The organism is Methylovulum sp. (genome assembly GCF_028687615.1).
Lineage (GTDB): Bacteria > Pseudomonadota > Gammaproteobacteria > Methylococcales > Methylomonadaceae > Methylovulum.
Genome location: NZ_JAQTZU010000018.1, coordinates 1 through 56,768 on the forward strand (window position 1 = coordinate 1; position 56,768 = coordinate 56,768).

Consider the following 56,768-nt stretch of genomic DNA (forward strand, 5'->3'; position numbering starts at 1 on the left):
ATGACGACATTCTTGATGTCTGCTGTCAGGCTTGGAATAAATTTGCTTTGCAACCGGACGCCATTCGATCCCTTTGCTCTCGGAGCTGGGCGGTGTTGTCATAGAAACTTATTGGGATTGGTATTATTCCCACACATTGGCGTTAAACCCATCACCGACATTAAACCGCCTGAGCTATTGGCGGTATTACGGAAGATTGAAGCCAGAAACGCCATTGACACGGCACATAAAGCCTTTAGTGTAGCCAGATATTCCGTTATGCCGTGGTTACAGGCCGCACCGAGCGGGATATAACCCCCGATTTGCGAGGTTCATTGATGCAAATCAAAGGCGGGCATTTTTCAGCCGTCACAGAACCCAAACAAGCCGCCGAATTGCTACGCGCCATTGATGGATATAGCGGTTCGTTTATCGTTAAATCCGCGTTACAGCTTGCGCCCTTGGTATTCGTCAGACCGGGCGAACTCAGACAAGCCGAATGGGAACACATCGACCTTGAGGCCAAAGAGTGGCGGTATCTGGTCACTAAAACCCAAACCCCGCATATTGTGCCGTTATCAGCCCAAGCCATTACCATCTTGCAAGAACTCAAGCCCCTGACTGGAAACGGGCGTTATATCTTCCCAAGCGCCAGAACGCCCAATGGATCGCGCCCAATGTCTGATATGGCCTTATTGGCGGCTCTAAGGCGTATGGGTATCAGTAAAGAAGAAATGACCATACACAGTTTTAGGGCGTTAGCCAGAACCGTATTAGATGAGGTGCTAGGCTTTCGCCCTGACTTTATCGAGCATCAGTTAGCCCACGCCGTAAGAGACCCCAACGGGCGGGCATATAACCGCACGGCGCACCTGCCCGAACGCCATAAGATGATGCAAGCATGGGCGGACTATCTGGACGGACTTAAAAACGGGGCGCAAGTGATACCGTTCAAAAAAGCCGTGTGATACTGGATTGCTTTTGTGGCTTGAATTGTCCAGAGACGTATAATAAAGGCCAATAACCTACTAAATAGGCGGTGAGATCATGAACCAACCCCAATTTATAACCAACGCTAACGGCGACAAGACCGCCGTTATTTTGTCAATGGCTGATTATCAAGAACTGATGGAAGACCTAGAAGACTTGGCGGCAATTGCAGAAATTAGCGAAGAGGAAAGCACCCCGTGGGAACAAGTAAAATTGGAATTGTCCGAACATGGCTTGTTTATAAGGTCGAGTTAAAAAAATCCGCCCAAAAAGCCTTGCTAGGCTTACCCAAGCCGATTATTCAAAGCCTTACGCCGTTGATTGATTCATTAAGCGGCAACCCTTATCCATCAGGCTGTAAAAAGCTATCAGGCTTAGACCACACCTACAGAATAACCGTTCGCTGATGATCGTCACCGCCGAAGATTTGCCGCGTGGGCAATCGCTGTTAGGCCGCTTGCTGATTCTGGAGCTTAGCCGTTCTGATGTCGATAACGCGGTGCTGACACGCCTACAGCAAGCCGCCGACGCGGGATGGTTTACGGGTTTGATGTCGGCTTACCTGCAATGGTTAGCCCCGCGCTTGGATGACTTAAAAAAGACCTTCCCCAAAACCGTTGAAGCGTTCCGCAATGCAGCTATCCGTGATGGCATTGCCACCAGCCACCCCCTCGCCCCTGAGATTTACGCCAATATGGTGGCGGGTGCTGAGCAGTTCTTGGCGTTCTTGGAGGCGGTGGGCTTGGTGACGGATGACAAGGGCAATGGCTTGCTGTTAGATGTCGAGAGCTATCTACAGCAAGCGTTCAGCGAGCAAGGCGCGTACCAAGCCGAACAGGACGAAATCGAGCGGTTCTTGCAACTGTTACGCGCCGCCATCAGTTCCGGCAATGCCCATGTGGCTTGCCGCCTCAAGCAACGTGAACCGACATTGAGGCCACATGCGTGGGGGTGGCGGGTGGATGGTGAAAGCCCAATGGGTGATAAAAGCTATACGCCGATGGGTGATCATATCGGCTGGTATTGTGACCCGATGGACAACGCCCACGCCGAAATCTGGTTACAGCAGGACACCGCCTTCAAGGTGGTGCAACAGTTCGCCAGAAGCCAAGGCGATGCGTTCCTGATGAGCCCCGCCAGCTTATGGCGGCGGATGCACGAGAAGGGCTTGATACTGAAAACTGAACCGAACGCCAGCCGCAACCAACCCCGCTTGGCTGTCAAGCGCGTAGTGGGTGGGCGCAATGTCCGCGTGATGGTCTTGTCTGCTGAGTTGGTCGAGTCAGGCGAATAAAAAAAAAGTTAATGGGGTATAGTAATATTTTGTTGGGAATGTGGGGAGATAGGCTTCTAGCCCTTATATATCAAGCCTTCCAGCTTCCCACAGGGATTTTTTTTGTGGGGAGATTCCCCACAAATGTGGGGAGCAAGAAAAACCACGCCAGCATCAAAAATGCCGCCTGATGACCACAAAAACAGCCTAAAAAAGCCCAACTCCCCACAAAACAGCCAAATTGTGTGGGGAGATTCCCCACATTTTGAGGCCATGTGGGGAGCTGGAAGCCGCACCACACAAGGGCTAGGCGCCTATTTCCCCACATTCCCCACATCCTACACATAAGAGGGGTATAGAATTATTTTTTATGCCCCCGTGGGGGCGGTCAAATCTCTAGGGTTTTCACCCTGCCTTTGCGTCGCCACAGCTATTTTTTTAACAGTTTAATTTTTGAAATACAAAAAGCCCACCGGAAGCCATTCAATCGGGTATACAGGCCAGAAAAAAAGGTACTCCTAAAACATTTTTATAGCCAAGCGAGTCGAAGCGGAGCGGCCTTGTTCTATTTCTGTTCTCTATGGTCTCGACTATAAGCCAGTAATTCATTGATAATATTAGTTTATTAAACATTGGCTTGCAGGTTTTGCAGGTGATGGCCATACCAAGCCCTACCTTTTGGCGTATCTGATGGGGGCGGGGGGAGAGTAAGTATCTTCGCGCCTGCCTCACATTTGAGGTGGGCCATTGCAGGTAAAACAAGCTTTCTGATGAATACCGGACAAACCCGAAAACCTTTAAATTCGCCTATAGGAGAAACTAAGGGAACAGATCGACAAGGCGGAACTGATGGAATGATGGTGGCCTGATGTCAAAAACTAGCCAAAAAGGGGGGCAGCATTACTCACTTGGCGGTATTTTTGGCGGTATATTTAAAAATAAAAAACACAAAACCCATTATTTAATGGGCTTTGTAGAACATTGTTAGATGCCCTGCCTAACCCTGTTTGGGCAACAGTTTGGTTGATGGGATTATTGTCTAACGGACTGGATTCTAGGGTAACTTGCACCCAAAAACGAGGTAATATTTCATATTTTTGGGTTTTTTATGAAGTTTTTACCGACTCTAGCAAGGCTTTTATCCACATAGCGATGATTAACTTAATGCTAAACCGGTTGGTTCAGGCTTAAACTGATAGCTTTTGAGACAAGCATTAAGACGAAACATGCGGGGTGTAGTGAATATGTTTTCGATAAAAAGATAAGGTATTGGGGGGATACAGCCAATAATTGGAAATTACAAGAGGTTGGGTAACGGATAATATGAGGTAAGAGATTTGTTGCCAATGACCGTACGAAAATTATCCCAATATCAGATGGCTTAGTTGGGAGGATAGACTTATTAAAAGTTATCCTGATTAGCAAGATGATTCAGCCAACTCCAAAATCGTTATTCCGGCAGGGATTGCCGGAGCCGTTAGACCGCGAAGCGAATCCAGAAGCCAGGGATGGCAATTCGAAGTCACATCCCTTGAACTGGATATCGGCAATCCCTGCCGATATGACGGCTTAGCTGAATCATCTTGCTAATCAGGAAAGTTATTGACCCATCAACAAATACAGGCCTAGCCCCACCATGACCAGGCCGCTGAGCAGTTTCAGCCAGCGTCCTTCCTTTTCTTGCAACCTGCGCTGGCTGAGCGTGATGACGCCGATACTGAGCACTATGATGTCGTCCAACATATAAGCAACATTGTACAGCAGCAGATAAGCGTAATAGCCCATGCCCGTGGTTTGCCGCATCGTCAGGATACGGGTGAAAAGCGCCGGAAAACCCGATGTGCATAGAAACTCGACGATTTGCACGAGAATTGCCAGGATGACCGCGCCCAGCATCGCAGCGGGGAGGTTTTCGGCTTGGAGGATGCCCCGGATTCTGGCGTAGACGCCGGGTTTTGCCGATTTTGGGATGGATAAAGAAACGCCCCAGCCAAAAGCCCAAAAATCTTTGAGATTGATCGCCCCTGCCAGTATCGCAATGCCTGCAATGATGATTTCCGATGCGCGTGACAAGCCAATCAGCAGGAACAAATTGAGCCATGCCGCCATGAACACAAAATAGGCGATGCCTTCAACGGCGATAAAAGCACCGGCAACCGCCAACATCCGTGTCCTGTCCTGCATGGGGGCCAGCAGCGAAATCATCAAGACTAGCACCCACATCGAACAGGGGTTGAAGCCGTCCAATAAGCCCATTGCGACAGTGAACAGCGGTAGGCCGACTTGTTCCAAGGAAATGCGTTGGCCTAACAAAGTCACGTCAAAATCAGTTGTTTTAGCTTGTGCCACCGCGTTTTCCGCTGTACAGGACAGCGATTCAGCCGCTTCGCAACTGCCTGATGTATCGGTTGATTGCTTTGTTGCACTGGGTTGTTGCGCCAATTCCGCCCGTAGCAGCTTCCCCGTTGTGGCTTCGTCGGAATAACCGATGACCAGATGTTTGTTGAGATAAAAAGCAGGAACCTTGGCGGTGCCTACGTTTTGCGTACTGGCTATTGCTTTTAACCGTTCTAGTGCGCTTGGATCTTTTTGAATATCGCGGATGCTTATTTGCAGCTTCGGTTGTTCGCGTTGTAACAATTGCAGGAACTCTTCCGCCTTCGCGCAATGCAGGCAACCATCACGGACAAACACTTCAATAGCGACGGTTTGCTGGATATTCTGGGAGGACTTAAGGTCATCGGCGGTCACCGCTCCTGGAAAATTTAGCAGTAATGCCAGCAACAACCAAAATGACAGCGTAAATAGGCTTTGCCGGATACCGGTTTCCACTCGGTATCGGATCAAGGGCGGGATTTGAAGGTTTTTCGTTGATGCCAACATAGTGAAATCCTCAGAACAATAAGCGGAACTTATTAAGTTTGGCCTTTGCTGGCAAAGGCGCTCAATAGCCGCTAAGAATATATTTCAAAATATTAATTGTTTCATAAGCGTTTGCATTGGACATAGAATTTCCTGCCCAAACTTTCAGCTAACCGCGTCCGATATACTTAAAAAACAGCTAAGGATTTGGCTAAAAATAACTTCCCTGAACCATTCTTGAAAACCTGACAGGTCTTGATCCGCGAATTTATTCCATGCACAATCCTATTATTCATAACCCTGTGGATTGTTGCTTTGCCAATTCCAAGTATCGGCGACCATATCATCAAGATTTTTTTCCGCTTTCCAGCCCAATTCCTTAAAAGCCAGGTCGGGGTTTGCGAAACATTCCGCCAAATCCCCGGCCCTGCGTCCGACGATTTGGTAATTGACGGTGCGTCCGGTGACACGTTCAAAGGCTTGGATCATTTCCAAGACGCTATAACCCCGGCCTGTACCCAGGTTATAGGGTTTGCAAGCACCCGCCGCAAAGGCGTCGCTATCCAAAATCTCGATGGCTTTGATATGGCCTTTCACCAAATCGACGACATGGATGTAGTCACGGATGCCAGTACCGTCCGGGGTAGGGTAGTCATTGCCGAACACCGAGACTTGTTTCAGTTTGCCAACGGCAACTTGCGCGATATAAGGCATCAGGTTATTGGGGATGCCGTTAGGATCTTCGCCTATCAAGCCGCTGGCGTGTGCGCCTATCGGGTTGAAATAGCGCAATAAGGCGATTTTCCACGGTGTTTGGACTTGATTGATGGCATCGGCGCGGGATAAGTCACGCAAAATGTCCTCAATCATGGTTTTTGAGCGGCCATAAGGGTTGATCGGGCCAAGTGGGAAATCTTCGCTATATTGCGGGCAGGTGGATTCACCATAGACCGTCGCGGAAGAACTGAACACCAATTGCTTGACACCGGCGGCCGCCATGACTTCGGTCAACACCAAGGTGCCGTAGACGTTGTTGTGGTAATACAATTGCGGCTTAGCACAGGATTCGCCGACCGCTTTCAGGCCGGCAAAATGAATGACGGTGTCAATGGCTTCTTTCACAAAGATGTCGGTTAATGCGGCTTTATCACGAATATCCGCTTGATAAAACGTTACCGGTTTGCCGGTTATTTGTTCCACCCGCACCAAGGATTGGGTTTTGCTGTTCGATAAATTATCGACCACCACCATCTCATAGCCTGCTTGGGTCAGCTCGACACAGGCATGGCTGCCGATATAGCCCGCACCGCCAGTCACCAGAATTTTTTTCTTAGCCATTATTTTAGCCATTATTAAGGTTTCCGGATTTTCAGTTTAATAAGATGGACGCGGCGGTTATCGGCCCGGATGACTTCAAAACGCAGATTATCGACGACCAGACTTTCGCCTTTTTTCGGCATGTGTTCAAGCTGGCTGACAATAAAGCCGCCGACGGTGTCGTATTCATCAGTGGCTAGATGGGTGCCGAAATGCTCGTCAAATTCTTCTATCGGCGTCAATGCCTTGATCAGGTATTCATGCTCATTGCGTTTAAAGATGTAACCCTGGTCTTCATGGTCGTCGTGTTCATCTTCAATGTCGCCGACGATTTGTTCCAGGATGTCTTCAATGGTCACTAAACCGGCGGCCTGGCCGTATTCATCAACGACTATCGCCATGTGGTTGCCGTTAGTGCGTAATTCTTTGAGCAATACATTCAGGCGTTTGCTTTCTGGTATCACACAGGCAGGGCGCATAATTTGCTGTACGGTCATGGACTTGTCTTGCAAGACATGGGTGAGCAAGTCTTTTGCCAGCAACACGCCGACGACTTTGCTGCGGTCATCTTCAATCACGGGGTAACGCGAGTGGCAGAATTCGATGACCAAGGGAAAAATGTCTTCCAGTTCGGCTTCTTGGGGGACGGCCACCATTTGTATGCGCGGGATCATGATGTCGCGGACGCGCATTTGCGAGACTTGCAACACCCCCTCGATCATCGCCAAGGCATCGGTGTCCAATAGTTCATTTTCGCGGGCTTCTCTTAATATTTCCTTGAGATCTTCCAGATCTTGTGGCTCTCCGGTCAGTAAGTGGCTGATTTTTTCAACCCAGCTTTTCTGCGGAGAGTGTCTACTAGGAGGGTGGTCATCGCTCATGGTCTGTTACCTGTGTATAAGGATTAGGAATGTTCAATTGTTGCAAAATGCTTATTTCTTTGCTTTCCATTGCTTGGGCATCGGCATCGTCGATATGGTCATAACCCAATAAATGCAAGACGCCGTGGATGACGATATGCGCCCAATGGTCTGACAGGGGCTTGTGTTGTTCTTGGGCTTCAGTTGCCAGCACGGGGGCGCAAATGACCAAATCACCGAGCAAATCGCATTCAAAACCGTCAATATCGGGTGCTTCAAAAGGGAAGCTGAGGATATTGGTGGGGCCAGATTTATGGCGGTAATTTTCATTCAGTCCGGCACTTTCCGCTACGTCAACAATACGGATCACCACTTCGGTGTCTTCTTCAGAGTTGGCAAGCGTAGTATCTACCCAAAGTTGCAGGCTGTTTTCGTCAGGTTGCCCGTCTGATTCAAACACACGCTGTATGTCGAGCTGATTCATTCGGCTTTGGTTTTTTTATCGTAGGCTTCGTAAGCGGTGACGATGCGTTGCACCAGAGGATGGCGGATGACATCGCGGTTGTTAAAAAATGTAAAACTGATGCCTTCGACATCTATCAGCACTTCCAGTACATGCCGCAAACCGGACATTTTTTCGGAAGGCAAATCGACTTGGGTGATGTCGCCCGTGACTACGGCGGTTGAACCAAAGCCGATACGGGTCAGGAACATTTTGATTTGTTCGACGGTGGTGTTTTGTGCTTCGTCGAGAATAATGAACGCGTCGTTCAAGGTCCGCCCGCGCATGAAGGCCAGCGGCGCGACTTCAATTATGCCCCGGTCTATCATTTTTTCGACCCGCTCATTGCCGAGCATATCGTATAAGGCATCGTACAGAGGCCGTAAATAAGGGTCGATTTTTTGCGCCATATCGCCGGGCAAGAAACCCAGTTTTTCGCCCGCTTCAACCGCCGGGCGCACCAGGATGATTTTTCTTACTTTTTCAGTTTGCAAGGCTTCAATCGCACAGGCCACCGCCAAAAAAGTCTTGCCCGTACCCGCCGGGCCGATGCCAAAATTGATGTCATGGCTGGCGATTTTACGCAGATATTCCTGTTGGTTTGCACCGCGCCCCTTGATCAAGCCACATTTAGTTTTGATGCAAACATGGGTTGGCGGCTGTTCCGCTTGGGCTTCGTTGAGGATTTCGTCTATCGACGCATCCTGCATGGCGAGATGGATGGTTTCAGCAGTCAACAATTCTTTTTCGGTGCTGTCAAAGAGCTTTTGCATAATGGCGCAGGCGGCTTTGACGGACGCGTCCACGCCGGTGATTTTAAATTGGTTGCCACGGTTGGCGATTTCCACCTGCAAGCGGGCTTCAATTTGGCGCAAATGCGCGTCGAGCTGGCCGCAAAAATTGGATAATCTGCCGTTATCGTCAGGAAGTAAGGCTATTTCTTGTGAAATCATGGACATGGTTAAGCGGCAATGATTTTATCGACGGATGATTCCACCAGTCGCCCGCGTAAGGAATTGGGCAGGGCTTCGGCGATCAGGACATCGACAAATTGTCCGGCTAGGCGCGGATGGCCGATGAAATTGACCACGCGGTTATTTTCCGTGCGGCCTTGCATTTGTAGCGGATTTTTTTTGGATTGGCCTTCCACCAAAACGGTTTGCACGGTGTTTATCATGCGGTTGGCTATCGCCGTCGCCATTGCGTTGATGCGGTTTTGGAATTGTTCCAGACGCAGTTTTTTGATGGACATGGGCACATCATCCGGCAAATCGGCGGCAGGTGTGCCAGGCCGTGCGCTGTAAATAAAACTGAACGACAAATCGAAACCGATTTCTTCGATAAACGCCATCGTCTCGGCGAACTCTTCGTCAGTTTCGCCAGGGAAACCAATGATAAAATCGGATGACAGGCAAATATCAGGACGCACGGCGCGTAGCTTACGGATGGTTTCGAGGTAATCGGCGCGGGTATGTCCGCGTTTCATTTTCTTTAAAATCGAATCACTGCCGCTTTGTACCGGCAAATGTAAATGGTTGACCAGTTGCGGGATTTCGGCAAAAGCTTCGATTAAATTGTCGGTGAATTCAACCGGATGGGAGGTGGTGAAGCGGATGCGGGCTATGCCGTCTATCGCCGCGACATAATGCAGCAGCAGGGCAAAATCGGCGATGTCGCCATCGTCCATGATGCCGCGATAGGCATTGACATTTTGCCCTAACAGATTGACTTCGCGCACACCTTGTTTGGCTAGGGACGTGATTTCAGCAATCACATCATCGAGCGGACGGCTGATTTCTTCGCCGCGCGTGTAAGGCACGACACAAAACGAGCAGTATTTGCTGCAACCTTCCATCACCGATACGAAGGCTTTGACGCCCTCAGCGCGGGGTTCGGGCAGGGAATCAAATTTTTCAATTTCAGGGAAGGAAATATCGACGACCGGTTGGCGCTTGTTGCGGACTTGATCCAGTAATTGTGGCAAGCGGTGCAAAGTCTGCGGGCCGAACACCATATCGACAAACGGCGCACGTTTTTGGAGGTCCGCGCCTTCCTGGCTGGCGACACAACCACCGACACCAATAATGACATCAGGACGTTTTTCTTTAATTATCCGCCATTTACCTAGTGCGGAAAAAACTTTTTCCTGGGCTTTTTCGCGGATGGAACAGGTATTAAGCAATAGCACATCGGCTAGCTTAGGGTCATCAGTCAATTCAAAACCGTGTGAAGCATGGAGCACATCCCGCATTTTGTCGGAATCGTACTCGTTCATTTGGCAACCGTTGGTTTGGATATACAGTTTTTGGGTCATATTGTGGGAATTAAACATCCTTAATCAATGGGGTGGACATACCAGGATTTATCGATGTGTCCGTACCCCGGGGCTTTACAAGCGATATATCTAATGATGAATCTATGGGATTCTTTTGGTAAGCATTATAACCTGAACAGTGCTTGAACAAGCAAGCAGTGTCCAGGGTGGTTTATTTGGATCGGTTGGGCGGTTATTAAAAAGCAATGGGTGAAGTTTTGCAAAAAATAAAGCTATTCCCTGTATTGGCGTCTGTGCCAAGCTTGTGTTTAATAAAACGATAAAACAATCAGTTAAGTGTTTGGTAATTCTTCCTTGAGAAAACTGTGGATTGGTAGACAATATTGGTGATTTTTAAAACAAAGTCACGCTTATAAATCATAACATTGTTCTTGAACCGATAAATTACAGGGAAAAAGCGTTCAAGTACCCCCCACTATCCGGCACTTAGCACGAGGAGAGACTAGATGACAAATACGTCCACCAACAAATTCGGGAAAAAACTGCGCGGCGTAAACCTGGGCGGTTGGTTAGTCATAGAAAAATGGATGGTCCCCAGCTTGTTCGATGGTTTGGAAGCCACCGATGAAACATCGTATTGCGTAGAGCTGGGCGAACGGGCGGAACAAACCTTAAAGCCGCATTGGGACACCTTCATCACCCGCGATGATTTTGCCTGGATAGCCGACAGAGGGCTAAATGCCGTGCGTATCCCGCTAGGACATTGGATTTTTGGCCCCGATTATCCGTATCACCGTGCTTACGGGGAAATCCAGTATCCGTTTGTGCAAGGCGGCATAGACGTGCTTGACCGGGCTTTTGATTGGGCCGAAGAATTTGGGCTGCATATCGTTTTGGATTTGCATGCCGCACCCGGTTGCCAAAATGGTTTCGACAATGGCGGCATCAAAGACGTGTGTGAATGGCATACCGAACCAGCTTATATTGAACATGCCTTGAACGTTTTGGAACGGCTGGCGGAACGTTACCACACCCGTCCGGCCTTACACGCCATCGAAACCCTTAACGAGCCGCGTTGGGACATCCCCACCGATTTGTTAAAAAAATACCAGACCGATGCTTACCACCGCATCCGCAAATATTGCCCGGCCGAAGCCGTTGCCGTGGTTTTTCATGACGGTTTCCGTTCTTATACCGAATACAGCGGTTTTATGACCGGGCCGGAATTTCGCAATGTGATTTTTGACATCCACCGTTACCAATGTTTCGTGCGTGAAGACATAGACCTGGATGTGCAAGGCCATATCGAAAAATCCGTCGTTGAATGGAAAAACGAAGCCGATGCGATCAATAATGACCGTGGTGTCTGGACGGTGGTCGGCGAATGGAGTTTGGGCATAGATTTACGGGTCGTGTCACTGTGGGCCAATGGCCCGTTCAACCATGCCCTGGAAGGGCTTGACGATTTTCAAACCGATGTCGCCTACCGCGCCCATGCGGGGGCGCAACTGATCACGTTTGAAAAATATCTGGGCTGGTTTTTCTGGAGTTACAAAACCGAAACCACACCCGCCTGGTGTTTCCGTGAAGGCGTGGAAAGAGGCTGGTTGCCAAACCGGTTTTCCTGGTAGCAAACAGCTTGTTGGGTAGGCTTGCCGAATGCGGATCTGGAGTGAAAGGCTTATTCACTCCAGTTTTTGGATAGCTAAGTTTTTTTGGATAGCTAAGTTGTCTGGCCTGTCTTACCCGACAACCAATTTGCGTTGCCGGTTCGTCCGCCGTTTTTGCAGCCAGCGGACGACGCCAACAATTCTGTTAATTTTAGAATATAGAATTACGGAACAGCGTAAATTGAATATTAACTTCATGTTTTATTTAAAATTTTATAAAATGGCTATTATTTGTCCTAGGAATATTTAATGAACGTAAACCAAGCACTAAACCAAGCACTAAACCACCCACTGGTTGAACCCAGTCTTACCTTAGCCGGAAATTGTGGTTACGAGATCCAAAACGACCAAGTCATCATAACCATTGCAGAAATTGCCAATAACCGTGATGCCGACAATATTAGCGGAACGCTCGCGATTGAATTGTGGGCGGTGGCCCAGCCTTATAGGGGCGGCGATTTTAACGGTCTCGCCTTGGCTGGCAATAGCATTGGCGAACTTTACGGGCAACATTTTCTGGCGGATTGCCGGTATGAAATGGCTTTTCAAGAACCAGGCGACGGCACTTGGTATTTGGCCCTGATGTTGCGCGAATGGACTGAAGTCGGTTATATCACCCGTGATTACATTAATTTTGACCTGCCTTATATCGTCGGCACCAAGCCCACCATAGTGCGTAGCGATGAAAGCAATATCATCAATGTCAGTTTTGCCGATAATAACAAACCCTCGGTGAAGAAAGTGTCTAAAAATGCCAAAGCCGCCAAAAAACCAACCAGTGTGTCGCTGAATCAAGCCAGCCTGGAAGAGATTGAAGCACTGAAAGGCGTTTCCAAGAAACTTGCGGAAAATATCGTCTCCGAACGTCCGTTTGAATCATTGGACGAAGTTTTGAAAGTGAAGGGGATAGGGTCAAGGTTATTGGACAAAATACGCCAATTTATCACGCTGTAAATCGGCGGATGAATAGGTGGGCGGGTAGGCTGGGATGGAGCGCAAGCGTAATCCCAGCAACAGAAGCCGCAATAAGTTGTGATTGTGTACCACACCCTGTTTATAGGCTGGTTTTGATGGTTTAGCCACGCTCAGTTTTTCATATTTTTGTAGCTTTCTTCGCTTTCGCGCATGATTTTGCTGCCTTCCTCAATCAAGCGGTTGCCTTCTTCAACCTTCGTTTGGCCTTCGCGCACCAGATTGTTACCGCGTTCAGTCAACTCTTTGCCGCTTTTCCAACGGTTGCCTAAATGCGCCATGCCTTGGCTGTCGCGGAGCATTTGCTCATCTGAAATAATTCTCGCGGGCGTTTGCGGTGCGGGAGGCGGTGTAGAAGCACAAGCACTAGCCAATAAGCTCAGCAAGATAATGGTTAGCGGTTTTCTGTAAATGGAAAGGTATTGCATGGAAGCTCCAAAAGATTGTTAAAGTTAAGACTTGAAAGTTAAGACTTGCTTAATTTTATACATTCTACTGGGTTCGGCAACTTCGTTTTGATTTACCCGTTGTGGGGGGATGGATGGTCAAGTTTTTTGCACGCCATTTCAATGTTGGTATTTGCTGGCGGTTGGGGTTCGTACCCATACGCATCAAACTAAGGAGTTTTTTCCACGAAAGCCAACAGTAGGCATCACGGCGACACGAAAGACACGAAAATTTATCTAGTTTTTTTCGTGTTTTTTCGTGTCTTTCGTGGACAGGTTTTTTGGTAAATTCATTGCAGGAAATCACCTAATTCCTTTCCCTACCAAAATGCTACAATAGCCACTTTTTTAAATCCCCCTCTCCATTCCCGTGCAAGCCAAACCGGACTCCCCCGTTTACAGTTGGAACCACATCAAAAAAATCGCGCTTGAACATAAAAAAGCCCTGGTTTATTCCCATTTGATTGCCATTTTGGCGACGGTCGCCAGTGTCCCTGTGCCTTTGTTGATGCCCTTGTTGGTCGATGAAGTGTTGCTGCATCAACCTGGCATGGTGATCGGGTTCATCAACCGATTTTCGCCAGTGGAATGGCAACAGCCCATCCTTTATATTGGTGTGGTGCTGTTCGCCAGCGTGTTGTTGCGCTTGTTGGCGATTATTTTCAATATTATCCAGTTGCGGCAGTTTTCGGTGATTGCCAAGGACATTGTGTTCCGCATCCGCAAAGATTTGATCGGGCGTTTGCGGACGATTTCGATGGCGGAATATGAAAGCTTAGGCACGGGCACGGTGGTGACGCATTTAGTCACGGATTTGGACACGCTGGACAGTTTTATCGGCAACACCATCAGCAAGTTGTTGATTGCGGTGCTGACGACCATCGGCACGGCGGTGATTTTGCTGTGGATGCACTGGCAACTGGGTTTGTTTATTTTGCTGCTGAACCCGGTCGTGATTTATTTCACCCGTGTCGTCGGGGCGAATGTCAAGCATTTGAAAGCCAAGGAAAATTCGGCGTATGAAGTGTTCCAACAAGCCTTGACAGAAACCCTGGAAGCCATCCACCAAATCCGCGCCAGCAACCGCGAGGAACATTATTGCCAGCAACTCATTAACGCGGCGCTGTCGGTGAAAGACACCACCATTGCCTACTCGTGGAAAAGCGATGCAGCCAACCGTTTCAGCTTCTTTGTCTTCCTGTTCGGTTTTGACGTGTTCCGCGCCGGGGCGATGTTGATGGTGTTCTATTCCAATTTGACGATGGGGCAAATGTTCGCGGTGTTTGGCTACCTGTGGTTCATGATGGCGCCGGTGCAGGAAATTTTGAACATCCAATACAGTTTTTTTGCCGCCAAAGCAGCGTTGACGCGCATCAACCGGCTCAATGCCTTGAAACAGGAGCCGCAGTTCCCGCATCTGGAAAATCCGTTCAAAGGCCATAAAAGCGTATCGGTGCGGGTCGATAATCTGCATTTTAGTTACGGTGAAGAGTCCGTCCTCAATGGCATCAATCTGCATATCAAAGCAGGTGAAAAAGTGGCCTTGGTCGGGGCGAGCGGCGGCGGCAAATCGACGTTGATCCAAATCTTGATCGGCCTGTATCCGTGTGCAGCACAGCGGATTTATTTTGATGAGGTGCCGATAGAACACATTGGCCTGGATGTCGTCAGGGAAAATGTCGTCACGGTCTTGCAGCATCCGGTGCTGTTCAACGACACCATCCGCGCCAATCTGACGCTAGGAAAGCCAGTCCCTGACCAAGCCCTGTGGAATGCCTTGGCAATTGCCCAACTGGGCGATGTCATCAAAGACTTGCAACATGGCTTGGATACGGTGGTAGGCAGGCACGGGATGCGCCTGTCCGGCGGGCAACGCCAGCGTATGGCGATTGCACGCATGGTGGTCGCCAACCCCAAAGTGGTGATTTTAGATGAAGCAACTTCTGCGCTCGACAGCGAAACGGAATATAATTTACATCAAGCACTTGCGGAATTTTTAACTGGCCGCACCACGCTCATCATCGCCCACCGCCTGAGTGCCGTCAAACAAGCCGACCATGTCTATGTGTTCGAAGACGGCGTGATTTGCGAACAAGGGCGGCACGAAACCTTAATCCAGCAAAATGGCCTTTATGCCAAACTTTATGGCGAGTACCAATAACCATGCCTGAACCCTCTTCACCTGATCCCGGTAAGCCTGAAATTTACGACCTGCACTGCCATTCCACCGCTTCAGATGGATCGTTATCCCCCACAGCCGTAGTGCAACGCGCGTTTGAACGTGGTGTGACCGCCTTGGCCTTGACCGACCACGACACCACCGCCGGACTCGCGGAAGCACGGCTTTGCGCCACGGCGGCGGGCATTAAATTGATCCCCGGCATTGAATTGTCAGCCCAGTGGCAAAAGCAATGCTTCCACATCGTCGGTTTGGGAATTGATCCCGACTACGCTCCGCTAGCGGAAGCCACCCATCTTTTGCAAGGCACACGGATGTGCCGGGCCGAAAAGATTGCCGAAAAACTCGCGCAAAAGCACATTCCAGGCGCATTGGAAGCGGTTATGAAAGCGGCGGGTGACGGCATGGTCACGCGTAGCCATTTTGCCGATTTTCTCGTCGCCGGGCATCATGTCGATAGCCAGCAAGACGCGTTCGACCGCTATCTCGCCAAAGGCAAACCCGCCTATGTGGCAACACCTTGGGCGGAATTGGCACAAGCCGTGGCGTGGATCATCGAATCCGGCGGCGTGGCGGTGTTGGCACATCCCTTACGTTACAATCTCACCGCCAATAAAATGAAAAAGCTGTTGGCTGTGTTTAAAGAGGCTGGCGGACAAGGTATGGAAATTGTCACCGGACGGATTAGTCCCGATGAAATCAGACGCGCCGCCCACTTTGCCAAAAGTTTTGGACTTTCCGGTTCTATGGGTTCGGATTTTCACAGCCCCGACCAATGGGTGGAATTAGGGCGTTTGGCTGCGTTACCGACCGGCATCCAACCCGTTTGGGAATTGCTGGATTGATTGTCCACTGAGCCAAATCGCTGAAATCGCCATTGTCCACGAAAAGCACGACTCATTGAGCACGAAGTGAGATACACGAAAATGGCGGATATGCTCAGCCTGTAGAATAGACCTTGTACGTTAAAAAGAAAGGATAATAGCAGTTTTTCAGAGCCGGGATGGCTCGAAAAAAAAGAGCAAAGCAGACCGTCAAGACCTCGATTCAAGATTTAAAATCGGCTGAAAGCTAAGGTCGCTTTCAGGTTTTCAAAATCTGAAAGGTCTAAAAAATATGTCCTGCTTACAGCCCGTATCTTATTTTCGTGTCTTTCGTGGACAAATCTCCCCATCCGTCGCGGAGAACCCGACAAACAAAGTTTCATGGCATAGTATCGCCAACCCTATTGCGTTAAAATAACCCAAATTCAACCTACTAAAGAAGTCAAGATTATGCAAATCGTACTCGCAAACCCCCGTGGATTCTGTGCTGGCGTAGACCGCGCCATTGAAATCGTCGACCAAGCCATCGAAGCGTTCGGCGCACCGATTTATGTCCGCCATGAGGTTGTGCATAACCGCACTGTCGTTGATGGCCTAAAAGAAAAAGGCGCGATTTTTATTGAAGACCTGACCGATGTGCCAGTCGGTTCGTATTTGATATTCAGTGCCCACGGTGTTTCCAAACAAGTGCAGCAAGAAGCCAAAGAACGCAATCTGACCATTTTTGACGCCACCTGCCCGCTGGTCACCAAAGTGCACTTGCAGGTCGCCAAACATGCCAAATCTGACCGCGAAGTGATTCTGATCGGTCACGCCGGACATCCCGAAGTGGAAGGCACGATGGGCCAATACGAAAAATGCACCGAAAATGGCGGCATTTATTTAGTCGAAACGCCGGAAGATGTCGTGAACCTGCACGTCAACAATCCCGACAATCTGGCTTATGTCACCCAAACCACCTTGTCGATGACTGATACGCAAATTATGGTCGATGCCTTACGCACCCGTTTTTCGTCCATCCAGGACCAGAAAAAAGACGATATTTGCTACGCCACGCAAAACCGCCAGGATGCCGTGCATGAATTGGCAAAATCTGCCGATACGATTTTAGTCGTCGGTTCGCCCAACAGTTCCAACTCCAACCGTTTGCGCGAAATCGCCGAACAATTGGGCAAACCCGCCTATTTGATCGACACAGCCAAAGACATGCAGCAAGATTGGTTTGAGGGAATAAATGTCGTCGGCGTCACCGCTGGCGCATCCGCGCCCGAAGTATTGGTGCAAGAAGTGATCAATCAATTGAAACAATGGGGCGGGCAATCGACGATTGAAATCCAAGGCATTGAAGAAAAAGTTGTTTTCTCCTTACCCAAAGGCCTGAAAAAAGCCAGTGAACAAGCCAACGCCTGAATTGGATGCTGTCCGGCTAGATAAATGGCTGTGGGCGGCGCGGTTTTTCAAGACCCGCTCGCTCGCCGCCGAAGCTATCAGCGGCGGCAAAGTCCACGTCAACAAACAACGCGTCAAATCCGGTAAAGAAATCAAGGTCGGGGCGCAATTGTCCATCAGCAAAGACCAACTGCGCTGGGAAATCACTGTCATTGCCCTGACCACGCAACGCCGCGCCGCCAAAGACGCGGCGCTGCTCTACGAAGAATCCCCCGAAAGCCACGCGGCGCGGCAGTTGCAAATCATCCAACAACGCGAACAGCGGGAATTTATGGCGCACAATGGCATAGACCATAAGCCGAATAAAAAGGAACGGCGGTTGATCCATCGGTTTAAGGAAGGTTAGGCCAGCGATTTTTAAGATGATGACATGAATCCACAATAGGCCAATACCGCCCCTTGAGCGGGTCGGGATTCCTACGCTACCGTTTTCAGGTTTCCCTTCTGCCACAGCAACATCGAAAAACGCAGGGAAAAAGTGACGGCGTAACATCAGGTTTCAACACATTTGGCCTTGACTCTACGCCGGCCCATTTTCCCCATCGGTCAAAACCTTATCGTAAACTTCGCGCAAACTAAGCACACAATCTATGCTTTCCAGCGATAAATCCGCATCCAGTCCCAACGCTTCGGATAAAACCCAAGCCCCACCTTGGCGCACATAGCGTTCAATAGCTGGCTGATCCTGCATCACCAAGAGATACTCACGCAAGCTGGGGATTTTACGGTAATGGGCAAATTTGCCGCCCCTGTCATAAGCCTCCGTGGAAGGCGACAAGACCTCAACCAACAGCGTAGGGTTGAGCAAAGTGTCCACATGGGCATCTTCAAATTCCGGCTTCCCGCACACAACCGCAATGTCAGGATAATGGTAACTGCGGGCTTCTGCCGCCTTGACCCGCATATCGTTGACGTAAGCTTCGCAGGGGCGTTTTTTGAGTTGTTGGCTTAGTTCCCGGTAAATATTTCCTAAAACCAGATTATGCTCCCGGCTCGCGCCAGTCATGGCATAAATCTGACCGTCATGGAATTCGCTTTTAGACGAGGTGCCACGTTCCATTTTTAAATAGTCTTTGGCGGTAATGAGGGGTTGTTTGAGTATGGCAGACATTAGACGCCTCGATAAAGCGTAATTTGTTAAAAGCCAAGCATATCATAGCGTTTAGCCACATCAATCCCAACTTTTAATAGGGTTTAAATAATAAGCCAAGCGGGCATTCTCGAAATGTCGCCAAATCCGCTTTATCACTTCCAGGTTTTAAAAACTGACGGCGAGCCTAAGACCTAATATGTGTGTTGGGTTGCCAAACCGCAGGCAGGCAAGCCAACCTACCGAGCGGGACGGGGTTTTGCAACCCCGTCCTTGATTTTTTGAAGTGCCTTCAATCAATTGAAACGTTATGGAACAGGTCGCCTAATGCGTCTACTGTTGGAACAAACCCGTTCCATCCGCAGTGCTAGGGCCTCTACTTGTATTATCGGTTTGCTACAAACAAGTCGGTGGCTTAGCTAAGCCCGCCAATTTGCAGGTATATTTCAGAGGCCCGTCAGGAAACAGCTTCAACAAATAGCGGCTATTGCCCTTGTCTTCCCCTAGCGTTTTGGCTATGGCTTTGGCAAACACCCGCGCGTTTGGCAGATGTTTATATTGCTGGTAATAATGGCGCATAAATCCAATTAGTTCCCAATGGGCATCGGTCAGTTGGATATGCTCCACCTCGGCTAGGGCAAGCGCGACCTGTTCATTCCAATCGGCCAGATTGACCAAGAAACCTTGTTCGGTGGTTGCCAAGGCCATGCCATCAACCATCAAGACCATGATTGGATTGCCGTGTTTTTGACCGTCAAGGCGACTAGCCCCGCATAGTCCAGCACCGTCAAACCCGCCGCCAATCTCTCTTCGGCGATGCCACGCACTTTCAACTCATCGACCAGAGCAAACAATTGGCAGGATTGTGCCAATAATTCCAGATGTTCCGCCCAGCGGCTGTTTTTTAACAAGCCCAGCACGGCACTATCGAGGAATACCACGTCATCACCAGCGGTAACGCGCTCCAGCACCGCACACTCCAAGGGCGATTGGAAAATCAGGTGCAACATTAGGCGGTGTCCGTCAATTTCAAACCGATAATACCGGCGATGACCAATACAATGGACAATATCCGCAGCCAATCCGCCGATTCTTTAAACACCAAAATCCCTACAATCGCCACACCGACCGCGCCTATCCCTGTCCATACCGCGTAGGCCGTGCCTATCGGTAAGGTTTTGATCGCGACCGTCAGTAAATAAAAACTGACCGCACCAGAGCCGGCAGTCAATAGACTAGGCCAAAGCTTAGTAAAACCTTCGTTATATTTAAGGCTGATCGCAAACACAATCTCCACCCATCCAGCCAAAAGCAGCAACAACCACGCCACAGCAACATCCCTTATCAAAAAAATTAGTGGTTATTTTACCTCAGTAGCATAGCCTTTGGACGATGGCTTTGTCGTTTCAGGCGGCTTTTCGCGGTTATAACCATTTTCCGCACAATGCCTATCCATTCAAAAACGTAGCGGTGTAACTTGGCCCGTCGTCAGATAATATTGATAATCCGCCAACACCAGGGCATGGTCGAACGCCAATTCGCTGGTCAAATTATCAAAAGTAAAAATAGCGCAATTTTTGGCATCATCCGCCGCTTTTGGCATTCCTTTGGCTTCTGCGATATAAACGGCGGTCACGGTATGATTGCGGGCATCGCGTTTAGGATCAGAATATAAGCCCAGTAAAACCTTGAGTGTGACATCCAGGCAAACTTCTTCCTGCGCTTCACGAATCGCAGTCTGTTCAATGGTTTCGCCAACATCGGCAAAACCGCCCGGCAATGCCCAGCCATACGGCGGATTTGCCCGTTCTATCAACACAAAAGGGCGGTTTGGCAGGTCAACCAGCTCAATGATAATATCGGCGGCCAATAGTGGTGTGACAGGATTGTGCATAGGGTTCCTAGGAAAGTAGCGGTTAAACGGGCGATTGTAACCTTTACCAAGCACAAAGGTAAAACAACTGCCTGCACACTTAAAAGGACATGTTGGCGTCATTTTGTGCCACCAGTGCCACTAAAATAGGGGCGGTTGAATTTCGACAGTTTTTCAATAGGGTACGGCTTTATAACTTTATAAACTGGAACGGCTCCTGCAATCCCTGCAGGGATGGCAAGAACCACTGCCCCAAAAAGCCCTGTCAGGCTTTAATTCCGTCGTATGATCCTAGCGGGAAGCTTACACCACTTGATCCTTTTTCATCATCATGCGGATGCCGCGTATCGCCTGGCGGGTGCGGTGTTCGTTTTCTATCAGGCCGAAACGGACATGGTCATCGCCGTACTGGCCAAAACCTATGCCCGGCGCGACGGCGACTTTGGCTTCCAGCAATAGTTTCTTGGAAAATTCCAACGAACCCATCGCTTGGTAGGCTTCAGGGATTTTCGCCCAGACAAACATCGTCGCCTTGGGTTTTTCCACGGGCCAGCCCGCCGCCGTCAGGCCATCACACAAGACATCGCGGCGTTTGCGGTACATTTCGGAAATTTCCGCGACACAGTCTTGCGGGCCTTCCAGTGCGGCAATCGCGGCGATTTGGATCGGCGTGAACGTGCCGTAATCCAGATACGATTTGATCCGCGCCAAGGCCGACACCAATTCCTTATTGCCGCACATGAAGCCGACGCGCCAGCCCGGCATATTGTAGCTTTTGGACATGGAGAAAAATTCCACGGCAATGTCCTTCGCGCCGTCGATTTGCAGGATGGATGGCGGCTTATAACCGTCAAAAGCAATATCGACATAGGCAATGTCATGCACGACCCAGATACTGTGTTCTTTCGCCAGGGCGATGATTTTCTCAAAAAAGTCCAGCTCCACGCATTGTGCGGTAGGATTGCCTGGGAAATTGATGATCAGCATTTTCGGCTTGGGCCAGCTATCAATAATGGCCTTGTGCAACTCGTCAAAAAAATCCACGCCAGGGATCAGCGGCACATGGCGCAAGTCGGCTCCGGCAATCACCACGCCATAAGGATGTATCGGATACGCGGGATTAGGGACCAGCACGACATCGCCAGGGCCTAGCGTCGCCAAGGCCAAATGCGCCAAGCCTTCTTTTGAGCCTATCGTGACAATGGCTTCGGTTTCTGGGTCTAAATCAACATCGAAGCGGGTTTTATACCAGTTACAAATCGCTTTGCGTAGGCGAGGGATGCCTTTGGACATCGAATAACGGTGCGTGTCTTCGCGTTGTGCCGCTTCTATCATCTTATCGACGATGTGCTTAGGTGTCGGTTGGTCGGGGTTCCCCATACCAAAATCAATAATATCCTCGCCCGCCGCCCGCGCCTTGGCTTTCAGTTCGTTGACAATGTTAAAAACGTAGGGGGGTAAGCGGCTTATTCTTTGAAATTGTTCCATGTACAGCTCTTGGGCGACCAGATGGCGGGTGAAGTTAAAAACTATCTAAAGTACTGTTATGGCATATATTTGTCAAATAATAGACACTTTAAGTTACGAGCCTCAAAATTTGGACACGGGCATTCAAAGACATTGTAGGCATACATCAAGCGCAATGCCATTTATATTATCCAACAACACAAGTTAATGAAAAGATTAGCAAACTGCGCTCATCGCCATTACCGGTATTGGTGATGGTAATGTCGATTTTGGGGGCGATGCCTGTGGATTTAAGGATGCACTGCCATTAAGTTAAGAAAAACGGTAGTCCTGCAATCGGAATGATTTGTAAAAAGTCAAGCCTACCGATTTATTGGGTCGAATGCCCGTACTTCAAGGCGTACAGTCATCGCAATATTTTATTGACAAATCTATTATCATTCCGATTGCAGGACTACCCATCTTTTGAAGGGATGTTATCGATTTTATGCCATCACCAAACAATCGAAATTTAAACATCTATCAGTCCGCAGTGATTTTGGAGTAGGTTGGTGGCGGGCTTGCGAACTCCAACATTTGTATTCGATGCGTTGGGGCGCGCAAACCCAGCACCAACCTAGCGCATTACACAAGGCCTTGCACATTCACGCTTTCGCCCCATAGCCTTGAAACAAGGGCATGGGCCTTATCAACCGCTCCGGTTGTATAAAAATGCTCTTGTGGCATACCAGCGGATGCGACATTTATGCAACCCATCAGTCGGCGTTCCAGTTGACGCGCCACTGCCGTTGATGGTTCGACTATGGTGATTTGATCGCCAACGAGTCTTCTAATTTGCGGCTCTAAAAACGGGTAATGGGTACAGCCTAGCACCAGGGTGTCAGCACCTTCGGCTAACAAGGGGGCAATATAGCGCCCAAGAAGTTGACGCGTGAATTCTGTATCGGCTTCACCACGCTCGACTTGCTCCACCAATCCTGGACAAGGTTGCAGAATAATACGGGTGTTTTCGCCATATAAGCGGCAAAGGTCAGCAACCGCCGGACTTTCTAGAGTTCTGCGTGTAGCAAGCACTCCGATAATTTGCGATTTTGTGAGCCTGACAGCAGGCTTGATAGCGGGTTCCATCGCTATGATGGGAAGCCGATAAGTGGATCGAAGTTTCTCTATGGCAACCACGGTTGCCGTGTTACACGCGACAACAATAGCTTTGGCGTTAGACTCGACCAAAAACTGGGCTATCGCCAACGCCCTCCCTTCGATAAAACCGACATGGCGGTCTCCATAAGGGGCGTTGGCGGAATCGGCGACATAAAGCAAATGCTCTTGCGGCATCACTTTCCTAACCGCTTTGAGGACGGACAACCCACCCACACCTGAATCGAAAACGCCTATGGGGGCTATTGATGACGGTTGCTTGGACATTGATGGCTACAGACTTGACGTGTTTTTTTGTATAGCTTAACAGTACACATAGCCTGTATGCGATAGCGGAATATAGGATTAAAGAATTACACTGATTCGATATACAGTAGACATTATCGAAATTAGCATCCGTCCTGAGTATATTCCAGTTGGGCAGGAAAATACTGTAAACCACAGGCGGTTTGTATAAACTTCAAACGGTCACGTTTTCGGTTTTTAGTGAGAAGGGCGAGGTCAAGATGACCTCGCTCCAAAAACCGAAAACTTGGTCGTTCAGAGTATAATCAGATAAGTAACTTCTCATTACCCACAGGCAACACGATAAAAATCAGGTTAAAATAGCCACATGGATTCAGTCAAACCGCAATTGCCCCCTATCAACAACGAAAACCGCACACCCCGCTAGCCGATGTGTTGCTAGCCGATGTGTTGTTGGAATTGCTTGCGTGGCAGCAAAAACAGATAGATCAGTTGGGGCAGGAAATACTCAAACTGAAAGGTGAAACGACCAAACCCGACCGAGTAAGATTGACAAGGATACGGCTGAGAGCGGAACTGGAGATGGCTGCGGTGCTTCAAAAAAAGGTAGTCCTGCAATCGGAATGATAATAGATTTGTCAATAAAATATTGCGATGACTGTACGCCTTGAAGTACGGGCATTCGACCCAATAAATCGGTAGGCTTGACTTTTTACAAATCATTCCGATTGCAGGACTACCAGATTTCGATTGTTTGGTGATGGCATAAAATCGATAACATCCCTTCAAAAGATGTTATCTGCGATTAACTTTGGGATTATTTATGCCAACTCCTGAATAAAAGCCAATGCCATCAGATCACCGCTGATTGTCTGATCATCCTTTTTAATTTACGCATGAAACCCTCGATGGGTTTTCTTTTGTAATGGTTCATAATGCCATCAACTTTATTATTGACTTGATCGTGCATGTGGATTTTACGTTGCATAGCGATTTTCCTCGTTTTAAATGACAGGGTTAATGTGAACGGTAACTGCGCATTTGTCCTATCAGTACGCCCTGTATTTCAACTTGTTCAGGACGGTAAGATAGGGCGGTCATGGTGGCATTGGCGGGGAGCAGCAATACTTGCCCGGCGGTTTGCTCGATATATTTCAGGGTGGCTTCGGTGTTTTCGATCAGGGCGACGACGATTTCACCGTTACGTGCGTAGGGGCGTTGTTCGATAACGACCCAGTCGCCATCAAAAATCCCCGCTTCAATCATGGAATCGCCTTTCACCTGCAACACATAGCAAGGTTTGTCGCTTTTCAGGGCATCGGGTACGCTCATGTAACTGAGGGTTTCCAGGGCTTCAATCGGCTTGCCTGCGGCGATGGAACCGACGAAGGGCAGGTCTTGCCCTGCCGCCACATCCTCTAGCCGTGCTTGTGCGGTCAGGCGTATCCCCGTTTGTTTATTGCCATTGAAAGGCTCCACCAGACCTGCGTTGATCAAAGCCATGATGTGCTTGTGCAAGGAGCCGCGCGAAGCCATGTCCAAAGCCGCACAGAGTTCATCCAGGCTGGGCGGGTAAGTAAAATTTTCTTGATTGTCACGGAGAAAATTGAAGATTTCCCGTTGGCGGCGGGTTAATACATCCATGATGCTTGGGTTCTCAGTTGGTTTGGATTTTGGCTTAGCTTAACAATATTTCAGTGGAAAGCAACAAAAAAGAGAACAAAAAGAGAACAAAAAAATAAGCAAGATGGTGTTTTACAACTTATCTATTTGATGTTATACGCTTTTCGTCTCTTTTGTGAACGACCCGTAATTTCGTTTCTGTGTATCCGTAGGAAATTTTGATGCGGCATAGATTTAACTGGCTTGACGCGCTAAGAGCCAAGTTTCCACGTCATTGAGCACTTGGGCGCGTTCAGGTTCATTGAACACTTCGTGGTACAGCCCCATATAAATTTTAAGGGCTTTGTCTTTGGAACCGGCTTGTTCATAGAATGTCCGCGCTCCGTCAGGATCGACAATTTTATCTTCGCTACCTTGCAGGATGATCAAGGGCAGGGTGATTTTGCCAAATTCTGCGCTGACGTATTGCATGGCTTTCAATAATTCCGCCGCCAGGCGTGCGGGGGTTTTGCCGTGGAATACTAAAGGATCTCTGGCACAGGCCGACACCACTTCCGGGTCACGCGAAAGGGTGCTGGTATCCAATGCCATCAGTCCCAGCCTGGGGGACAATACGGACAGGATTTTACCGATGAGAATGATGCGGCGTGGAATGTTGTCGCTGACTTTGATACAAGGAGATGAAATGACCGCGCCATTGAAGTGGTCTTGGTGGGCTAGCAGGTAATGGCCGGCAATCAAACCGCCCATGCTGTGGCCTATCAGGAAGAAAGGTTTGTCCGGTTGCCAGTCCCTGACCAGATGGTGGTAAATCGAGAGCGTGTCGGTGTAATCTTCAAAACGATCCACCACTTCGCGTTGGCCTTCTGACTTGCCATGACCGATATGGTCAAATCCATACACGGCATAACCTAGCGGGACGAAGTGTTGGACTACATTCAAATATCGCCCGCAATGTTCCCCCAACCCGTGGACGATAATCAGCACGGCTGTTATGCCGCCTTCGGGAAGCCAAGCCTGGTAATAGATGCTGGCGTCCCGTATGCCAGTAAAATAGCCTTCGATATGCTTCATAAATCCTCTTTATTCTGGTCAATGGTACGGAGCCGGCACGGTTGACTGTCAGACCTTTGCAAACAGGGCTGAAAACCTGCGCGACATTTCTTCATTAAGTGTTGGAAAAAACCGATTTTCACCCAATTCTAAATAGATTATGGCTCTATATGGGTTTCAGGGTCTTTTTACTAAAGGCGTAAGCTAAACTGTCAATAAGCATGGCAACCTCCAAAAATGGACAAAAGACCCTGAAACCCATATAGAGCCTAGATTATTTTGTCCAGGGTGGCGAAAATTCTTAAATTGACACGCTAATACTTCAATACAACTCAAAATTGGGTTAAGCTGGTAAGCCTTTCCAATTTTTTTCCATACTAGCTAAATTACCCAATGTCCGAATCACAACCCGATATTTTATTGGCTTATTTGACTGAAGTCCGCGGTGATGGCATGGATGCCAGGGTCACCGAGGAATATACCAACGAAATACCTTTAATTACAATTGATAATGAAGCCATGCTCGCAGGGAACGTCGGTGCTTATGTGCTGATCCGCCAGGCCAATATTGCGTTGATGGCCCTGGTTTTTAAGAGTTGGGAACAAGATCGTTTTAACAAACAAGATGAACGCCTCACTGACCGCTATATTTCGTTGATTCCAGTCGGGGAAATCAAAGATGACGGGACCTTTCTCCGAGGCATACGCCATTATCCGACCCCTGGCGCAAAAGTGTATGCGGTGGGCATTAAGGAAATCAATGCGATTTTTGCAAAATTCAGGGAATACGAGTTTTTTATCGGGCAATTGGCTTCGCATAAAGATTATCAAGTCAGCCTCGACCCTAAAGCTTTTTTTAGCCGCCATTTTGCCATCATCGGCCAATCCGGTTCCGGTAAATCCTGGACGGTTGCCAGTTTGATCCAAAGTACGATCAACGCCATGCCCAATTGCCACATGATCATGCTGGACTTGCATGGTGAATATTGCTGGAAAACCCCTAATGGTACGATCAAATCGGCATTTCCCAGCCACCAGGTCAATTATGTCGAGGCCACGGAAATGGAAATGCCGTATTGGATGATGAGCTATGCCGAGCTGGTGGATTTGTTTATCGACAGGGAAGACAAGAGTGCGACCATGCAGATGTCGTATATGCGCGAGTTGATCCAGCAACTGAAACGCAAAGAGGCGCAAAGAATCGGCATGCCGACGGTGTCGGTCGATACGCCGATTTATTTTTCGCTGGCGGAATTGTATATGCACTTTAAATCGGCCAACGAAGAACGGCGTGAGTTCGGTAAAGTGCAGGGTGCGTTATTCGGGCAATTTGATGAATTTTTGATCAGGATGCAAAGCCGTTTTAATGATGTCCGTTATGATTTTTTACTCAAGCCGAAAATCCGCAACACGTCCGAGAGCATGGCGCCTTTGTTGCGTCAGTTTGTAGGCTTGGGTGAATTTAAGGCGAATATTACGATTGTGGATTTAAGCTCGGTACCGACGGATATCAGGCCGGCCATTTCTGCCCAAGTCGGGCGTTTGGCTTATGAATTCAACTATTGGAATCCGCATCGGCGCGAATTTCCAATCACCTTGATTTGTGAAGAAGCCCACGCTTATATTCCCAGGGAAAAAGGCGGTCAGTTTGACGGCACCAAAAAAGTGATGGAACGGATTGCCAAAGAAGGCCGTAAATACGGGGTGTCCATCGGGGTGGTCAGCCAACGTCCGACGGAATTGTCAGAAACCATGCTCGCGCAATGCAGTTCGTTTATTTGCCTGCGCACGTCCAACCCGGACGACCAGGCTTATATCAAGGGCCTGATGCCGGAAGCGGAAGGGGATTTGGCGGACATGTTAAGTTCTCTGGGACGGGGGGAAGCCTTGGTGTTGGGCGAAGCGGCCCCGTTACCGACACGGGTGCAGATTTACCGGCCCAATCCTGAGCCGAAAAGTAATGACGTCGATTATTACAGCAATTGGCGCGATGGTGCGCATGATCTGGATGTCGAAGAAATTGTGCAGTTGTGGCGGACTCAGGATCGTAAATAGCAGGTTTTCAAAATTGTCCACGAAAGCCAAACAGTAGGCGGCACAAAAAAACACGAAAGCGAGAGTGGTGCGGGTTTTTAGTTTGTGATGACAAGGTGCGCACAGCTTACGGGAATGGCAAACACCGGACGAGCTTCCAGAGTATAGGTTTCAGTCCTTTCGCTTTTTTTCGTGCTGTTTGTGGCTTTCGTGGACAAAACTCCCGTTATTGAATCGCTGGCAACGATGGCAAGCCTTGTTGCAAAATGCCGTAGGCTATCCATAAACCGATGGCGGTGTAAACCAGTCTGGGCAGCCATTCCGCGAATGCCTCGTCTTGCAAGGCCAGGGTTTGTGCGTCAATCTGGGTGAAATGCAGCAACGTGTCCGCCAGTTGCCCGCTGTGTTCACCTGTGTTGATGATCTGTAGGGTGGACGCTGTGATGCTACCCACCGTAGCTAAAGATTCGCCCACGCTTGCACCCGATTTCATCAATGCCAGGGCAGGGTCGAACTGTTTTCTTAAGCCGGTGTTTTTGATGCTGGCAACGGCTTGCGGCAAAGCTGCCGAATAAGCCAAGCCCGCATCCAGCATCATCGCCAGCATAAAATAGAAACTGTTCAACTGGCGTTCCACCACCCAGTTGGCGACTGGTGGAAATGCCAGTTGCCAGCGGTGCAACAATGCCGCTTGGCTGCTGGTAAGAAAACTCGGAAACTTTACAAGTAAGGCTATCCCTGTCGCCATAAGCAACAATTGTCCCGCGCTGTCGAATAAATACCTGCCCAACGTGATTTGGGCGGTGACCAGGGCGGGCAGTGGTTGCACAAAAAAAGCAAGGATCAGCACGAAAGCCGGTAAATACAGGCGCGAGCGCATTTTTTTCCGCCGCCGAGCATCGTTGCCATAAAAATCCGCCAATTTTGTGTAAACAGCCGCCAGCTTGCCGCTGTTTTCGCCCGCCGTAACCAATATGCGTTGGTTATCGTCAAAAAGCCCCGTTTTGTAGCCCGCTTCGGCAATTTTTTGGCCTTTTCTTAAACGCGATGGCATGGTTTTAAGTGGCTTGCGCAAGAGCGGGTCATTTTTGGCGATCATGGCAAACGCTTCTGCCGCCGGCAGTCCGGCTTTTTCTAAGTGAGTCAATTGCAAGAACAAGCGGGCTAGCTTGTCGGAAGTCAGTAATGGCGGTTTTATGGTAGTTGGCATCGCAGATCAAGGTTTAATGAAAATAAAATAGCGGTGTAAGTTAAACGTAGCTTACCAAAAATGGCATTATTACAATCCCATCAGTTTTTGCACAGCGTCCTAATCATACTAAAGCAAGAACTGATGGGATTGTAATATCCATTCAATAAGAAACCCGTCCAGGGCCTCGCTCAGATAAAATACAGAATTTCAAACCAAAGAATTATTAACCAAAGAATTATTAACCAAAGAATTATTAACCAATTAGTCATGACAAAATGAGTAAACAAGAAAAAACCCTGACCATGACGGTGCTGATGACGCCGGACATGGCGAATTTTTCCGGCAATGTCCACGGCGGTTCCTTATTGAAGCTGCTGGATCAAGTCGCCTATGCCTGTGCCGCGAAATATTGCAAACAATATGTCGTCACGGCGGCTTTAGACCAGGTGTTCTTCAAACAACATGTCAATGTCGGTGAATTGGTGACTTTTTACGCACGGGTCAACCATGTCGGGCGGTCGTCTATGGAAGTGGGTGTAAAAGTCATTGCCGAGCATTTACGCACGTATGAAAAACGATATACCACCTCTTGTTATTTCACGATGGTCGCCATTGATGAAAACGGTAAATCGGTGGAAGTCCCACGCTTGGAACTGGAGACCGACGAAGAAAAACGGCTTTATGCGGCGGCCGAGATGCGCAAAAAATTGCGTCAGGAAAGCCTGGAAAGAAGCCGGGCCTTAGAAATGGATAACGGGGATGATTGTTAAGTGGCTTTACAAGAGAATTTTGAACAACTGCCGTTAAAGGATTTTGCCGAGAAGGCGTATTTGGATTATTCCATGTACGTCATTTTGGATCGCGCCCTGCCAAGTTTGGCGGATGGCCTGAAGCCCGTGCAGCGGCGTATTGTTTACGCCATGTCCGAACTGGGGTTGAACGCCGCCGCCAAGTACAAAAAGTCCGCGCGTACCGTCGGGGATGTGTTGGGTAAATACCATCCGCACGGCGATTCGGCGTGTTACGAAGCGATGGTGTTGATGGCGCAGAATTTTTCCTATCGCTATCCGCTGATCGACGGGCAGGGCAACTGGGGATCGCCCGATGATCCGAAATCCTTTGCCGCGATGCGTTACACCGAATCGCGCCTGACCGCCTACGCCAACACCTTGTTGAGTGAGCTAGAACAAGGCACGGTGGCATGGACGGATAATTTTGACGGCACGATGAAAGAACCCGCGCTGCTGCCCGCCCGCTTGCCGAATATCCTGCTCAACGGCACGATGGGCATTGCCGTGGGCATGGCGACGGACATCCCGCCGCATAATCTGCGCGAAGTGGCAAACGCTTGCATCGCCTTGCTGGATGATCCCGATAGCCCGCCGGAGAGGGTGTTCCAGCACATCAAAGGCCCGGATTATCCGACTGCCGCCGAAATCATCACCTCGGCGGAAGACATCCAAAAAATCTACAACACGGGCGGCGGTTCGGTGAAGATGCGGGCCAAATACGAGCTGGAAGATGGCGTGATCGTCATCACCGCCTTGCCGCACCAAGTCTCCGGCAACAAATTGATGGAGCAAATCGCCGCGCAAATGCTGGCGAAAAAATTGCCGATGATTGAGGACTTGCGTGACGAGTCCGACCATGAAAACCCCACGCGCTTGTTGATTATCCCCAAAACCAAACGCGGGCTGGATGTGGACGCGGTCATGTCGCATTTGTTCGCCACCACTGATTTGGAAAAAAGTTACCGTATCAACCTGAACATGATCGGTTTGGATGGCAGGCCGCAAGTTAAAAACCTGCATGGGATTTTGGTCGAATGGCTGGCGTTCCGTACCGAAACCGTGCGCCGCCGCTTGCAATTCCGCTTGGATAAGGTGCTGGCGCGTCTGCATATTCTCGATGGGTTGCTGGTTGCTTACCTGAACATCGACGAAGTGATCGCCATTATCCGCAACGAAGACAAGCCCAAGCCGGTGTTGATGGCGCGTTTTGGCCTCAGCGATGTGCAAGCCGAAGCCATCTTGGAATTGAAATTGCGGCATTTGGCGAAATTGGAAGAAATGAAAATTCGCGGCGAACAAGATGAATTGGCGAAAGAGCGCGACAGCCTGGAAAAAACCTTAGGCTCCGAGCGTTTGCTGAACCGCCTCATCAAAAAAGAGCTGCAAAGCGATGCCGACAAATACGGCGATGACCGCCGCTCACCGATAATTGAACGCGAAGCGTCGCAAGCTATGGAAGCCGTCGCGCTGATCAGCAACGAGCCATTGACGGCGATTTTGTCGGAAAAAGGCTGGATACGCGCCGCCAAAGGCCATGATATTGATGTCGCGAGCTTGAATTACCGCTCTGGCGACAGTTTTCTCGATGCCGTCAAATGCCGTTCCACCCAGCCGGTTTATATTTTTGATTCCACAGGTAAAGTCTATACGACTTCCACCCACGATTTACCTTCCGCCCGTACCCAGGGCGAACCGTTGACCGCGCGGCTCAATCCGCCCGCTGGCGCGTTGTTCACACATTTGCTGGCGGGTAATCCTGATGACTGGATAGTCTTGGCAAGCCATTTAGGTTTGGGGTTTAAAGTGCAATTGCAAGAATTAATGACCAAGAATAAAGCGGGTAAGGCCGTGATAACCTTGTCAGACAACGCAAAGTTGTTGAAGCCCGCTTTGGTCAATAATAATGCCGATTTATTAGCCGTGGCGACCCAGCAAGGGCGGTTGCTGATTTTCCCGGTCGTGGATTTGCCTGTTTTGGTACGCGGTAAGGGTAATAAATTGATCCAACTGACTGCTGCCGATTTGCAAACAGCTAAGGACTGTGTGGTTGCGGCGGTTGTCTTGCCAATTGACTCACCGTTAAAAGTGCTGTCTGGTAAACAATTTTTGACCTTGAAAGCCACTGATATAACGCAATATTCCGGCAAACGCGCCAACCGGGGCTTGCCGTTGCCGCGTGGTTTCCAGCGCGTGGACGGCTTGGTGGTGGAATAATTGCGGCGAGTTTGTGTCGTTAATTTGATGTTTTTCAGTGGTTTTTTGTGGAGGTTAAATAGTATGACCGACGAGGAATTGAGACAATTGGTCGCCAGCTTGGCGATAGACCAGAAGGCGTTGGCGGCCCAGGTCAAAGCCACATCCGAACAACTCAAAGAAACGGACTTGCAGGTAAAAGCCACATCTGCGCAAATGAGGGAAACCGATGTGCAAATGAAAAAAACCGACCACCAAATCAAGGAACTCGGCAAGCAAATCGGTGGTTTGGGCGAGAAGTTCGGCAGTTTCACCGAAGGCATGGCCTTCCCTTCGATGCAAAAAGTGCTGGCTGAGCGTTTTGGTATGGAAGCCGTCACCACCCGCTATAAAATCCGTAAAGGCGGTAAAACCTTGGAGCTGGATGTGTTCGCCTATTGCAACGCCCAGCAAAACAAGGCGGTGATCGTCGAAGTCAAAAGCCATTTGCGGGATGAGCATATCGAACAATTGCTCAAACAATTGACGGAAGCGAAAACTTTTTTGCCTGAACATGCCGACAAACAGTTTTACGGTATTTTGGCAGTGGTGGACAGCCCCGAAGATTTAAAACAACGGGTGTTTGACAATGGCTTGTATTACGCGGAAATCCATGACAATTTGTTTGAGTTGAAAACCCCCGCCACGTTTGCGGCAAAGGCATTTTAAACGGCGCGAAACGGATTCGCGCCGTTTAACAAAATGTCTAGCCTTTCGCCAAGCTCGCCAAATCAATCACAAAGCGGTATTTCACATCGCTTTTCAATACCCGCTCATAAGCTTCGTTGATTTGCTGGATAGGGATGATTTCAATGTCTGACGTGATATTGTGTTCGGCGCAAAAGTCGAGCATTTCTTGGGTTTCTTTGATGCCACCGATTAATGAGCCTGCAATATGGCGGCGTTTGAAAATCAAGTTGCCAACTGATGGGGAAGGGTGGGGTTGATCGGGTACGCCGACTAGGCATAACGTGCCATCGCGTTTGAGCAGTGCCGTGTAGGCATCGAGGTTATGCGGTGCGGCGACGGTGTTGAGGATAAAATCAAAGCTCAGCAGATGACTAGCCATTTCTTCAGGATTTTTTGAGATCACCACGCTGTCCGCGCCTAGGCGTTTGGCATCGGCGACTTTGTCCGGCGAGGTCGTGAACAGCACCACTTCTGCACCCATCGCGTGGGCGAATTTGACTGCCATGTGGCCCAAGCCACCCAAACCCACCACGCCGACTTTATCACCCGCACCGACTTGCCAGTGGCGTAGCGGCGAGTAAGTGGTGATGCCGGCGCATAACAACGGTGCGGCGGCGGCTAGATCCAGGTTGTCGGCAATTTTTAACACGAAATGTTCATCGACGACGATGTTGTCGGAATAGCCGCCGTAAGTGTTGCCGGGCATGTTCGGGTCCGGGCTGTTGTAAGTGAACACCGGATGGTTGCAGTATTGCTCCAGATCATCCTGGCATTCCGGGCAAGTACGGCAGGAATCGACCAGACAGCCGACACCGACGGAATCGCCGATTTTAAAATGGGTCACTGCGCTGCCGATGTTGATGACTTTACCGACAATTTCATGGCCCGGCACCATCGGGAACGAGGCATTGCCCCATTCGTTACGGGCCTGGTGGATGTCCGAATGGCAAACGCCACAAAAGAGGATGTTGATATGCACGTCGCTAGGTTGCAGTTCGCGGCGGTTGAACTGGAACGGCACTAGCGGCGACGTGTGGGTGTGGGCGGCATAGCCACGGCTGGCATACATAATTAACTCCTATCTAATCTATTATGGTGGGATGGGGCATTGCACGGAAAGTTTACCGCTTTTTTAGGGATTGTTGGCAATTACAATCGCCCGTTTCGGAGCGGGTAAACCTTCAACGGTCAATTGCAGGTTGTTTGGATCGAGAAAATCTGGCAAGGAATGAAAGCGCATCCATGCGGTGCCGCGTTGTTCCTCGACACTTGTAACGGTGACATCGACTACGCGGACATTGACAAAACCACAACGTTGCAGCCAGCTTACCAAGGTTGGGCAACTAGGTAGGAACCAGACATTACGCATCCGTGCATAACGGTCTTTCGGTATTAGGGTGTCGCCTAAATCGCCGTCAATCACCAGGGTTTCCAAAACCAATTCACCGCCCGTTTGCAAACAGCCTTTCAATTCCAATAAATGGTCAATGGGTGAGCGGCGGTGGTACAACACGCCCATCGAAAAAACTGTGTCAAACAATTGTAAATCACGCGGCAAATCTTCTATGCCCAACGGCAGGACATAAATCGGCGCGGTGCCGTGCAGTTTTTTGATGAGCTGGAATTGCATGACATTGAGCAGCATGGGATCTATGCCAATCACCATTTTTGCACCGGCTCCGAGCATGCGCCAGCAATGGTAGCCGTTGCCGCAGCCGACATCGAGCACGCGGCGGTAGCTGAGCGGCGCGATATGGTCTTGCAGCCGTTGCCATTTCCAATCGGAACGCCATTCGGTGTCGATAGGGATGCCAAACAGTTGGTACGGGCCTTTGCGCCAAGGATGCAGTGTTTGGAGTTGTTGTTCCAATGATTGCCGTTGCTGTTGGGGCAAATCCTCGGTGCGGCCAATTTCGATGGCATCGGCATCAAGGCGTTTGTGGTTGGCTTGGAAATCAGGGATTGCGTCGATCACGGCTTGCCATTTTGCCAAATCGCCGTGTTTGCTGGTATCGAAAGCGTCAGCCAATTGCCGGGTCAGCGTGGCACCCCAGACATCAGCTTTGGCTTCCAGCAGATCATGGAACAACGCTTGGTAATCGGACATGACCGGAAAAGAGGGTGGAATTGTTTAGCCCTTCAGGGTGACTACCCTGAAAGGTTTTGATAGTGCGGATCAGGAATTTTTTTCTGGTTTGGCGGCCAATGCTTCGACATTGCGTTTGGCCAGGCTGTCGATGACGGCATTCAACGAGCCTTTGGTTTGCATTTCGTTGTTGAAGGTAGTACGGTAATTGGTGACCAAGCTGACGCCTTCAATCATGATGTCGTAGGCTTTCCATTGGCCTTCATGTAAAGCCATGCGGTAGTCTATCGCGATAGGTTGGATGCCGGGTTGCAATACTTCGGTCTTGACTACGACTTTAGTGGCGCCGGGTTCCATATCCAGCGGCAAAAAGCGCACGGACCACTCTTTAAATTCGACAAAGGCGCGGGAATAAGTCCGTACCAACAAGGTTTGGAATTCGTGTTTGAAGCGGTTGCGTTCGTCGATTGTTGCGGTTTTCCATAGTTTTCCTAACACTAACGCGGCAATGCGGTCAAAATCGACCCGTGGATTGATGACTTCGTTAACAAATTGGTTGATTTTGGCAAAATCCTTGGTGAAGTTTTTTTCCTGCAATCTTGACTGTAATTGTGCGGAAGCCGTTTCTATCGCTTGTTGCGGAGCTTGCAAGCCGGCTGCCATGAGCTTGAATGGGGCAACCGTCAAAAATAATGCCAAGAATGCAAATAATAGTGTGTGTCTAGCCTTCATAAAATCCTCTAAAATGCAGCGTGAAAACCTAAGTCAATTTAAAATGAATTTAGTTTCTTGAAAATATAATTAACCCGAAAAACAACGGATCAGATGAACTATCATAACATTACAATTTCCACGCGCATGAGAAGAATGCGTTACAAGGATTTTTCCAGACGCTTGATGCGCGAACACCGTTTAAGCGTAGATGACCTGATTTATCCGGTGTTTGTGACCGAAGGCAATGGCCTGCGCGTAGGCGTTGCATCCATGCCGGGAGTCGAGCGTTTGTCGCTGGATGTGTTGTTGCAGGAAGCGCGGGAAATACACGCGTTGGGCATCCCTGCCATCGCCTTGTTTCCGGTGGTTGCCGCCGATAAAAAATCTCTTGACGCAGCGGAGGCTTATAACCCCGACGGTTTGGTGCAACGTAGCGTCAGGGCGTTAAAACAAGCCGTGCCGGAACTGGGTGTCATCACCGATGTCGCGCTAGACCCGTTTACTGTCCACGGGCAGGATGGCTTGCTTGATGATAGCGGCTATGTCGTCAATGATGAAACCGTCGCCGTGTTGGTCAAGCAGGCTTTGTCACATGCCGAAGCCGGTGCGGATGTGGTCGCCCCTTCCGATATGATGGACGGGCGCATTGGCGCGATCAGGGAGGCTTTGGAAGCGGCGCGTCATGTCAACACCTTGATTTTGGCATATTCTGCCAAATATGCCTCGGCATTTTACGGGCCGTTCCGGGATGCGGTGGGTTCGGCGGGCAATTTGGGCAAAGGCAACAAATACAGTTATCAGATGGATCCCGCCAACACCGACGAAGCCCTGCGTGAAATCGAACTGGATTTGCAAGAGGGGGCGGACATGGTCATGGTCAAGCCGGGGATGCCGTATCTGGATATTATCCGCCGCGTCAAAGAAACCTATGGCGTACCGACTTTTGCCTATCAGGTCAGCGGCGAATATGCCATGATCAAGGCGGCGGCGATGAATGGCTGGCTGGATGAACAAGCCGTGGTGATGGAATCCCTGCTGGCATTCAAACGGGCGGGTAGTGATGCCATCCTGACGTATTTTGCCAAATCAGCCGCGCAATGGCTCAAGGACGCGCAATCATGACCGACCATTACGCCGTCTTCGGTCAGCCAATTAGCCATAGCAAATCCCCGCGCATCCATCAGTTTTTCGCTGCCCAGACGGGACAAGACCTAAGCTACACGGCTAAAGAAGTCGCCCCTGGGCAGTTTGGCGACAGTGTCAGGGCGTTTTTTGATGAAGGCGGCAAAGGCTTAAATTGCACCGTGCCGCTGAAAGAATTGGCGTTTGCGTTTGCCGACCAAACCACCGCGCGGGCGCAACGGGCGAAGGCGGTCAATACCTTGGCATTACAAAACGATGGCTCGGTGTTGGGCGATAATACCGATGGCTGTGGTTTGGTCACGGATTTGACTGTTAATCACGCACTTACCTTGGCAGGAACCAGAATCTTGATTTTAGGCGCCGGTGGCGCGGGTCGTGGAATTATCGGCCCTTTGCTGGATCAAGCCCCAAAGAAATTGGTGATTGCCAACCGCACTGTCGAAAAAGCCGTTGATCTTGCTAAAGAATTCGACAATCCTATCGTGAATGGCTGTGGCTTTGCCGATTTAAAGGGACAAGAATTTGCTATTATCCTTAATGCGACGTCAACGAGTTTAAGCGGACAATTACCGCCTTTGCCCGAGGGCGTGTTGGCTGGACAAGGCGTCTGTTACGATCTTGCCTATGGCAACCAGCCCACCGCTTTTGTCCGTTGGGGTTGGGCCAATAACGCGGTTAAAAGTTTGGATGGTTTGGGGATGTTGGTTGAGCAAGCCGCCGAGGCTTTTTTCATCTGGCGTGGGGTCAGGCCGCAAACGCAAACGTTGATTGAACAGTTGAATACCGAGCGGGGAATATTAATCGTTTCATAAATGCTTGCACAAAAATGTGTAAATACTCACTCAAATCATTTCGGCAAGCACTTATGAAACGATTAATAACTTATTGAATTGGACAATTAATATAATGATCAGAGAGTTGTGGTTATTGAGACACGGTAAAGCCGAACGTGATGGGCTAATAGCCGATTTTCAGCGGTCTTTGAAAAAATCTGGCAAACAATCTGTCCGGCGTATCGGCCTATGGTTGAAGCAACAAGGGTTAAAACCCGATTTTTTGCTTACTTCACCAGCAACCAGGGCTTTTGACACGGCAAGCATTATTGTTGATACCTTGGATGAAGATAATTTTTTGTTAAAACAGGATGATCGTTTGTATTTTCAAGGGCCAGATGCGTTAAAACAAATACTGGTGGAAATCCCGCCAGCATTTAAACGAGTGTTGTTAGTGGGCCATAATCCTGATTTTGAAGACTTGTTCAGCTATCTTGCCGGTGCCGCGAATTTACCTGCCACAGATAAATTACTGCCCACAGCCGCTTTAGTGCGTCTTAAGATGCCGGACGATTGGCGCGACTTGTCTCTTGGCTGCGCCCAGGTGCTTTCAATAACCTACCCAAAATCCTTAGAGTGAAAGTAAGTCCTTGAAGTAATAATCTTGTCATATAAAATCAATATGCTGGACAGGTTTTATAGTCCGCGTTGCGCCCATAACACTATTTTTTGAGAGTTGATAATGACTTTATCTTTTAAATCAAAATCGCTGATCATGGCGATGAGTTTGGTATCCGTTATATTAGCCAGTCCTGCGGGTCAGGCCGTGCAAACCGTTGAGGCCGGTGTGCCTGAATACCAAAAAGCCAGTGGTGTTTCAGGCAATTTGTCCAGTGTCGGTTCAGATACGTTGGCGAACCAAATGACCTTGTGGGCGGAAGCTTTCAATCGCTTTTATCCTAATGTCAATATCCAAATTCAAGCTGCGGGTTCATCTACCGCGCCACCGGCTTTGACCGAGGGCACATCAAATCTTGGCCCTATGAGCCGTGAAATGAAAGATGACGAACTGGAGGCTTTCGAAAAGAAATTTGGCTATAAACCCACTAAGGTTCCGGTGGCGGTTGATGCCTTGGCGGTTTTTGTCAATAAAGACAACCCGCTTAAAGGTTTGACCATTGACCAAGTGGATGCGATTTTTTCATCTACGCGTAAATGTGGCTATAGCACCGATATTTTGAACTGGGGTGATGCGGGCGTTGCCAAGTGGAAAGACAAAAGCATCCAGTTATACGGTCGCAACTCGGTGTCAGGCACTTATGGCTATTTTAAAGAACACGCTTTATGTAAAGGGGACTTTAAAAACAACGTCAACGAGCAACCTGGTTCCGCTTCGGTAATACAATCCGTAACGACTTCAGTCAATGGTATCGGTTATTCTGGTTTAGGTTACGTCACTTCGGGTATTAAAGCGTTGCCTTTGGCGAAAAAAGGCAGTAATACTTTTGTCGCCGCCACACCAGAAAACGCGTTGGCGGGCAAATATCCTTTGGCGCGTTTCTTATATGTTTATGTCAACAAAAAACCTAATCAACCCTTGGCACCACTTGAGAACGAGTTTATTAAAATGGTGTTATCAAAAACCGGCCAAGAAGTTGTTATAAAAGATGGATACATACCACTGCCCGCCAAGGTTATCAAAAAAGCATTGGCGACGTTAAAATAAAAACCCTTTGAGTAAATCCTCAAAAGGCAACTATTTGCAAATTTCGGCCGGGCTTTGTTTGGCAAAGCACCGGCCATTTTTTTTAATGCTTATTGTTATATCATTGTCACATTTCGTTTCTATAATCATCAAAAATGTCTGAAACAAATATCAAGATTCCCGCCTCAGTTATGCAAAAATCATCCAGTTCCTATTACCAGCAATGGCGTTTAATTAAAGATAACTTAGCGCGTTATGGTGTGATAGCCGGCGGTATGGGAGTCATTGTTGCTGTTGTCATGATTTTCTTTTACTTGCTCTATGTCGTTTTCCCCTTATTTTTGCCCGCCTCCGCCGAGCCTGTCAGCCAATATTCCTTGCCAGAGAAAAACTTAGGTAAAACTTTGTTGCTGGATATGGAAGAACAGAATCAGGTTGCCGCCCGTTTTACCGACACCGGGAAAATTGTGTTTTTTGATTTGGGAAACGGTAAAACGATATTAAGCCAAACAGTGGCTATTCCAGCAGAAGCTAAGATTGTCAGCTTTGCCCAAGCGACTCCAATGAGCGAGGGTGCTGTCATTTACGGACTTTCTGATGGCAGGGCGGTAATCGTCAAGCATGAATACAATGTTTCCTATGTTAATAACGTCAAGGTCATCACGCCATCCATTGTTTATCCTATGGGCGAGCAAGCTTTGGTGTTAGATGACACCCATGCCCCATTGGAAAAAATTGCTGCACAGGTTAGCGATGGATCAACGACTATTATTGCTAAAACAGTTGATAAAATCCGCCTGAGCAGTTTTCAAAAGGAACAAGCCTTATTTGCGGATGACACAGCATTAACCCGTACCGATGCGCAATTAAGCCTTCCTGCTACAGGTGTCGACGATATTTTGATCGATAAGGATGGCAGCCACTTTTATTTGTTGAGTAGTAATGGTCGATTGGCTTTTTATGATATTAGCGACAAAAGTGCGCCGGCACTAAAGCAAGCACAAAATGTGGTTGAAACGGGGCAAAAAGTCACCAGCATTGCATTTTTGAATGGTGATCTGTCTTTGATGATAGGAGATTCCAGCGGTTTGGTGTCGCAATGGACTATGGTCAGGGATGAATCCAATCGTCTGGCAATGCAAAAAATCAGGGTTTTCAAGGTTTCAGATAGACCTATAACCGCGATAAAATCCGAGCAGCGGCGTAAGGGTTTTTTTACGGTTGATGCGGCGGGTGACATTGGTATTTATCACGCGACTTCCGAAAAACAACTGATCCAAAAACATGTGTCGGATGCGTTGGTTTCTGTCGCCTTGGCTCCTCGGGCAAATGGCCTGTTGATGCAGTCGGCGGATGGTAATCTCCATTTCTGGAAAGTGGAAAACGAGCATCCTGAAGTTTCACTAAAGGCATTGTGGCAAAAAGTATGGTACGAGAGCTATCCTAAGCCGGATTATATTTGGCAGTCTTCAGCATCTAACAATGACTTTGAACCTAAATACAGCCTGACACCGTTAGTGTTCGGTACGTTAAAAGCGGCATTTTATGCGATGCTGGTGGGAATGCCATTGGCATTGATGGGCGCAATTTATACCGCTTATTTTATGAATCCAGTGATGCGCCAATATGTGAAACCGATGATCGAGTTGATGGGTGCATTACCAACGGTTATCTTGGGTTTTTTGGCGGGGCTATGGCTGGCACCATTTATTGAAGAACACCTTGCCGGATTTTTCTCCCTGCTCGTAGTCGTGCCGGTTTCAGTCATGTTGTTTGCCTATTTTTGGCAATTTATGCCCAAGTCGATTCTTGAGAAAATTCCTGAAGGGTCGGATGCCGTATTACTGGCGCCAATTATTATACTCAGCGGAATATTGGCGTTTTACATCAGTACACCACTAGAGGCAGCCATTTTTCACGGTAGTTTGCGTGACTGGTTTAAAAACGAATTAGGTATTGGTTACGATCAGCGCAACGCCTTAGTGGTCGGTGTCGCGATGGGTTTTGCCGTTATCCCAACGATATTTTCGATTGCTGAAGACGCGATCTTCAGCGTCCCCAAACATCTGACCGTCGGTTCTTTGGCACTAGGTGCAACACCTTGGCAGACCTTATCCAAAGTGGTGTTGCTAACCGCAAGTCCAGGTATCTTTTCGGCAGTGATGATCGGTTTCGGACGTGCGGTAGGTGAAACTATGATTGTACTCATGTCCACCGGAAATACGCCGGTAATGGATCTAAGTATTTTCCAAGGCATGCGGACATTGGCGGCAAATATCGCGGTGGAAATGCCAGAATCGGAAGTCGATAGCACCCACTACCGGATATTGTTCCTGGCGGCGTTGGTGCTGTTTGCTTTTACCTTTATTTTTAATACACTCGCCGAAGTTGTTCGTCAGCGTTTACGCGAAAAATACAGTTCATTATGATCAAAGAATGGTTTAAAACAGGATTGCCCTGGGTGTGGCTGAATGCCGCCGCCGTCAGTGTTTGTCTTATTATGATTGTCTCCGTATTGGGGTTGATTGCCGTGCGGGGTGCAAGCCATTTTTGGCCTGCCGAAGTCATCCAATTCAAATATCAGGACGATGATGGCCAGTTAAAAACGATTATAGGTGAACATGTTGATAGCAGCGTGACACCGGCGGCGATGGCGAAATCGGCAGGCTATAAAATGGCCGATGATGAAGACGCGTTAGTGCAGTATTTGATCAAAACTGGAAACCGGGACGTGACAGGGGCTGATTTTCGTTGGATCCAGGTGCGCAATATAAAGCAGCAGGAAGCTCCGGCCGGATTAGTGGTTATTGAGCGGCGCGAATGGGGTAATTTTTATGGGCAACTCACGGCAGTCAAAGAAAATGGCAATGTGATTGCATCAGGAGAAGAAGCCGTGCCCATTGCCATGCAGAAACTTGATGCGGCACTGGCAGTTTTTAAAGAAATAAACCATATAGAGAAAAAAGAAATTGGTGCAGTCAACTATGAATTGGAACGTTTAAGGCTTAAGCAAAAAAGTTTGCAGTTAAAAAATCGTTGGAATGCCGAAACTGAGAAAACTTTGGCTGTTGAAACAGCGGCCTATAATGAACAATATAAATCCTATCAGTCGCAGTTACAGGCGTTGTACCAAAAAATCAGATTGGATAGCGTAGTTGTTAAGACAGACGGCGGAAATGAAGCTGATATTTCCCTATCTAAAATAGTAAAAATTTATCAACCCAATGGCATGGGCTTGTTTGATAAGCTAGTCCATTATGTGAATAAATTCATCGAGTTTTTGAGCGATGATCCACGCGAAGCTAATACTGAGGGCGGGATTTTTCCGGCTATTTTCGGCACTATCATGATGGTTATGATGATGTCGGTTATTGTGACGCCGTTTGGGGTGGTCGCCGCAGTTTATTTGCGGGAATATGCCAAGCAGGGTTTCATTACCAGATTAATCAGAATCGCAGTGAACAATCTGGCGGGTGTCCCTTCAATTGTTTACGGCGTGTTTGGCTTGGGATTTTTTGTTTATATTCTCGGTGGCAACATAGATCAATTGTTCTTTCCAGAATCGGCTCCGGCTCCGGTTTTTGGAACGCCTGGATTGTTATGGGCTTCAATCACACTCGCCCTGTTGACCCTGCCTGTCGTCATTGTCTCAACTGAGGAAGGTTTGGCGCGTATCCCTAAATCTATCCGTGAAGGCAGTTTGGCATTAGGTGCCACTAAGATGGAGACTTTGTGGCTGACAGTATTGCCAATGGCAAGTCCAGCCATGATGACAGGGTTAATTCTGGCGGTTGCCCGTGCGGCGGGTGAAGTTGCCCCATTAATGTTGGTTGGGGTTGTCAAAATGGCACCAACCTTGCCATTGGACGGTAACTTCCCCTTTTTACATTTAGATAGAAAATTTATGCACTTGGGATTTCACATCTATGATGTAGGCTTTCAAAGCCCTAACGTAGAAGCGGCAAGGCCCTTAGTTTATGCAACATCACTATTATTGGTGGTGGTGATTTTGGGGCTCAATTTATCAGCCATTCTCATTAGAAATCATTTGCGCGAAAAATACCGGGCATTGGAAGGATAAAAAAATGACAGCACAAGAAGTACGCACACATGCAATTGACATCAATTCAGTTTTGAATAACCGTGCAAAACACAGCGAAACAAATGAGATCAGCATTAAAGTAGAAAACTTAAATCTTTTTTACGGTGACAAACAGGCTTTGCATGCTATCAACATGGAAATGTCCAAGAAAAAAGTGACTGCTTATATCGGTCCCAGCGGCTGTGGGAAATCAACTTTATTGCGCTGTATCAACCGTATGAATGACTTGGTTGATAACGTCACAATTGACGGCAAGATTTTGCTGGATAACGAAAATATTTTTGATAAAAGTGTCAATGTAGCGGCCTTGCGTAGACGGGTAGGCATGGTATTCCAAAAGCCCAATCCGTTTCCTAAGTCCATTTTTGAAAATGTAGCTTATGGGCTAAGGATTCAAGGTATTAACGATAAGCGGATACTTGAGGAAACTGTCGAAAATGCTTTACGCGGTGCCGCTCTTTGGGATGAGATGAAAGACCGCTTGGATGATAATGCCTTAGGTATGTCGGGAGGTCAGCAACAGCGTTTGGTTATTGCCCGGGCCATTGCGATTGAACCTGAAGTTTTATTGTTGGACGAGCCGGCATCAGCGCTTGATCCGATTTCAACACTTAAAATTGAAGAGTTGATTAACGAATTGAAAGAGAAATATACCATCGTCATTGTTACGCATAATATGCAGCAAGCCGCCCGTGTTTCTGATTATACGGCGTTTATGTACATGGGGGAGTTGGTCGAGATGGGCACAACCAGCGAGTTGTTCACCAATCCTAAAAAGAAACAAACTGAAGACTATATAACAGGCCGCTACGGTTAAACAGGAGCTTAATGATGGACAATAATAAAATAGGCCATCACATTTCCGGCCAGTTTAATAGAGAACTAGAAGACATCCGCAATAAAGTGTTGACTATGGGGGGTCTGGTCGAACAACAAATTGAATTGGCTATCCAGGCATTTACCAGCAATGATATGGAGATGGCGGAACTGGTGATCAAACAAGATAACCAGGTCGACGCGATGGAAATGGACATCGATTTGGAATGTACGCAAATTTTGGCACTGAGGCAACCCACCGCATTTGATTTAAGGTTATTGCTGACAGTTATTAAAGTCATCAATGAACTGGAAATAGCAGGCGATTTGGCTGAACGGATAGCTAAAATGGCTATTCAATTATCTGATGTAGACGGTAAAAACGACCAGTATTACGAAATCCAGCACATGTCTGATTTGGTCAAAGAAATGTTGCATGGAGCCTTGGATGCGTTTGCCAGGATGTCCATTGATGACATTACCTTGATTACTGGCAAAGATGAAAATGTTGACCGTGAATATGGCAGCATCGTAAGGCAGTTGATTACCCACATGATGGAAGATCCCAGAAACATTACGCGTACTTTAAATGTATTGTGGACAGTCCGGGCTATGGAGCGTATTGGCGACCATGCTTGTTACATCTGTGAACATTTGATATTTATGATAAAAGGCGAGGCTGTCCGGCATTTGAGCCAAGAAGAATTGGAACAGAAAGTCAAAAGCCAATAAAGTCATAGGCGCACACTTAAAAAAGGCAAGAAATCAAGAATTTCTTGCCTTTTTGCTTTTTATTGGAATCATTTTTCAAAGCCAATAAAATCCCACAGCCTGTGCGAGAAAGTCACATTTTTAAATTCCGGTACAAGTGGGCCATCAGGATAATTTTGTTCATAAACGCGTTTGGTGTCATTAGCCAGATCTTTCATGCCTAATTCGGTGTAGGCATCTTGCATTACTTGCAGGGCATAAGGAACGGCAGGGGTGCGTTGGTAATTTTCAATAACACCGGAAGCACGGTTGGCTGCGGCAATATAGGCTTTGCGTTTCATGTAATAACGGGCGACATGTACTTCGTGCATTGCCAGATTGTTTTTTAAGGCGATCATGCGCAGTCGTGCGTCGGCTAAATAGCGGCTGCCAGGATAGCGGCGTATCAATTCTTCAAAATTACGATAGGCTTCACGGGCACTGCCTGGGTCACGTTGTGATGTGTCTGTGGGTAGAAAGCGGTCAATAAAACCGATGTCCCGGTTGTAATTGACCAAGCCTTTCAAATAATAAGCGTAATCGACATGGGGATTGCGCGGGTTCATCTTAATAAACCGGTCAGCGGCAGCAATTGCCGATTCAGGTTCACTATTTTTGTAATACGCATAGGCAATGTCCAATTGGGTTTGTGCGGATGACTCGCCAAATGGATAACGCGATTCCAAAGCCTCATACAATTTGATGGCTTTCTCGTAATTGCCGGAATCTACCGTTTTTTGGGCTTCGCTACGAAACTTTTCGGCATTCCAACCCGCATATTCATTTTCAGCATTGGCTTCATCGGATGAGTCGCCGAATGTCCCGCATCCTTGCAAAAACAGCCCCAAACAGAAAATAATTAATAAATTTATTGAAATTAATCGCATAGTTCTAACGACACGTTGTAATATAAGAGGTTTTTCTCGCCGGATTGACTGCGATAGGGTGGAGTGATCCAGATAATCGGTGAGTATAACTTAACAAAAGGTTATTCAGAAAATTTGTTATGACAAAATTGACAGCAGAAGTGCCATATGAAATGGCTGGAATGCGCTTGGATCAAGTATTGGCTGGGTTGTTTGCGGAGTATTCGCGCAGTAAATTACAAACATGGATCAAATCAGACCGTGTGCAAGTCAACGGGCTGACACTTAAGGCCAGGGACAAGCTGGAAGGTGGGGAGGAAATCACCTTGGATGCGGAAGCCGAAGTGGTGATTACTTCAGAACCGGAAAATATCCCGTTGGACATTGCCTACGAAGACGACAGCCTGCTGATTGTCAACAAACCGGCGGGCTTGGTGGTGCATCCGGCGATTGGCAATTGGCGCGGTACCTTAGTGAATGCTTTGCTGCATCACGAGCCAAAATTGGAAACCCTGCCCCGTGCCGGGATCGTCCATCGTATCGACAAAGACACCAGTGGCTTGTTGATGATCGCCAAAACCTTGCAGGCGCACAATAGTTTGACCGGGCAATTGCAAGAGAGGGAAATTAACCGTGAGTATCTGGCAATAACCCGTGGGCGCATGACCGCCGGTGGTACGGTAGATGAACCGATAGGGCGGCATCCTTCCGACCGTCTACGCTATGTGGTCAGGGAATCCGGAAAATTTGCGGTGACGCATTATCGGGTGGCGCAACGTTTCACCCGCCATACGTTAGTCCAGGTGAAACTGGAAACGGGGCGTACCCATCAAATTCGGGTGCACATGGCACATATCCGCTTTCCTTTGGTGGGCGACCCTGTCTACGGTGGACGCTTCCAAATGCCGCCCGATTGCAGTGAACGGCTGGAAAAAGCCTTGCGGGGTTTCAAACGCCAGGCATTACATGCGGCGAAATTAGGTTTGGCCCATCCCGCGACTGACGAATATATGGAATGGGAGCAAGCTATGCCGGACGATATGGTCGAGCTGTTGGAGGCATTGACTGACAATGAACAAGAATAAATTTTGGCTGAGGCCAAATTGGCCGGCTCCTGAAACAATCCAGGCCGCATGTACACTGCGTACTGGTGGGGTCAGCGTAGCTCCCTATAATAGCTTGAATCCGGCCTTGCATGTGGGTGACCATGTCGATTCTGTAAGACAGAACCGGCAAATTATTGGCGATATGTTGCACTTGCCTGGTGAGCCGAAATGGTTGGCGCAAATCCACAGCGGTCGTGTTGTTGATGCCGCCAGTGTGGATGGCCAGGAAGAAGCTGATGCCAGTTTTACCGATCAAGCAGGAATCGTTTGTGCGGTGATGACCGCTGATTGCCTGCCCATGCTTGTGGGTTCGTGTGACGGGCAAAAAATTGCCGCCGTACACGCTGGCTGGCGGGGATTGTTGGCGGGCATCATCAGCAATACGATTGCCGCAATGCAAACTAATGACGTATTGGTTTGGCTAGGGCCTGCGATAAGCCCGGACTGTTTTGAAGTCGGCGTAGAAGTGCGTGACGCCTTTGTTGCAAAATCCGACCTATCCGCGCCGGCTTTTACACCGATAGCAAACGGTAAATGCTTTGCGGACATTTATCAATTGGCTCGTGTGGAATTAGCCGGATTAGGCATCACCCGTGTGTATGGCGGCAATTTTTGCACCGTTACCGAGCAAGAACGTTTTTTTTCCTATCGTCGTGACCAAGTCACCGGACGCATGGCGACGCTCATTTGGAGAACCTGACCCTAGTGGATTTATTGTTGTTGATCATTATCTTTACTGCCATTGGCGGCGTTTTTAGCGTGTTGGCCGCCGCTGTTTTTTTGCTGTTGCCAGATCGTCAAAGAATGGCGGTATTGCCTCATGGCATCAGTTTTGCGATTGGTGCTTTACTGACCGTGGCCTTTTACGGGTTGATCCCGCAAGCCTTTGCAGAAGTCAAGCCAGCCATGTTCCAATCCTTATCAGCAACCATTTTGGCGGGGATTTTGGGCTTTTTTGTTTTGGAGAAATTACTGATTTGGCGGCATTGCCATTTTGGCAGTTGTGAAGCCCACGGGGATGACGAGGCGCATCAACATGATGGGGGGAAGCATCATCGGCAGGGTGTCAAATCAGCCGGTGTTTTGATTATTTTGGGGGATGGCATCCATAATTTTGTCGATGGCATATTGATCGCCGCGGCATTTTTAACTGACGTGCAATTGGGGGTCGTGTCCAGCCTTGCTGTGGCGGCGCACGAAATCCCGCAGGAAGTGGGAGATTTTGCCATACTGCTGGAGAGCGGTTATTCCAAAGGCAAAGCCCTTTTTTACAATATCCTGGCGAGCCTGACGACGGTGGTCGGTGGGGTGCTGGCTTATTACTGCCTGGAAGATTTACACGATAGCTTGCCTTATTTCCTTGCTTTGGCGGCATCCAGCTTTATTTATATCGCCGTTGCAGATCTGATTCCGTCATTGCATAAAAAAACGGACATGAAAACTTCATTGAAACAAATTGCATTGATCGCTGCGGGGGTATTTTTGATCAGTTATTTGCATAATGTCATCCATCATGTTGACGCACTGAGGTAATCCAGCAGGGGCGGATGTTTGTGCGCCTCTGCTGATCTACCAAATCCCTCCTATCAGGTGATCACATCCGGTCCTGTCCGCCCTGTGCGTTTTTTCACTTCACAAAGTTGTTCAGCAAGCACAATCAGTTCAGCCAGGGCTTCTTGGGCGTCCTGGTTGTGCCGGTTGCTATCGGGTTCAAAACGTTCTATATAAATCCTTAGCGTTGCGCCGACGGTGCCGGTGCCAGATAAGCGGAAGACAATCCGTGAACCGTTGGTAAAACCAATTCTTATGCCTTGGTTGCGGCTGATGCTGCCGTCCACCGAATCTTCATAACAAAATTCATCGGCGAATTTGACCGTGTATTCACCGAATGTCTGGTTGGGCAGGGTGGGTAATTGGCTGCGTAGATGCTCGACAATTGCATTGGCAATTGGGGTTTCCACGGCTTCGTAATCATGGCGGCAATAAATGTCGCGGCCAAATTTTTGCCAATGTCCGTGGACAATGTCGGCAACCGGTTGCCGTTTTCTGGCAATCAAGTTTAACCAGAACAGAACCGCCCATAAGCCGTCTTTTTCACGGACATGGTCAGAACCTGTACCAAAGCTTTCTTCGCCGCACAGAGTAATTTTGCCCGCATCTAATAGGTTGCCGAAGAATTTCCAGCCGGTTGGTGTTTCGAAGCAAGGAATGTTGTAGCTTGCCGCGACACGGTCAACCGCTTGGCTGGTCGGCATGGAACGGGCAACCCCGCTTAAGCCGTTGGCATAAGCGGGAATCAACTGTGCATTGGCCGCCATAATCGCCAGGCTGTCACTAGGTGTGACAAATATTTGGCAGCCGGTAATCATATTGCGGTCACCGTCACCATCGGAAGCCGCACCGAAGGTCGGGGCATGGTCGCTGAACATGATTTCAGCCAGTTCATGGGCATGGGCGAGGTTAGGGTCGGGATGATGGCCGCCAAAGTCTTCCAGTGGTTCGGCATTGATGACCGATTCGGCGGGTGCGCCTAGCATATCGACTAGAATACGTTTGGCATAAGGGCCGGTAATTGCGTGCATGGCATCAAAAAGCAAGGTGATGTATTTTGAACTAATGCTTTGTTTGAGTAGTGGAAAATCAAAAATGCTTTGCATCAGTTCGGCGTAATCGCTGACCGGGTCGATTATTGTGATTTTAAGGCCGTCGATCTGCCGGGTGCCTAGGTTATCCAGATCCACATCGTCGGCAATAATTGTTTTGTAACTGTTGATGGACTGGCTACGTTGGTAAAATGCCAGTGTATCTTTTTCTGGTGCGGGGCCGCCATTGCCAACATTGTATTTGATGCCAAAATCTTCGTCAGGGCCGCCAGGATTATGGCTTGCGGATAGGATTAAACCGCCAAAGGCTTGATATTTTCTGATAATATGTGACGCTGCCGGGGTTGATAATAAACCGCCTTGGCCTATAATCAACTCTCCAAAGCCGTTTGCCGTTGCAATTTTTATGATGATTTGTATGGCGGCCCGGTTAAAATATCGGCCATCGCCGCCTAATACTAGGGTTTTTCCGGCGAAATCTTCTAAAGAGTCAAAGATTGACTGTACAAAATTTTCCAAATATCCCGGCTGCTGAAAGACTTTTACTTTCTTTCGAAGTCCTGATGTGCCTGGATTCTGGTCGTTGTAGGGATGCGTTGTGATCGTTTCTATTTGCATGATGAACCCTTCCGGTTGTTGCCTGGTGTCTTAGTACACTAAAATTTTTTCGAGTGTAAACGTTAGTAGAAGTTATATGTTACGAATATTTTTAATACTGTGTTGCAGTTTTTTTTCTGTGGTGGTGTCTGCCAATAATGATGTCTGGTTGCTGGTAGATACTAAAGCCCGTAAAATCGAAGTTAAAAAAGGCGAGCAGACCATCGAAACCCTGGAAAGTATTGCGATTGGCCGCGGCGGTGCGGGCATGAAGTTGTATCGGGGTGACAATGTGACCCCGCACGGCAGCTATAAAATAGGCTGGATTGGTGAAAAATCTTCTTTTCGACGCTTTTTTGGTTTAACCTATCCGTCGGTTGACGATGCACAAAAAGCGTTTGCACACCATATCATCGACGAGCCCACTTATTATCGAATTGTGTCTGCACATATCAATAATCAAATACCGCCGCAAAATACGCCATTAGGAGGCCAAATAGGCATCCATGGGCTTGGGCGGGCAGATGAACGAGTCCATAAAACTTTTGATTGGACACACGGCTGTATCGCTCTGACGAATGGTCAGATTGATCATTTAAGCCAGCTAGTCGATACAGGAACAGTAGTAAAGATAAAATAAAGCTGGAAAATGCAGTAATCGGTGATAAAATTACACTCAGGTGTAAATTTCTTTTGTTGTAATAACTTTAAATTTAGGAAAATGATATGAAAAGAGTAGTGAAATTATCAATGATAGCTTTGGCTGTTAGTATGGTTGTTGGTTGCGCAAGCAGCTCAGATATTGACAATCTGCAATCACAAATTGACAGCTTGAAAACTTCTGTTGCACAAGCTTCTTCTGATGCTGCTAGTGCACAAAGTGCCGCTAACGATGCTGCATCAAGAGCTGCTGCTGCCGAATCTGCCGCTAACCGTGCCGCTCAATACGCACAAGAAACTAGCAGCAAATTGGACAGCATGTTCAAAAAATCAATGATGAAATAAATCATCCATTGTTTTTGAGCTAATAAAAAGCCCGATGGTTCGCCATCGGGCTTTTTTTATGCCTGGTTTTTAGGCTTGTTGTTCGCCGCCAAACAATTCCAGCAAGCGTGGCAAGAATTGGCTGAGTTCTAGCGACATGATTGAAAAATCGGCATCAAATTTTTCCGCATCGTTGTCGGTTTCAATGTCGGCGACCTGATCCTGGATCAAATCCAGAAAACGCAAGCGTTTGATGGCGAGATGCTCGTCGAGGATAAATGCCAAGCGGTCTGCCCAATTGACAGCCAGTTTAATCACTTCTTTACCGGTATCCAGATGGTTTTTGATTTCAGGTAATGCCAAATCATGGCGTTTGCAACGGATAATGCCTCCTGCTTCTTCAGGCGAACGCAATTCGCATTCATCTTCTATCGTTATATCATCGGGTGTTTGATGGGTGCTTAACCATTGGGTCATGGTCATGGCTGGTTTGTGAATGGTATTGGGTGGCACTGCGGGCAATGAACCTAAGCATTTGCGTAACAGGCTTAGCAAGTCCTCGGCATTTTTTGCCGAAGCCGCATCGGCAATGATCCAACCGCCTTTAGTGTCAATATACGCATAGATTTTGCGTGAAAAGGTGAAGGCTTTGGGTAATAATTCAAAAACCAGTTCGTCCTTGATTGCCGTGCGTTCTTTTTTCCCTAATTTCCGTCCTTGTTTTTCTTCGGTTTCCAGGATTTTTTCCTGAACCAATTCGTTAAGTACCGATGACGGCAACACCCGTTCTTCTTTTTTTCCGCACAGCATCATAAAACCATTGCTGCTATGCACTAACTGCTGTCCGTTTTTGCCCACCGGCGAAGTCCAGCCGAATGCAGATTCCTCGTGAGGCCCGCATGGACGGAACGCCAAGGCGGCGAGTTTTTGTTCCAGCTCCTCGGCTGACAATGTAAAGGCTTCGGTGAGACGAAAAATGCTAAGATTTTTAAACCACATGGTGGGACTGATCCTGTAAAAATAATGACCGGCTATTATCGCAAATTTAATCCTGTAAAAATGAAAATTTCTTAACGCTAAATGTCCATCAACGAAGGTTTCCAGCCGATAGCCGATGAAAAGGCTTCGGTGCTGATATTGGGTTCCATGCCTAGCGTCGCGTCATTACAAGCCAAGCAATATTATGCGCATCCCAGAAATGCGTTTTGGATGATTATGGGTGAATTATTCGGGGCGAATCCAGAATTGGACTATCAGCAGCGGCAAAAACTGTTGATGGTCCATCACATTGCGGTTTGGGATGTCTTGCAGAGTGGTTACCGCTGTGGCAGCCTCGATGCCAATATCGACATGAAAAGTATTCAGGTCAACGATTTTGCAGGGTTTTACACACATCATCCGGCGATTTCCCTCGTGTTTTTTAATGGCGGCATGGCGGAAAAAATGTATCGGCAACGGGTTTTGCCCAAATTGGTGCAAGAATTTAACCATCTGCGCTATCAACGTTTGCCATCGACCAGTCCGGCCCATGCGTCGTTGACATTGCCACAAAAAATGGTTGCGTGGCAGGTGATTAAACAAGCGACGTAAACTGACTGTGATAAAGTAAAATGTTTTATTGCCGGATTTGCCGGTTATTTGGTTACTTTTAGGTTTGCTATGAATGAAGAATACGATTATGAATACGAATATGATGACAATGGCGAAATTGTCTATTACGCGGTTCGTCCGAACAAAACTCAAATAAAAAAAGAGATAGCGGGGCTTTTTGAATTAGGTGAAAAAATGTCCGAATTATCACCTGCCCAGCTTAGCACCTTGGAGTTGCCTGCCAACATCCATAAAGCGGTAACGGAAGTGTCAGGCATGCCGCACAAGGGGGCCAGAAAACGCTTGCTGAAATATATAGCCGGACAGCTACATAAAATCGACGTAGATGAGTTTACGGAAAAATTGGCGCGTATCGAAAATAAAAGCGCCCACGCCGTTAGGGAGCATCATATTGTCGAACGCTGGCGCGAGCGTTTGTTGGCGGAAAGCAATGAAGCCCTAAGCGAATTGCTTGATGAATATCCCCAGGCAGATAGGCAACATCTGAGGCAATTGGTGCGCAATGCACAAAAAGAAGTGGAAATGGCTAAGCCGCCCAAATCATCGAGGCTGTTGTACCGTTATCTTAAAACACTATTTAATTTTACCGGTGGCGTAGAAGAAGAGGACTTTGCTGACGACGGTAGGGAGGCGGAGGAAGATTTATAAGCGTATAGACGGCGGAATCTTGATTAATATGGATTTGTCGTGGTTTTCCAAATACCCCTTTTTCTCCAATTCCCTGAGGACTTTGTTGATCATTTCCCTAGATGCGCCGATCATGCTGGCGAGTTCCAATTGTGTGGGCCGGTCATGGATGACTAAATCACCATTCTCTTCTTTGCAGGCCAATTTATACAATACTTGCACGGTCCGCTCATGGACATTGGACAGGGCGAGGTTTTTTACTCTCCGGGTGAGGATCCTGATTTTTTCTGACATGTCTTTTAGCAAATTTAAAGTCACATCAGGATATTCAGTAAGCCAAATCTTAAAATCACCCTTGGAAATAATGCCACATACCGTTTTTTCCAAAGTCATCACCGACGCTGAACGCGGTTCATTCCCCAATAAGGCCAGCTCGCCAAAGTAAGATCCGGTTTCTTGGGTCATCAAAGTCACTTCCCGCCCGCCATTGTCGCTGGTAAAGATCTTCACCCTGCCGGAAACAATAATATAAAGGGAATCCGTTTCATCTTTTTCGGAAATGATGATGGTTTGTTTCGGAAAGGTACAACATTTGGCCTTGAGCGCTAATGACTCAATGGCTTCATCAGGTAACAGGGAAAGAAACGCGATTTTTTTTAAACCTAATAAAGCTTCTTGCTGCATGGCTAATGTTCCAGATTTAAGATAATGGGGGAATGGTAGGCACTTGAGCGTCAAGACGAAACTTTAACATGCTATGAAACACTTTGGGAGTATAAAGCATAGACGCGGAAACCAAGCAATCGCAATAAAATCGGCCAGAAACTAACAAAGCAACCGGGTTTCAATTCGGCGAAATCTGATTGTTATTGCAACCGCAATGATTGACGGCAATTTTTAGAAATACTCCTTTTATTGCGAGTTTATTGCGAGTTTATTGCGAGTTTATTGCGAGTTTATTGCGAGTTTATTGCGAGTTTATTGCGAGTTTATTGCGAGTTTATTGCGGGTTTATTGCGGGTTTATTGCGAGGCGCACCAAGCCCAAAAGCCGTAGTCGCTAAGCTATAATGACCAAGCCTTGCATCGCTGTTTTTTTGCTTTAAAAATAAGTGTATTATCTCGATTCACCTAAAAATAATAAGAGAATTAAATTTACTAATTGAGGAGGAATCATGGGTGATGTAACTGAGTTGTTTTTGATTATGTTGATTATTGCGACTGCGGCCTTCCTGCCGTTGGGTTACTTTATTTATAAATTCACAAAAAAAAATGGTAAACCTTTTGGTGAAACCGAGCCGCATGGTGACAGCCCGTCATTGATTAATGACTTTGCGGAAAATGTCATCCATTTTGTGCAAAGCCGGTTAGCTAAAAAATAAGTTTATGGTGGATGGGGGCTTTGCTGTGTAAGCCCTCATTTTCCAACGCTGCCGCAACTTGGGCAGAAAGGGTTTTTTTTCAAGCGCATCGCGTTGACCTCCATCGACAGCCCATCTATCAGCAATAATTTCCCCATCAAGGTTTCGCCAATTGACATAATCAGCTTCATCGCTTCTAAGGCTTGGATGCTGCCGATTATGCCGGTAATCGGTGCAATGACGCCGTTGCTTGCACAGTTGACCAATTCCTCGCCATCGCTATGGTAAAGGCAGTTGTAACAGGGGCTATTGTTTCTTCCTGGTGTAAATACCGACACTTGCCCTTCAAAACGTATTGCCGCACCCGAAACCAAAGGCGTTTGCCGGTTTACACACGCTAGATTGACTGCAAAACGGGTGGCAAAATTATCGCTGCAATCCAGTACCACATCCGCTTTTTTCACTTCTGCATCAAGCAGTTCACCTGCCAGACGCTGTTTTACGGCGATCACCTGCACATCGGGATTTAATTTATTCAAGGTTTGTTTGCTTGAAATTACCTTTTCTATCCCAATATCAGGGGTGTGATGAGCAATCTGCCGTTGTAAATTGGATAAATCAACCACGTCATCGTCATAAATTGTGATACAGCCGACTCCGGCAGCCGCTAGATACATCGCGGCGGGTGAACCTAGTCCGCCCGCGCCGATGATTAAAATCTTGGCGGCGAGGAGTTTTTGCTGCCCGTCCACGTCGATTTGCGGCAGCATGATTTGGCGGCTATAGCGTAAAAGTTGGTCGTCATTCATAAGTTATCGGGTTTGGGAAGGTGAGGGGAGATGATGCCAAAGAACTTGACACACTGCAAAAGCTCATTATCATTAGCACTCGTTACTGGTGAGTGCCAAAAATATTCAACCATCAATTTTAATCTTAGGAGAGTTAGATGAATATACGTCCGTTACACGATAGAGTCATTGTCAAACGCGTTGAAGAAGAAACCAAAACCGCTAGCGGCATCGTATTGCCTGGCTCCGCCGCAGAAAAACCAAGCCAAGGTGTGATTTTGGCGGTTGGTGCAGGCAAGCCTTTAGACAACGGCACACTCCGCGCGTTGGAAGTGAAAGTCGGGGACAAAGTGTTGTTCGGCAAATACGCAGGCAACGAAGTGAAAGTTGACGGTGAAGAAGTCATCGTAATGCGTGAAGAAGACATCATGGGAATCTTGGGTTAAATCTAGCCGGGTTAAATCAAGCCGGGTTAAATCAGACTGGTTTAATCCGAGTTAATCAATCCCAACCCCTTTTAGAAACCAATCACACACAAACGAATTTAGGATAAAAAAATGGCAGCAAAAGACGTATTATTTGGTGATGACGCTCGTGTCCGTATGGCGCGTGGTGTAAACATTTTAGCAAACGCAGTTAAAGTCACCTTAGGCCCTAAAGGCCGTAACGCAATTTTAGATAAAAGCTTCGGCGCACCAACGATTACTAAAGACGGTGTATCTGTTGCGAAAGAAATTGAATTAAAAGACAAATTCGAAAACATGGGCGCGCAAATGGTTAAAGAAGTGGCTTCGCACACTTCTGACGTCGCTGGCGACGGCACCACTACGGCAACCGTATTGGCACAATCCATCGTCAACGAAGGCTTGAAAGCCGTTGCCGCCGGTATGAACCCAATGGACTTGAAACGCGGTATTGATTTGGCTGTAACTAAAGCCGTTGAAGCCATTGTCGCGTCTGCAACCCCTTGCACCGACAACAAAGCCATCGCCCAAGTCGGTACTATCTCAGCCAACTCTGATGAATCAGTCGGCGAAATCATTGCCGAAGCAATGGAAAAAGTCGGTAAAGAAGGCGTCATCACCGTTGA

58 protein-coding genes and 1 pseudogene (1 of these 59 running past the window's edge) are annotated in these 56,768 nt (G+C 48.1%); 33 read left to right on the forward strand and 26 right to left on the reverse strand.

Annotation, left to right across the window (positions count from 1 at the left end; genetic code table 11):
* From PHH59_RS11745 to PHH59_RS11760, 4 genes and pseudogenes are all read left to right on the forward strand, one after another.
* Positions 1-294 (forward strand): annotated as a pseudogene (locus tag PHH59_RS11745) (hypothetical protein); the annotation flags it as partial.
* A 23-nt stretch (positions 295-317) separates the two neighbouring features.
* Positions 318-947, forward strand: a complete 630-nt coding sequence (locus PHH59_RS11750) for a site-specific integrase (protein ID WP_300016109.1) — start codon at positions 318-320, stop codon at positions 945-947.
* 79 nt (positions 948-1,026) lie between these two features.
* Entirely contained in the window at positions 1,027-1,224 is a 198-nt protein-coding gene (locus tag PHH59_RS11755) for a hypothetical protein (protein ID WP_300016112.1), read from the forward strand.
* 151 nt (positions 1,225-1,375) lie between these two features.
* Complete coding sequence (locus tag PHH59_RS11760; protein WP_300016115.1) at positions 1,376-2,263, forward strand: hypothetical protein; 888 nt, start codon at positions 1,376-1,378, stop codon at positions 2,261-2,263.
* 1,578 nt (positions 2,264-3,841) lie between these two features.
* Here the strand turns inward: PHH59_RS11760 and PHH59_RS11765 are convergent.
* The 6 genes from PHH59_RS11765 to miaB form a co-directional block, all read right to left on the reverse strand.
* Positions 3,842-5,125, reverse strand: a complete 1,284-nt coding sequence (locus PHH59_RS11765; RefSeq protein WP_300016118.1) for a glutaredoxin domain-containing protein — start codon at positions 5,123-5,125, stop codon at positions 3,842-3,844.
* Positions 5,126-5,392: 267 nt separating this feature from the next.
* Positions 5,393-6,442 carry a UDP-glucose 4-epimerase GalE gene (galE, locus tag PHH59_RS11770; RefSeq protein WP_300016121.1) on the reverse strand — a complete coding sequence of 350 codons (1,050 nt, stop codon included), beginning with the start codon at positions 6,440-6,442 and terminating at the stop codon, positions 5,393-5,395.
* 14 nt (positions 6,443-6,456) lie between these two features.
* Positions 6,457-7,302, reverse strand: a complete 846-nt coding sequence (locus tag PHH59_RS11775) for a transporter associated domain-containing protein (RefSeq protein WP_300016123.1) — start codon at positions 7,300-7,302, stop codon at positions 6,457-6,459.
* Positions 7,292-7,765: an rRNA maturation RNase YbeY gene (ybeY, locus tag PHH59_RS11780; RefSeq protein ID WP_300016125.1), complete on the reverse strand. Its 474-nt coding sequence runs from the start codon at positions 7,763-7,765 to the stop codon at positions 7,292-7,294. The genes PHH59_RS11775 and ybeY overlap by 11 nt, the downstream gene beginning before the upstream one ends.
* Complete coding sequence (locus PHH59_RS11785; protein ID WP_300016301.1) at positions 7,762-8,736, reverse strand: PhoH family protein; 975 nt, start codon at positions 8,734-8,736, stop codon at positions 7,762-7,764. The genes ybeY and PHH59_RS11785 overlap by 4 nt, the downstream gene beginning before the upstream one ends.
* 8 nt (positions 8,737-8,744) lie before the next feature.
* Positions 8,745-10,097 (reverse strand): tRNA (N6-isopentenyl adenosine(37)-C2)-methylthiotransferase MiaB, encoded by a 1,353-nt coding sequence (gene miaB, locus PHH59_RS11790; protein ID WP_300016127.1) that lies wholly within the window; start codon positions 10,095-10,097, stop codon positions 8,745-8,747.
* A 467-nt stretch (positions 10,098-10,564) separates the two neighbouring features.
* Between miaB and PHH59_RS11795 the strand changes: the two genes are divergently transcribed.
* Positions 10,565-11,689 (forward strand): glycoside hydrolase family 5 protein, encoded by a 1,125-nt coding sequence (locus PHH59_RS11795; RefSeq protein WP_300016130.1) that lies wholly within the window; start codon positions 10,565-10,567, stop codon positions 11,687-11,689.
* A gap of 288 nt (positions 11,690-11,977) precedes the next feature.
* Positions 11,978-12,682, forward strand: coding sequence for a helix-hairpin-helix domain-containing protein (locus PHH59_RS11800; protein ID WP_300016132.1), 705 nt, complete (start codon positions 11,978-11,980; stop codon positions 12,680-12,682).
* A gap of 131 nt (positions 12,683-12,813) precedes the next feature.
* On the opposite strand, the gene PHH59_RS11805 is transcribed toward PHH59_RS11800, so the two are convergent.
* Positions 12,814-13,128, reverse strand: coding sequence for a hypothetical protein (locus PHH59_RS11805; protein WP_300016134.1), 315 nt, complete (start codon positions 13,126-13,128; stop codon positions 12,814-12,816).
* A gap of 388 nt (positions 13,129-13,516) precedes the next feature.
* On the opposite strand from PHH59_RS11805, the gene PHH59_RS11810 reads away from it, so the two are divergent.
* The 4 genes from PHH59_RS11810 (at position 13,517) to PHH59_RS11825 (ending at position 17,944) form a co-directional block, all read left to right on the forward strand.
* On the forward strand, positions 13,517-15,307 hold the full coding sequence (locus PHH59_RS11810) for an ABC transporter ATP-binding protein (RefSeq protein ID WP_300016136.1): 1,791 nt from the start codon (positions 13,517-13,519) through the stop codon (positions 15,305-15,307).
* A 2-nt stretch (positions 15,308-15,309) separates the two neighbouring features.
* Positions 15,310-16,170, forward strand: coding sequence for a PHP domain-containing protein (locus tag PHH59_RS11815; protein ID WP_300016138.1), 861 nt, complete (start codon positions 15,310-15,312; stop codon positions 16,168-16,170).
* A gap of 429 nt (positions 16,171-16,599) precedes the next feature.
* Positions 16,600-17,559, forward strand: coding sequence for a 4-hydroxy-3-methylbut-2-enyl diphosphate reductase (gene ispH, locus PHH59_RS11820; protein ID WP_300016140.1), 960 nt, complete (start codon positions 16,600-16,602; stop codon positions 17,557-17,559).
* On the forward strand, positions 17,540-17,944 hold the full coding sequence (locus tag PHH59_RS11825; RefSeq protein ID WP_300016142.1) for a S4 domain-containing protein: 405 nt from the start codon (positions 17,540-17,542) through the stop codon (positions 17,942-17,944). The genes ispH and PHH59_RS11825 overlap by 20 nt, the downstream gene beginning before the upstream one ends.
* Positions 17,945-18,118: 174 nt before the next feature.
* Here the strand turns inward: PHH59_RS11825 and PHH59_RS11830 are convergent, their stop codons facing one another.
* The 7 genes from PHH59_RS11830 to murI form a co-directional block, all read right to left on the reverse strand.
* On the reverse strand, positions 18,119-18,709 hold the full coding sequence (locus PHH59_RS11830) for a Uma2 family endonuclease (protein WP_300016144.1): 591 nt from the start codon (positions 18,707-18,709) through the stop codon (positions 18,119-18,121).
* Between the two features lie 375 nt (positions 18,710-19,084).
* Positions 19,085-19,417, reverse strand: a complete 333-nt coding sequence (locus PHH59_RS11835; protein WP_300016147.1) for a TusE/DsrC/DsvC family sulfur relay protein — start codon at positions 19,415-19,417, stop codon at positions 19,085-19,087.
* On the reverse strand, positions 19,408-19,698 hold the full coding sequence (gene tusB / locus PHH59_RS11840; RefSeq protein WP_300016150.1) for a sulfurtransferase complex subunit TusB: 291 nt from the start codon (positions 19,696-19,698) through the stop codon (positions 19,408-19,410). Before tusB ends, PHH59_RS11835 begins: the two co-directional genes overlap by 10 nt.
* On the reverse strand, positions 19,698-20,018 hold the full coding sequence (gene sugE / locus PHH59_RS11845) for a quaternary ammonium compound efflux SMR transporter SugE (RefSeq protein WP_300016153.1): 321 nt from the start codon (positions 20,016-20,018) through the stop codon (positions 19,698-19,700). Before sugE ends, tusB begins: the two co-directional genes overlap by 1 nt.
* 126 nt (positions 20,019-20,144) lie before the next feature.
* The gene (locus PHH59_RS11850) at positions 20,145-20,582 is read right to left on the reverse strand and encodes an NUDIX hydrolase (protein WP_300016156.1); all 438 of its coding nucleotides are present in this window, start codon (positions 20,580-20,582) and stop codon (positions 20,145-20,147) included.
* Positions 20,583-20,864: 282 nt separating this feature from the next.
* Complete coding sequence (gene alaC / locus PHH59_RS11855; protein WP_300016159.1) at positions 20,865-22,049, reverse strand: alanine transaminase; 1,185 nt, start codon at positions 22,047-22,049, stop codon at positions 20,865-20,867.
* A gap of 603 nt (positions 22,050-22,652) precedes the next feature.
* Entirely contained in the window at positions 22,653-23,453 is an 801-nt protein-coding gene (gene murI / locus PHH59_RS11860) for a glutamate racemase (RefSeq protein WP_300016162.1), read from the reverse strand.
* A gap of 411 nt (positions 23,454-23,864) precedes the next feature.
* Here murI and PHH59_RS11865 point away from each other — a divergent pair, with 411 nt between their 5' ends.
* On the forward strand, positions 23,865-24,059 hold the full coding sequence (locus PHH59_RS11865) for a hypothetical protein (protein ID WP_300016165.1): 195 nt from the start codon (positions 23,865-23,867) through the stop codon (positions 24,057-24,059).
* 226 nt (positions 24,060-24,285) lie between these two features.
* On the opposite strand, the gene PHH59_RS11870 is transcribed toward PHH59_RS11865, so the two are convergent.
* From PHH59_RS11870 to PHH59_RS11880, 3 genes are all read right to left on the reverse strand, one after another.
* On the reverse strand, positions 24,286-24,420 hold the full coding sequence (locus PHH59_RS11870; RefSeq protein WP_300016167.1) for a hypothetical protein: 135 nt from the start codon (positions 24,418-24,420) through the stop codon (positions 24,286-24,288).
* A 29-nt stretch (positions 24,421-24,449) separates the two neighbouring features.
* Positions 24,450-25,076: a transcriptional repressor LexA gene (gene lexA / locus PHH59_RS11875; protein WP_300016170.1), complete on the reverse strand. Its 627-nt coding sequence runs from the start codon at positions 25,074-25,076 to the stop codon at positions 24,450-24,452.
* 213 nt (positions 25,077-25,289) lie between these two features.
* Entirely contained in the window at positions 25,290-26,129 is an 840-nt protein-coding gene (locus tag PHH59_RS11880) for an alpha/beta hydrolase (RefSeq protein ID WP_300016173.1), read from the reverse strand.
* A 372-nt stretch (positions 26,130-26,501) separates the two neighbouring features.
* On the opposite strand from PHH59_RS11880, the gene PHH59_RS11885 reads away from it, so the two are divergent.
* The gene (locus PHH59_RS11885) at positions 26,502-28,163 is read left to right on the forward strand and encodes a DUF87 domain-containing protein (RefSeq protein ID WP_300016176.1); all 1,662 of its coding nucleotides are present in this window, start codon (positions 26,502-26,504) and stop codon (positions 28,161-28,163) included.
* Between the two features lie 205 nt (positions 28,164-28,368).
* Here PHH59_RS11885 and PHH59_RS11890 read toward each other — a convergent pair whose 3' ends face one another.
* Positions 28,369-29,352, reverse strand: a complete 984-nt coding sequence (locus PHH59_RS11890) for a type II secretion system F family protein (protein WP_300016179.1) — start codon at positions 29,350-29,352, stop codon at positions 28,369-28,371.
* A 257-nt stretch (positions 29,353-29,609) separates the two neighbouring features.
* Between PHH59_RS11890 and PHH59_RS11895 the strand changes: the two genes are divergently transcribed.
* The 3 genes from PHH59_RS11895 (at position 29,610) to PHH59_RS11905 (ending at position 33,026) form a co-directional block, all read left to right on the forward strand.
* Positions 29,610-30,104, forward strand: coding sequence for an acyl-CoA thioesterase (locus PHH59_RS11895; protein ID WP_300016181.1), 495 nt, complete (start codon positions 29,610-29,612; stop codon positions 30,102-30,104).
* Positions 30,105-32,339: a DNA topoisomerase IV subunit A gene (gene parC, locus PHH59_RS11900; protein WP_300016184.1), complete on the forward strand. Its 2,235-nt coding sequence runs from the start codon at positions 30,105-30,107 to the stop codon at positions 32,337-32,339.
* 63 nt (positions 32,340-32,402) lie between these two features.
* Entirely contained in the window at positions 32,403-33,026 is a 624-nt protein-coding gene (locus PHH59_RS11905) for a DUF3782 domain-containing protein (protein WP_300016187.1), read from the forward strand.
* A 37-nt stretch (positions 33,027-33,063) separates the two neighbouring features.
* On the opposite strand, the gene PHH59_RS11910 is transcribed toward PHH59_RS11905, so the two are convergent.
* From PHH59_RS11910 to PHH59_RS11920, 3 genes are all read right to left on the reverse strand, one after another.
* Positions 33,064-34,116, reverse strand: coding sequence for an NAD(P)-dependent alcohol dehydrogenase (locus PHH59_RS11910; protein WP_300016190.1), 1,053 nt, complete (start codon positions 34,114-34,116; stop codon positions 33,064-33,066).
* A gap of 63 nt (positions 34,117-34,179) precedes the next feature.
* A complete protein-coding gene (gene cmoB / locus PHH59_RS11915) occupies positions 34,180-35,154 on the reverse strand; it encodes a tRNA 5-methoxyuridine(34)/uridine 5-oxyacetic acid(34) synthase CmoB (RefSeq protein WP_300016194.1) in 975 nt (324 codons plus the stop codon).
* 69 nt (positions 35,155-35,223) lie between these two features.
* Positions 35,224-35,865: a phospholipid-binding protein MlaC gene (locus PHH59_RS11920; RefSeq protein ID WP_300016197.1), complete on the reverse strand. Its 642-nt coding sequence runs from the start codon at positions 35,863-35,865 to the stop codon at positions 35,224-35,226.
* A 93-nt stretch (positions 35,866-35,958) separates the two neighbouring features.
* Between PHH59_RS11920 and hemB the strand changes: the two genes are divergently transcribed.
* The 8 genes from hemB to phoU all read left to right on the forward strand — a co-directional run bounded on the left by hemB (position 35,959) and on the right by phoU (position 45,118).
* Positions 35,959-36,969, forward strand: coding sequence for a porphobilinogen synthase (gene hemB / locus PHH59_RS11925; RefSeq protein WP_300016200.1), 1,011 nt, complete (start codon positions 35,959-35,961; stop codon positions 36,967-36,969).
* Complete coding sequence (aroE, locus tag PHH59_RS11930) at positions 36,966-37,802, forward strand: shikimate dehydrogenase (RefSeq protein WP_300016203.1); 837 nt, start codon at positions 36,966-36,968, stop codon at positions 37,800-37,802. The genes hemB and aroE overlap by 4 nt, the downstream gene beginning before the upstream one ends.
* 94 nt (positions 37,803-37,896) lie before the next feature.
* On the forward strand, positions 37,897-38,403 hold the full coding sequence (locus PHH59_RS11935) for a histidine phosphatase family protein (protein ID WP_300016206.1): 507 nt from the start codon (positions 37,897-37,899) through the stop codon (positions 38,401-38,403).
* A gap of 102 nt (positions 38,404-38,505) precedes the next feature.
* Positions 38,506-39,489, forward strand: coding sequence for a phosphate ABC transporter substrate-binding protein PstS family protein (locus PHH59_RS11940; protein ID WP_300016209.1), 984 nt, complete (start codon positions 38,506-38,508; stop codon positions 39,487-39,489).
* Between the two features lie 134 nt (positions 39,490-39,623).
* Entirely contained in the window at positions 39,624-41,897 is a 2,274-nt protein-coding gene (locus PHH59_RS11945; protein WP_300016212.1) for an ABC transporter permease subunit, read from the forward strand.
* On the forward strand, positions 41,894-43,549 hold the full coding sequence (gene pstA / locus PHH59_RS11950; RefSeq protein ID WP_300016215.1) for a phosphate ABC transporter permease PstA: 1,656 nt from the start codon (positions 41,894-41,896) through the stop codon (positions 43,547-43,549). The genes PHH59_RS11945 and pstA overlap by 4 nt, the downstream gene beginning before the upstream one ends.
* A gap of 4 nt (positions 43,550-43,553) precedes the next feature.
* The gene (pstB, locus tag PHH59_RS11955; RefSeq protein ID WP_300016218.1) at positions 43,554-44,387 is read left to right on the forward strand and encodes a phosphate ABC transporter ATP-binding protein PstB; all 834 of its coding nucleotides are present in this window, start codon (positions 43,554-43,556) and stop codon (positions 44,385-44,387) included.
* A gap of 14 nt (positions 44,388-44,401) precedes the next feature.
* Positions 44,402-45,118 (forward strand): phosphate signaling complex protein PhoU, encoded by a 717-nt coding sequence (gene phoU, locus PHH59_RS11960; protein ID WP_300016221.1) that lies wholly within the window; start codon positions 44,402-44,404, stop codon positions 45,116-45,118.
* 68 nt (positions 45,119-45,186) lie between these two features.
* Here the strand turns inward: phoU and PHH59_RS11965 are convergent, their stop codons facing one another.
* Positions 45,187-46,023 carry an outer membrane protein assembly factor BamD gene (locus PHH59_RS11965; RefSeq protein ID WP_300016224.1) on the reverse strand — a complete coding sequence of 279 codons (837 nt, stop codon included), beginning with the start codon at positions 46,021-46,023 and terminating at the stop codon, positions 45,187-45,189.
* 119 nt (positions 46,024-46,142) lie between these two features.
* Here PHH59_RS11965 and rluD point away from each other — a divergent pair, with 119 nt between their 5' ends.
* Genes rluD through PHH59_RS11980 form a run of 3 tightly spaced genes read left to right on the forward strand, consistent with a single transcriptional unit; the run spans position 46,143 to position 48,641 of the window.
* On the forward strand, positions 46,143-47,087 hold the full coding sequence (gene rluD, locus PHH59_RS11970) for a 23S rRNA pseudouridine(1911/1915/1917) synthase RluD (protein ID WP_300016227.1): 945 nt from the start codon (positions 46,143-46,145) through the stop codon (positions 47,085-47,087).
* A complete protein-coding gene (gene pgeF, locus PHH59_RS11975; protein WP_300016230.1) occupies positions 47,074-47,808 on the forward strand; it encodes a peptidoglycan editing factor PgeF in 735 nt (244 codons plus the stop codon). Before rluD ends, pgeF begins: the two co-directional genes overlap by 14 nt.
* Positions 47,809-47,813: 5 nt before the next feature.
* Positions 47,814-48,641 carry a ZIP family metal transporter gene (locus tag PHH59_RS11980; protein ID WP_300016304.1) on the forward strand — a complete coding sequence of 276 codons (828 nt, stop codon included), beginning with the start codon at positions 47,814-47,816 and terminating at the stop codon, positions 48,639-48,641.
* Positions 48,642-48,694: 53 nt separating this feature from the next.
* Here the strand turns inward: PHH59_RS11980 and PHH59_RS11985 are convergent, their stop codons facing one another.
* On the reverse strand, positions 48,695-50,329 hold the full coding sequence (locus PHH59_RS11985) for an alpha-D-glucose phosphate-specific phosphoglucomutase (RefSeq protein ID WP_300016233.1): 1,635 nt from the start codon (positions 50,327-50,329) through the stop codon (positions 48,695-48,697).
* A 76-nt stretch (positions 50,330-50,405) separates the two neighbouring features.
* Here PHH59_RS11985 and PHH59_RS11990 point away from each other — a divergent pair, with 76 nt between their 5' ends.
* The gene (locus PHH59_RS11990) at positions 50,406-50,948 is read left to right on the forward strand and encodes a L,D-transpeptidase (protein ID WP_300016236.1); all 543 of its coding nucleotides are present in this window, start codon (positions 50,406-50,408) and stop codon (positions 50,946-50,948) included.
* Between the two features lie 86 nt (positions 50,949-51,034).
* Entirely contained in the window at positions 51,035-51,313 is a 279-nt protein-coding gene (locus PHH59_RS11995) for an Lpp/OprI family alanine-zipper lipoprotein (RefSeq protein WP_019866331.1), read from the forward strand.
* A 69-nt stretch (positions 51,314-51,382) separates the two neighbouring features.
* Here PHH59_RS11995 and rdgC read toward each other — a convergent pair whose 3' ends face one another.
* On the reverse strand, positions 51,383-52,291 hold the full coding sequence (gene rdgC / locus PHH59_RS12000; protein WP_300016242.1) for a recombination-associated protein RdgC: 909 nt from the start codon (positions 52,289-52,291) through the stop codon (positions 51,383-51,385).
* 81 nt (positions 52,292-52,372) lie between these two features.
* Here rdgC and PHH59_RS12005 point away from each other — a divergent pair, with 81 nt between their 5' ends.
* On the forward strand, positions 52,373-52,882 hold the full coding sequence (locus tag PHH59_RS12005; protein WP_300016245.1) for a DNA-deoxyinosine glycosylase: 510 nt from the start codon (positions 52,373-52,375) through the stop codon (positions 52,880-52,882).
* A 69-nt stretch (positions 52,883-52,951) separates the two neighbouring features.
* Entirely contained in the window at positions 52,952-53,551 is a 600-nt protein-coding gene (gene yjgA / locus PHH59_RS12010) for a ribosome biogenesis factor YjgA (RefSeq protein ID WP_300016248.1), read from the forward strand.
* Here yjgA and PHH59_RS12015 read toward each other — a convergent pair.
* Entirely contained in the window at positions 53,546-54,214 is a 669-nt protein-coding gene (locus PHH59_RS12015) for a Crp/Fnr family transcriptional regulator (protein ID WP_300016251.1), read from the reverse strand. The genes yjgA and PHH59_RS12015 overlap by 6 nt on opposite strands.
* 490 nt (positions 54,215-54,704) lie before the next feature.
* On the opposite strand from PHH59_RS12015, the gene PHH59_RS12020 reads away from it, so the two are divergent.
* Positions 54,705-54,911, forward strand: coding sequence for a hypothetical protein (locus tag PHH59_RS12020; protein ID WP_300016254.1), 207 nt, complete (start codon positions 54,705-54,707; stop codon positions 54,909-54,911).
* Between the two features lie 35 nt (positions 54,912-54,946).
* Here the strand turns inward: PHH59_RS12020 and moeB are convergent, their stop codons facing one another.
* Positions 54,947-55,699 (reverse strand): molybdopterin-synthase adenylyltransferase MoeB, encoded by a 753-nt coding sequence (gene moeB, locus PHH59_RS12025; protein WP_300016257.1) that lies wholly within the window; start codon positions 55,697-55,699, stop codon positions 54,947-54,949.
* Between the two features lie 137 nt (positions 55,700-55,836).
* Here moeB and groES point away from each other — a divergent pair, with 137 nt between their 5' ends.
* Both groES and groL read left to right on the forward strand, forming a co-directional pair.
* A complete protein-coding gene (gene groES, locus PHH59_RS12030) occupies positions 55,837-56,124 on the forward strand; it encodes a co-chaperone GroES (RefSeq protein WP_019866339.1) in 288 nt (95 codons plus the stop codon).
* 111 nt (positions 56,125-56,235) lie between these two features.
* Positions 56,236-56,768, forward strand: the 5' end (the start) of a protein-coding gene (gene groL / locus PHH59_RS12035) for a chaperonin GroEL (RefSeq protein WP_300016261.1). 1,117 nt of this gene lie beyond the right edge of the window; the window shows 533 of its 1,650 coding nt (coding positions 1-533); it begins with the start codon at positions 56,236-56,238; its stop codon lies off the right edge, out of view.

Excerpts from the sequence above, each read along its gene's own strand:
- PHH59_RS11755 (WP_300016112.1), top strand. The coding sequence starts at position 1,027 with ATGAACCAACCCCAATTTATAACCAACGCTAACGGCGACAAGACCGCC.
- PHH59_RS11795 (WP_300016130.1), top strand. The coding sequence starts at position 10,565 with ATGACAAATACGTCCACCAACAAATTCGGGAAAAAACTGCGCGGCGTA.
- PHH59_RS11785 (WP_300016301.1), bottom strand. The coding sequence starts at position 8,736 with ATGATTTCACAAGAAATAGCCTTACTTCCTGACGATAACGGCAGATTA.
- PHH59_RS11935 (WP_300016206.1), top strand. The coding sequence starts at position 37,897 with ATGATCAGAGAGTTGTGGTTATTGAGACACGGTAAAGCCGAACGTGAT.
- phoU (WP_300016221.1), top strand. The coding sequence starts at position 44,402 with ATGGACAATAATAAAATAGGCCATCACATTTCCGGCCAGTTTAATAGA.
- PHH59_RS11830 (WP_300016144.1), bottom strand. The coding sequence starts at position 18,709 with ATGTCTGCCATACTCAAACAACCCCTCATTACCGCCAAAGACTATTTA.
- pstA (WP_300016215.1), top strand. The coding sequence starts at position 41,894 with ATGATCAAAGAATGGTTTAAAACAGGATTGCCCTGGGTGTGGCTGAAT.
- PHH59_RS11835 (WP_300016147.1), bottom strand. The coding sequence starts at position 19,417 with ATGGTCTTGATGGTTGATGGCATGGCCTTGGCAACCACCGAACAAGGT.
- lexA (WP_300016170.1), bottom strand. The coding sequence starts at position 25,076 with ATGGATGTATTAACCCGCCGCCAACGGGAAATCTTCAATTTTCTCCGT.
- rdgC (WP_300016242.1), bottom strand. The coding sequence starts at position 52,291 with ATGTGGTTTAAAAATCTTAGCATTTTTCGTCTCACCGAAGCCTTTACA.
- galE (WP_300016121.1), bottom strand. The coding sequence starts at position 6,442 with ATGGCTAAGAAAAAAATTCTGGTGACTGGCGGTGCGGGCTATATCGGC.
- miaB (WP_300016127.1), bottom strand. The coding sequence starts at position 10,097 with ATGACCCAAAAACTGTATATCCAAACCAACGGTTGCCAAATGAACGAG.
- rluD (WP_300016227.1), top strand. The coding sequence starts at position 46,143 with ATGACAAAATTGACAGCAGAAGTGCCATATGAAATGGCTGGAATGCGC.
- PHH59_RS11815 (WP_300016138.1), top strand. The coding sequence starts at position 15,310 with ATGCCTGAACCCTCTTCACCTGATCCCGGTAAGCCTGAAATTTACGAC.
- PHH59_RS11775 (WP_300016123.1), bottom strand. The coding sequence starts at position 7,302 with ATGAGCGATGACCACCCTCCTAGTAGACACTCTCCGCAGAAAAGCTGG.
- PHH59_RS11945 (WP_300016212.1), top strand. The coding sequence starts at position 39,624 with ATGTCTGAAACAAATATCAAGATTCCCGCCTCAGTTATGCAAAAATCA.
- PHH59_RS11965 (WP_300016224.1), bottom strand. The coding sequence starts at position 46,023 with ATGCGATTAATTTCAATAAATTTATTAATTATTTTCTGTTTGGGGCTG.
- PHH59_RS11880 (WP_300016173.1), bottom strand. The coding sequence starts at position 26,129 with ATGAAGCATATCGAAGGCTATTTTACTGGCATACGGGACGCCAGCATC.
- aroE (WP_300016203.1), top strand. The coding sequence starts at position 36,966 with ATGACCGACCATTACGCCGTCTTCGGTCAGCCAATTAGCCATAGCAAA.
- PHH59_RS11990 (WP_300016236.1), top strand. The coding sequence starts at position 50,406 with ATGTTACGAATATTTTTAATACTGTGTTGCAGTTTTTTTTCTGTGGTG.
- moeB (WP_300016257.1), bottom strand. The coding sequence starts at position 55,699 with ATGAATGACGACCAACTTTTACGCTATAGCCGCCAAATCATGCTGCCG.
- PHH59_RS11765 (WP_300016118.1), bottom strand. The coding sequence starts at position 5,125 with ATGTTGGCATCAACGAAAAACCTTCAAATCCCGCCCTTGATCCGATAC.
- PHH59_RS11885 (WP_300016176.1), top strand. The coding sequence starts at position 26,502 with ATGTCCGAATCACAACCCGATATTTTATTGGCTTATTTGACTGAAGTC.
- alaC (WP_300016159.1), bottom strand. The coding sequence starts at position 22,049 with ATGGAACAATTTCAAAGAATAAGCCGCTTACCCCCCTACGTTTTTAAC.
- PHH59_RS11920 (WP_300016197.1), bottom strand. The coding sequence starts at position 35,865 with ATGAAGGCTAGACACACACTATTATTTGCATTCTTGGCATTATTTTTG.
- cmoB (WP_300016194.1), bottom strand. The coding sequence starts at position 35,154 with ATGTCCGATTACCAAGCGTTGTTCCATGATCTGCTGGAAGCCAAAGCT.
- PHH59_RS11760 (WP_300016115.1), top strand. The coding sequence starts at position 1,376 with ATGATCGTCACCGCCGAAGATTTGCCGCGTGGGCAATCGCTGTTAGGC.
- PHH59_RS11940 (WP_300016209.1), top strand. The coding sequence starts at position 38,506 with ATGACTTTATCTTTTAAATCAAAATCGCTGATCATGGCGATGAGTTTG.
- pgeF (WP_300016230.1), top strand. The coding sequence starts at position 47,074 with ATGAACAAGAATAAATTTTGGCTGAGGCCAAATTGGCCGGCTCCTGAA.
- ybeY (WP_300016125.1), bottom strand. The coding sequence starts at position 7,765 with ATGAATCAGCTCGACATACAGCGTGTGTTTGAATCAGACGGGCAACCT.
- PHH59_RS11890 (WP_300016179.1), bottom strand. The coding sequence starts at position 29,352 with ATGCCAACTACCATAAAACCGCCATTACTGACTTCCGACAAGCTAGCC.
- PHH59_RS11895 (WP_300016181.1), top strand. The coding sequence starts at position 29,610 with ATGAGTAAACAAGAAAAAACCCTGACCATGACGGTGCTGATGACGCCG.
- PHH59_RS12005 (WP_300016245.1), top strand. The coding sequence starts at position 52,373 with ATGTCCATCAACGAAGGTTTCCAGCCGATAGCCGATGAAAAGGCTTCG.
- PHH59_RS11800 (WP_300016132.1), top strand. The coding sequence starts at position 11,978 with ATGAACGTAAACCAAGCACTAAACCAAGCACTAAACCACCCACTGGTT.
- PHH59_RS12020 (WP_300016254.1), top strand. The coding sequence starts at position 54,705 with ATGGGTGATGTAACTGAGTTGTTTTTGATTATGTTGATTATTGCGACT.
- tusB (WP_300016150.1), bottom strand. The coding sequence starts at position 19,698 with ATGTTGCACCTGATTTTCCAATCGCCCTTGGAGTGTGCGGTGCTGGAG.
- PHH59_RS11910 (WP_300016190.1), bottom strand. The coding sequence starts at position 34,116 with ATGTATGCCAGCCGTGGCTATGCCGCCCACACCCACACGTCGCCGCTA.
- PHH59_RS11805 (WP_300016134.1), bottom strand. The coding sequence starts at position 13,128 with ATGCAATACCTTTCCATTTACAGAAAACCGCTAACCATTATCTTGCTG.
- PHH59_RS12015 (WP_300016251.1), bottom strand. The coding sequence starts at position 54,214 with ATGCAGCAAGAAGCTTTATTAGGTTTAAAAAAAATCGCGTTTCTTTCC.
- groES (WP_019866339.1), top strand. The coding sequence starts at position 55,837 with ATGAATATACGTCCGTTACACGATAGAGTCATTGTCAAACGCGTTGAA.
- murI (WP_300016162.1), bottom strand. The coding sequence starts at position 23,453 with ATGTCCAAGCAACCGTCATCAATAGCCCCCATAGGCGTTTTCGATTCA.
- PHH59_RS11985 (WP_300016233.1), bottom strand. The coding sequence starts at position 50,329 with ATGCAAATAGAAACGATCACAACGCATCCCTACAACGACCAGAATCCA.
- PHH59_RS11905 (WP_300016187.1), top strand. The coding sequence starts at position 32,403 with ATGACCGACGAGGAATTGAGACAATTGGTCGCCAGCTTGGCGATAGAC.
- ispH (WP_300016140.1), top strand. The coding sequence starts at position 16,600 with ATGCAAATCGTACTCGCAAACCCCCGTGGATTCTGTGCTGGCGTAGAC.
- yjgA (WP_300016248.1), top strand. The coding sequence starts at position 52,952 with ATGAATGAAGAATACGATTATGAATACGAATATGATGACAATGGCGAA.
- PHH59_RS11870 (WP_300016167.1), bottom strand. The coding sequence starts at position 24,420 with ATGCAACGTAAAATCCACATGCACGATCAAGTCAATAATAAAGTTGAT.
- PHH59_RS11750 (WP_300016109.1), top strand. The coding sequence starts at position 318 with ATGCAAATCAAAGGCGGGCATTTTTCAGCCGTCACAGAACCCAAACAA.
- PHH59_RS11995 (WP_019866331.1), top strand. The coding sequence starts at position 51,035 with ATGAAAAGAGTAGTGAAATTATCAATGATAGCTTTGGCTGTTAGTATG.
- pstB (WP_300016218.1), top strand. The coding sequence starts at position 43,554 with ATGACAGCACAAGAAGTACGCACACATGCAATTGACATCAATTCAGTT.
- PHH59_RS11850 (WP_300016156.1), bottom strand. The coding sequence starts at position 20,582 with ATGCACAATCCTGTCACACCACTATTGGCCGCCGATATTATCATTGAG.
- hemB (WP_300016200.1), top strand. The coding sequence starts at position 35,959 with ATGAACTATCATAACATTACAATTTCCACGCGCATGAGAAGAATGCGT.